This is a genomic window from Rufibacter roseus, from assembly GCF_001647285.1.
Classification (GTDB): Bacteria; Bacteroidota; Bacteroidia; order Cytophagales; family Hymenobacteraceae; genus Nibribacter; species Nibribacter roseus.
This window is the reverse complement of sequence record NZ_LRML01000020.1, coordinates 1-56313: the sequence shown is the minus strand read 5'-3', so window position 1 is coordinate 56313 and position 56313 is coordinate 1. Positions and strand designations below refer to the sequence as shown.

Sequence of the window (56313 nt, the reverse complement as noted above, 5' to 3'; positions counted from 1 at the left end):
CTTGTATTCTGCTGGTAAGATTGTGTAGATGAAGTTTATCAGAAACAATGCTATTTTACCTTAACTTCATAAGGCAGATCAATATTTTTCTGCCAATAGGTTTCAAAAGAATCTAAGTTAAGAGCGCAGAGGTAGCCAAACTCTTCGTTTTTATAATACACACAGCCAGCATCTAAGTTTATGCCTTTGGTTCTTTTCTTGATAGCTTTTTCAATTTTTGATTTAGGCTGGGGAAGGTGACCATGCACTAAAATTTTGCCTCCCAGCTTTTTAGTAGAGGCTTTCATACGCTTCGTGTTCATAAGGGTGTAGTTGCTGGTGGCAAGTGGGTTTTTGAGCGAAAGATCTATTCCGGCATGTACTAGTATAAAGTCATCTAATATGAGCAGCAACGGCATAGATCGGATAAAGCTGATATATCGCTCCGGGACGTACTTCAGTTTTTCCACACCAAAACTTTCCAGAGTTTTCTCTTTCTCATCTGATTTTAGCCACACACTGCTTTCGCCCTCGTCTACGGCATCAAGCAAAAGCTGGTCATGATTGCCCCGAAGGCACGTGATCTGGTGGCCCTTTTTCTGTAGCGTTAAAATGTAATCTAACACTCCTTTGCTGTCAGGGCCTTTGTTGATGTAGTCGCCTAGTAGGTACAGGTGGTCGTGAGGCTGGATCTGCAGCACTTCTTCAACCATTACCTGAAATGTGCGCAGGCAGCCATGTATGTCAGAAATGGCGTATCGGGCCATGGGTATCTCTTTCGTTTTCCGCAGCGTCTAAGTCTGCATTGCGGTTACTACTGAGTACGTAGAAGCGGGAGAGAGTTATGTGTGTTTTCTGATTTTTAAATTTCGGCAGTTTGTGGGGGGGCTTTTGAAGAATGAAAGTTAGATTTAAATCTTGTCAAAGCCACAAAAAAAGCACCCTCTGCAAAGAAGGTGCTTTTCTGTTGATTTATAAGAATATCAGGTTCCGCCGTAGCCAGGCTTGTCGATATTAGGTTTATCAGTATTCCGGTTAGGGTGAGTAATGGCATCCGGAGTAGGCTGTTCTCCCTCATTTACATGTTTTGCCACGGTGTCTTCAGAACGTTTAATGTCTTCTGGACCACCGGTTGTTTTTACTCCGGCTTTGGGTTGACCATGGTTTGCTGGTCCTCCTTTGTTTTCGCCACCTTGGTGGTTCGCATTATTGCTTTTATAAGGCATAATATTCTCCTTTCAGTTTAGTGAAACATTTAAAAAAGAAGGCTTAAAACACTTACTGTATTCCGCGGCCTTCATCCTCGGTGCGCATGTTGTCCTTTGGATGTTCGGTACTGTCTGCGTCTTCGTTTACGGTTACTCCAGTAGGCCCGTCAGAAGTGTCGGAGCCGTAACCTTCTTTACCATCACGGTTGCCGAAGCCGCCGCGCTGGGCTTCATTCTTAGGCGGATTTGCCCCCGGAATGATATGTCCGGCCATCATGTCGTCCATGTTGGTACTGGTGTCGTCTATTACCCGTATTGGTCTGTCATGACCATTTGGGTGTTGTTCTTTATCTTCAGTTGCCATAGGCGTTTGTCGTTAGGTGAATGGTCTCTATAAGTACTGTTTTCCACGTGGAAAGGTTGAGCGGTAGGTTCTCTTTCGTTTCTAAATCAAAGAATTGATCATCTACCCGCCAATTTGCTCTCCGCCGTTTACGTGTATGGTCTGGCCGGTAATATAAGAGGCATCTTCTGAGGCCAAAAACACATAGGCTGGGGCTACTTCAGAAGGTTGCCCTAGTCGGCCCATAGGTTGGCTTTTGCCAAAATCCCCTACTTCTTCCAGTGTGGCCGGAATCAGTGGCGTCCAGATGGGGCCGGGAGCTACGGCGTTTACGCGTATGCCTTTTTCTGCCAAGTTCTGCGAGAGCGATCTGGTAAAGGTGGTAATGGCGCCTTTGGTGGCGGAGTAATCCATCAAGTGACCAGATCCACGGTAAGACGTAATGGAGGTGGTATTGACTATGGAATCGCCTTTCTGCAGGTGGTTCAGAGCCTCTTGCGCCACATAGAAGTAGGCGAAGATGTTAGTTTTAAACGTTTTCTCCAGCTGCTCCGGCGTAATTTCGCGCAAGTCGTTTTTCTCGTGCTGCTCGGCCGCATTGTTTACCAAAATATTCAGGCCGCCCAGTTCCTTTACCGCTTGCTGTACCGCCTTTTTGCAGAAACTGGCGTCGCGCAGGTCACCGGAAATTAAGACGCACTTCTGGCCTTCCTTTTCTACCATGGCTTTGGTGTCTTGGGCGTCTTTGTCTTCGTTGAGGTACACAATAGCCACATCGGCACCCTCACGGGCGAAATGAACGGCTACTGCCCGGCCAATGCCACTGTCGCCGCCGGTGATCAGGGCTTTCTTGCCTTTCAATTTTTCGCTGCCTTTGTAGCCGTCTCTGATGATGATCGGTTCCGGCGTCATCTTATGCTCATCTCCGGGCTGGCTTTTCTGGTGCTGGTCTGGCACTTCCTGTGGTTTCTTTTCTTCTGCCATCTTATAGTTTGTTGATTGCTGGTTGTTAATTGTTTTTTGTGTGCTCTTGCAATTAGCTGTGAGAATTGCCGCACTTGTATCTCGCCTACGGGCGATGTACTAAGAGAATACGAGGGACTTTGGCAGAAGTGACGTGTTTTAAGCCTGCTTTTCAGAAATCAGCTCCAAAACATAGAGTAATTTGATAAATTTGCTACATGTGGAGAGAAGAGAACCATTCACTTTTTAAGAAATTCATCTTCAAAGACTTTCAGCAAGCTTTCGCTTTCATGACGGAGATAGCCGCCGTGGCCGAGGAATTGGATCACCATCCGTGGTGGAGCAACATGTATAATCAAGTCGAGATAAAGCTTACCACGCATTCTGCCGGTAACACCGTTACAGCCAAAGACCATGCGCTGGCTCAACTAATAGATGAATTAGCCAATAGGTTTAGGCAAGGATAAACGTTTTAGGCCTCTTTTCTGAAAACCACCTCGGAAACGCATTCCTGACTCAAGACTCGCGACTCATAACTCAAGACTCTTTTTTCGTATCTTTGGCCTATGGCCGAACCAGTTGAAGAAACCTGTCTTTATTTAGTGCCCACGCCTATAGGAAACCTAGAGGATATTACGCTGCGGGCCATTAGAGTACTGAAAGAAGTAGACGTAATTTTAGCCGAAGATACGCGCACGAGCGGCAAACTTCTGAACCACCTGGGCATTGACAAGCGCATGCACAGCCACCACCTGCACAACGAGCATAAAGCCGTGGCGCATTTGGTGGAGCGCCTGAAGAAAGGCGAGAAAATGGCCATGGTCTCTGATGCCGGCACGCCGGGAATTTCTGACCCTGGGTTTTTGTTAGTAAGAGCGTGTGTGCAGGAGGGGCTGAAGATTGAATGCCTGCCCGGCCCTACCGCTTTTGTGCCCGCTCTGGTTAAATCAGGCTTCAGTACCGACAGGTTTACCTTTGAAGGATTTCTGCCTGTGAAGAAAGGGCGGCAGACGCGGCTTCAGAGCCTGGCGCAGGAAGAACGAACCATGATCTTCTACGAGTCGCCGCACCGGGTGCTCAAGACGCTGGAGCAGTTCAAAGAATACTTCGGGCCTGACCGAATGGCCTCCGTGAGCCGCGAAATCAGCAAGATGTTTGAGGAAACCCTGAACGGCACACTGGAAGAGCTGGTGCACACGTTTACCACAAAAGCTATAAAAGGAGAATTTGTCATTGTTGTTCAAGGAAACAAATAACCGATACTATTTGCCGCTGCTGGCGTTCTTAAGCGCCTTTTTGCTGTGGCTGGGCTGGCCGGTGAAACCGTTGGCTTTTTTTCTGTTCCTGGGTTGGGTGCCGTTTCTACTCATGGAACAGTCCATCTCGGCCAAAGCCAAACCAAAGCGGGGGCGCACTTTCTTCAAATATGCGTACCTGACGCTCTTCCTTTGGAATTTATTTACCACCTACTGGGTAAGTTACTCTACTTTGTTTGGCGGGGCGGCGGCGGTCATTTTTAACGCTTTGTTCATGACTGCGCCCATGATGGCCTTTTTCTGGACGAAACGCGCTGCCGGTAAAGTTGTAGGCTACCTGAGCTTGCCCGTGTACTGGATAGCCTTTGAGCAGTTCCACCTTAACTGGGACCTTACGTGGCCGTGGCTTACCTTAGGCAACGGTTTTGCCGCGGTGCCTAGTTGGGTGCAGTGGTACGAGTACACAGGTTATTTAGGCGGATCGCTGTGGGTGTGGATTGTGAACCTGTTGGTGTTTTTTGCCTTCACAAGCTCTAAAAGAGGCTTTGCCAAATGGGCGGCTCCGGTGCTGGCGGTGGTGCTTCCTCTTGCCGTCTCTTTCTGGATATGGAATGCTTATGAAGAAAAAGGCGATGCTGCCGAAGTAGTGGTAGTGCAGCCTAACGTAGACCCGTATAAAGAGAAGTTTCAGGAGGGCGAGAATTATTTATCTTTTGAAGAACAACTAAACCGATTAATAAAGCTGTCTGAGCAAAAAATCACGCCCGACACTAAGTTCTTGGTATGGCCTGAGACTTCTATCACCAATGGTTTGAATTGGGAAGAAGGCTTTGCCACCAGTCCGCTCAAACTTACTCTGCTCGACTTACTCCGCCGGCACCCTAACCTGGAATTAGTGGCTGGCATCACCACCGCCACCTTGTATCCAGATTCTGCAAACAAAAGCGTTTCGGCCCGATACCATCCGCAAGTGGGGTACTATGACATCTTCAATGCTGGGCTTCACCTTAAGGCAGACGGGCGGCATGAGTTTTACCATAAGTCAAAGCTGGTGCCGGGTGTGGAGAAAATGCCATACCCTCACTTACTGAAGTTCTTGGGTCCGTTAGCCATAGATTTGGGTGGTACAGTGGGCGGGTACGGTACACAAGAAGAACGTACCGTATACAAACACAGCCAAAATCAAGCATGGAGCGGGGCGCCGGTTATTTGCTATGAATCAATTTACGGCGAGTACGTGAGCAAATATGTTCGTAACGGAGCTGGAGCCATTTTTATCATCACCAACGATGCCTGGTGGTCAGACTCGCCTGGGTACAAGCAGCACTTAACCTATGCATCTTTGCGGGCCATTGAAACTAGGCGCTCTATTGCCCGTTCTGCTAACACAGGTATCTCTGGGTTCTTAAACCAGCGTGGCGAAATCACTCAAAAATCAGAGTGGTGGGTTCAGGACGCCCTGCGTGACCAAGTGAAATTTAATCAAGAATTAACCTTTTACACCCGCCACGGCGAGTATATTGGGCACGGTGCGCAGTGGCTGACCTTAGGCTTTTTATTAGCTGCCTTGGTTCTAAGCTTTACCCGCCGCAAAAAAAGAGTTTAACATTCCTGCCCGTAGGCTGCGTTTCTAGCCTGTTTTGCAGAAAATAAGCCAAAAACGCAGCCTACGGGTCAAGTACTCCTCAACTATGAAAGATTTTTCCGCGCTCCGCGATCAAGTGGTTACTCTGACCAAGCAAGTAGGTCAGTTCATATTTGCCGAAGCCCAGCAGTTCGACATGTCTAAGATGGAGCGCAAAGGCTTCAATGATCTGGTGTCTTACGTTGACAAGCAAGCCGAGGAGAAATTGGTGGCGGGGCTACAGCAGATTTTGCCCGAAGCCGGTTTCATTACTGAAGAGGGTACCAGCACCGAGAAAGGGGAAGAGTTCAACTGGATCATAGATCCACTAGACGGTACCACCAATTTTATTCATGGCTTACCTATTTACTCGGTAAGCATTGCTCTGCAACAGCACCAGGAGCTGGTGATTGGGGTAGTGTATGACATTACCAGAGACGAGTGCTACCATGCCGTGAAGGGCGGCGGCGCGTACTGCAACGAGAAGAGAATCTCCGTTTCCGCTACCCCCAGCCTTAGTGACTCTCTAATTGCCACGGGCTTTCCGTACTACAGCTTTGACCAAATGCAGAAGTACCTGCAGGTTATGGGAAGCTTTATGCAGAACTGCCACGGCGTTCGTCGCTTAGGCTCAGCCGCTCTAGATTTAGCCTATGTGGCTGCCGGAAAATTTGAGGGTTACTTTGAATTCAATATTAACTCATATGACGTAGCCGGCGGAGCCATCATAGTGCAGGAGGCCGGTGGTCAGGTCACCGATTTCAAGGGTGGTAAAGATTATGTCTTCGGACGGGAAATCTGCGTGAGCAACAGCCCTAAAGTGCAGGAAGAGATGCTGAAATTGATAGAGCCTTTCTGGAAAGAATAGAGTAATGGTACTACTTATTTAGCCCCTGTTTTAGGCCTGTTTTTGCGAAAATAAGCCTAAAACAGGGGCTTTTTCTGTGCAAAAATTCTGTTTCCTACACTGTGCCTCGGGTAACTCTACTTCTTCCATGAAATAAAAATGTAACCTGTAACGGTATATAGTAGTCTTTGAAACAAACTTAGACGCAATAACATGAACAGCCAGAAAGAGAATCTGAACCCTAGCCGGTCTATGCAGGCTGGTGCTTTGGTTGGCATAGGTATAATGGCGGGGGTAGATGAAATCATTTTCCACCAAATACTGGCTTGGCACCATTTCTACGACGGCTCCACTACAGAAGTAGCTTTATTGACAGACGGCCTGTTGCATGCGGCTGAACTGGTGGCCATTGTGGCTGGTTTCTTTCTGCTGATGGATCTAAGAAGAAGTAATGCCTTAATTAATATAAGAGCTTGGGCAGGCTTCTTCCTGGGGTTGGGCGGATTTCAGCTTTTCGATGGAATAGTAGATCATAAAGTGCTGCGCCTGCACCAGGTGAGGTATGTTGACAACCTGCTTCCTTACGATCTGGGCTGGAATGCCGTTGGCTTATTGTTACTGCTTATTGGCTTATTTCTGCTCAAAAAGGCACGGCAGTCTGACAAAAATTCTGTGTCTGTTGCTGCTTAGCTTCCTAATCCTGATAAAATGGAGCACCACTCTTCTCACCACTTATCTGGTAGTTCAGTTGCAGAATGGATTCCGATGCTCTTGGTTGTAACCTTGGCCCTAGGTTATGTGAGTGCGCTTGTAAAATTGAAGAGCAAAGACTTGACTTGGAGTGCTTGGCACAGCATCAGCTTTGGGCTAGGCACTGGCTTGTTAGGAATTGCTTTGCACCCGCAACTAATGCAATGGGCGCACCATGATCTGCGGGGGCACATGGTGCAACACTTGCTACTGGGTATGTTCGCGCCTATTTTTCTGGTGTTAGGCGCCCCAGTTACTTTGGCGTTGAAAACTTTGCCGGTAAAGGTAGCCAGAGGCGTAACCGCTATCTTGAGAAGCAAAGTCTTTTACCTATTCAGCCATCCGGTAGTGGCGTTGCTGTTGAACATTGGTGGCATGTATATATTATATCTTACTCCGCTGTATAATGTGAGTTTGACACAGCCGTGGCTGCACTACATCATTCACCTTCATTTTTTGCTGGCGGGTTATCTCTTCTGTTGGTCAATGATTGGTTTAGAACCGGTGCCTCAAAGACCGGGCTTACGGGTAAGAATCTTTGTGCTGTTCCTGAATATAGCGCTTCATGCCTTCCTGAGTAAGCTAATGTATGCTTATTTGCTCCCACATAACTCACCACACCCTGAAGAGCAAATACGGGAGGCCGCTAAGCTAATGTACTACTGGGGAGATCTGTCTGAGTTGTTGTTGACTATTGCACTCTTTGCCTTGTGGTACCAAAAACGACATCGTTCTAAAAATCAGATTTCCTCATTAAGCGTTAGTTGAACTTGCTTTGGCAGGTTGAATGAAGAATATCAATGTTAGTTTAAACTATTTGTACCTTTGCCTGCGTTAAAGTTGATAGCTATGGTACAGGAAATCATCATTTTTTTAGTCTTCGGCTTGGCGACATTTTATGTGCTGCGGCTGGGTTATAAAAGCTTTTTCACGAAGGAAGTAGGCTGCGCCAAAGGCTGCGGTGCCTGCTCAACCATTGACCTGAAGAAAATTGAACAGGAAATAAAAGCCAAGCATGCTTCGGTTAATTCGTAGGATGACTAATTTCAATATGTAAAACGAAAGAAGCTGCTCCAGACATGAGCAGCTTCTTTCGTTTTACAGTCTTGCCAACTTATAAGGCATCTAATATCTCTTTGAATTGTTGGGCAGTCATGGGTTTGGTGATGTAGCCCTTTACGCAGGGGTACTTTAAAGCTTTTTCACGGTCGGTCTGGCTTGCCGAGGAGCTAACTACAAACAGGGTGATGTCACGTGCTAATTCCAGCTTACGGTACTGATCCAGAAATTGCCAGCCATCTAAATAAGGCATTTCCAGATCTAACAGAATAAGCTCCGGTAATTGATCGTCATGCTGCTGGTGTTGCTGAAAAAAGTCAAGAGCTTCTTGCCCATCAAAGAACTGAAGCACTTCCTGTACCCGCTCTGTGCAGTCTATTATACTCTTGGAGTAAAATTGGTAGATTTCATCGTCATCAATCACGCATATTTTTGATTTGGCTGTCATTCCTCTGCTCTTCTCAATTAAAATTTCACGGTAAATTTACTTCCAGCCATGGGCTTGCTCTTCACGCTTATGGAGCCGCCCAGCGTCTCCAGCTGGTTCTTGACAATGAACAGGCCTACGCCCCTGCTATCAAACCCCTTGTGAAAGACTTTTTTGAGCTTGAAGATATCGTTCCGGTGTCGGTCCAGATTGATGCCCAAGCCATTGTCTTTGACGGTAAGTATGGTTTCCCCGTTTTGTACATAGGTATGTATTTTAATAACTGGCAGTACCTCTAGTTGGCTGTACTTTATAGCATTGCTGAGCAGGTTGTACAAAATACTTTCCAGGTAAACGCTAGGGTAGTGAATGTACTCCTGCTCTAGCTTTTCTTCTATTTTAACGTTCTTGTTAATGATCTGTGCCTGCAACAGAGCATAGACCTTTTCCAGCGTCTGTTTGAATTGACAGTGGTCAAAGGCTATATTCTTGTTCATGCGTACCTCTAGAATGGTCATGAGATCAGCCAGGGTGCTGTTCAACGTTTCGCTCGATTTCTGCAGCATTTTAAACGTTGGCGATTCCAGAGTGCCAGGTACTTTAACCGGCAGCATGTCCAGCAGTAGCTGTATGTTGCTGGCTGGGCCCCTAAGGTTATGGGAAACAATGCGGTTAAACTCTTCCAGCTGCCTGATTTTACTTTTAAGATCTTGTGAAGTGATGTAAAGCGTATTGTTATTGGCCTCTAGGTCAGAAATCAGTTTTTTGGTATGCGTAATGTCAATTAACTGCGAAACAAAGAAGGAGGGTGTACCATAAGAATCCCATATCAAAGAAATAGATAGTATGCCCCAAATGATCTGCTTGTTTTTGTGGATGTAGCGTTTCTCTACCTGATAGCTCTCAATTTCTTTGTTGAGCAGCTTCCTGATGTTTTCTGTATTCGGCTCTATGTCATCTGGGTGAGTAAGCTGCTGGAAGTCTAAGTGCAACAGTTCTTCTTTGGTGTAGCCAAGTATTTGGCAGAGGGCAGGGTTCGCGTCTAGTACTTCCCCCGTAGGTGATACCAATGCTAAACCAACCGATGAGAACTGGAAAGTTTTAGAAAGTTTTTGTTCGCTGAGTCTTAGCTGCTCTTGCAGTACTTTGCCGGCGTGTACGTCTCTGTGCGTGCCTACTAGCCTGGTTAGTAGGCCCTTGCTGTTGCGGGTAATGGCTTTGCCGGAAGTAAGAATCCATTTGTAGGTTCCGTCTTTACAGCGTAAGCGGTGCTCAATGTGGTAGGCCGGGGATTTACCTTGGTATAGCTCCTTGATGATGCCCATTACGCGGTCATGGTCATCAGGGTGAATGCGGTTCTTCCACTCTTCTATGTCATTGGGTATTTCATGGTCCTGATAACCCAGCATAGACTTCCAGGTAGGTGAAAAATAGGCGACATTCCTTTCACCGTCCCAGTCCCAAACGCCTAATTCGCTGCCGTCTACGGCTAACTGCCACCTTGCTTCACTAAACCAGAGCTCATCTGCCAGTGTGTACTGCTCCGTTACATCCAAAAAAGTAGTGAGAATGTATTCATGGCCCTGCACCGTGAGCTTTCTCGATTTAGTTTTAACCCAAGCTTCCACTTTGTTCGCAACCGTTACACCAATCAAAATATCTTTTTGCGGCTGCCCGGTTTGCAGGGTAATTTGATTGGGTAATTTTTCGAAGGGAAAGGGAGAGCCGTCTTCTTTGATCAACCCCCAGAAAGATTGAATGGGTGTTTTGCCTAATAGTTGCTCTCGGGTTAGCTGCAACAGATGCGCTGCCTGTTGGTTAAGCTCTAAATATTCGCCCCGTTGGTTCTGTATGACCACTCCTTCATCAATGGTGTCAATAACAGCTGTAAGGAGATGTAGATCTGAGGGCATTTGGTCAAATGAAGCACCAATTTATCAAATAAAAGTGGGTTTACGCACATTATAGGTACAAATAGAGTGACAAATGAGAAGGAAAGGAAGGAGTAATATACCACATGGCTTTGCTGGAGAATCAATCAGAAATACATGTGCCTGAAACCAAATATTATATCTTTTTTTTTGAATATATCTGGCAACCACCTGTTCGTTTTACGTATAGTTCAGAACTTACTATTGATACTCATAATACTTAATGATAAGGCTATGCAAGACAAGGAAGAATTAACCAGCCAAGTAAAAGTAGAAGCAAAGCTTAAGGCGGAAGGCTATACTGAAGCGTTCAGGGTAGATGAAAATAACCGGCTTTGTGTCTTTGGCAGCGATAAATGCTATAACGTAAATGAAGTGCGCATTGTGGACTTCTTCAGGTTTGAAGGGGAAACCAATCCGGATGATATGGCCATTCTTTACTCTATAGAATGCAATGACGGCACCAAAGGCACCATCTCTAACTCATACGGTCCTTACGCCGATACTAATGTAGATGCCTTTTTAAAGGAAGTGGAAGATTTAGGCAAAGATATAGACAATTAATCGACCTCAATAACAGATAAAAAGAAGCGGCTGAAGGAGAATCCTTCAGCCGCTTCTTTTTATAGTTTCGTATAGCTCTGCTGCTTTAGTGGTGGCGAGTCAGCAGAGCTGCCTAAGCTATTTATAAGCCTACCTTTTCTTCTGAGCTGGTAGAATCTCCTTCATTATTTTCTGTTTTAGTCAGTCCGGCCGCTTTTAGCTGATCATTTAAAGTTTGTCCGCCTTTTATGGCAAAATCAAGCGTACGGATTGGGAACGGAATAACAATGTTGTTCTGGTCAAAAGCTTTCTTGATCCGGATAATGGCAGCGCTTTTGGCAAACACAAAATCAGTTTGTCTTTTGTACTGTATCCAGAACCTTACAAAGAAATTGATACTGCTGTCGCCAAACTCATTGTACACTACTTCCACCTCTTTGCTCGTGACCATTTTAGGTATGTCTACCATTGCCTCCCGCACCACTTTCTGCACGCGTTCCAAGTCTTCGCCATAAGAAATACCCACCTCTAAGTCAATTCTTCTAATGCCGTAGTGAGAGTAATTGATCACCGCTGATTCAAACACTTTGCGGTTAGGTACTTTCACCAATTCACCAGTGGGTCTTCTAAGGTCAACGGTGCGCAGGTTTATGCGCTCAATGGTGCCAAAGTGGTCGTTGGTGTCAATAACATCACCAACTACAAATGGCTTTCTGAATGCAATAATTACCCCTGAAATAAAGTTGGCGGCAATGTCTTGAAAGGCAAAACCCAAAGCCAAACCTATAATACCGGCACCCGCTAACAGTGTAGTTACTGTTTTGTCTAATTTGAGTATGCTTAAGCTGAAAAAGATACCCAGTAGTACTACAGTGAAATAAACGGCGGTACCCACCAAATTATTCAGTGCGCTGCTATGGGTAAACCGTAGAAGTAGGTTGTCTGAGGTACGGCGTAAGAGCTTGGCCGCAAAGAAAGATACAACTATAACTAGTACGGCTATAAGCAGGTTTGGCAGCATGAGTACCAATGTCTTTAGCCAGGCATCTAATTTTCCCCAAAGAAGGTGAAATGCGTTGTTCAGTTCGGTCACGGGAGTGCGGTAGTTTTGTTTAGAAGCAAGCCACCTACTTAGCAAAGAGGCGGTAAGGAAATACGTTCATACGAAATATATGCAATCAAAGCTGCAAAAGCTACAGCAGAAACGGTTATCCCCAGACCTTGGTACCCTCTGAGCAGTTGCGGCACATGTCTATGCGGCTGCGGCTTTGTAGTAAAGAACCTCTAAAACGCTTATAGGTTTCGCTTTTCCACAAATCTTTGAAAGACTGCTGCTGCAGATTGCCTAGCCGGTGCTGCGCATCTTTGTCAAAACAGCAGGGCACTACCAAGCCGTCCCAGGTAATGACGCAGGAGTGCCACATCTTCCAGCAGCCGTCAATGAGCTTATTTTTAAGCGAGTAGGTGCCGTTAGGCTCAGCCTTGTACCTGGAATAATAATCTATGGTAGGTATGAGCGGCGAACCGTTCTGGTAGTCGTAGATCTGGGCTGTTTTAAACCAAACATCGTCTACCCCCAGCTCTTTGGCTAATGCTTTGGCCTCTTCTATCTGGTGTTCATTAGGCTTTACTACCAGAAACTGGAAGATGAGGTAAGGCGTTTTAGACTTAAGGGCGCGTTTTTGCGCTACCAGCCGCTTAGTGCCTTCCAGCACTTTACTCAAGTTTCCTCCTACTCTGTATTGCTTGTACACCTCCTGCGTAGTGCCGTCCAGTGAAATAATAAGGCGGTCTAGGCCAGACTCTACGGTTTTGCGTGCATTTTCTTCTGATAAGAAATGGCCATTGGTAGAGGTAGCGGTATAAACTCCTTTGTCTGAGGCGTAGTTTACCAGATCCAGAAACGAGGGGTGCAGGTAGGGCTCTCCCTGAAAATAAAACAGCAGATACAGCAGGCGGCTGTGCAGCTGGTCTATGGTTTGTTTGAAAAGATGATCAGGTAACATTCCCGTAGGTCTGGTAAAAGACCTTAGTCCGCTGGGGCACTCAGGGCAGCGCAGATTACAGGAGGTGGTGGGCTCAAAAGATATGCTGACCGGGCTTCCCCAATGGCGGGGCTTTTTAGTGAGGCGGGCCAAGGCATAACTGCTTACCACTTGCAGCGCATTCCAGGCGCGGCGGGGGGTAAGCTTTGATGCCAGGTTAAGTCCGTCTTGTAAGGTGCCTCGGGTCAAGGTTATGTTATTTAAAAAAATACGCTGATGTGCTACTACTACAAAGTAAAAGCACATCAGCGCAAAGTGTACGAAATAAAATTGTTTTTCGCCTATTTTCTCGAAAACAGCCCGAAAACTTACCGGCTGCTGATCTGGCGGTATTGGTCTACCAACGCGGCTACTTCACGGGCGCCTTCGGCGTGGCCGGGTCTACGGGCATTGGTAGTTATGATAGTGCCGTCTGGGGCAATAAGGAAATAAGACGGAAAGTTTTTAACGTCATAGTTCTTCACCACCTCATCCGAAAGGTTAGGAGCATAAAGCTGAATGGCTGACTGATTTTGTTTTGCTGCCTTCTGGCGCCAGACGGCTACATCTTCGCCAACAGAAATTTGTACCAGTACAATATCTTTAGCGGCCAGTTGCTCAGCGAAATACTTATAGGCATGCTGGTCTACATTGCATATGCCGCAGGATGTACGCCAAAACCCGAGGTATACTATTTTGCCTTGAAGGCTCTTGAGAGAGACGCTGTCACCGGTAGAAGATAATAGAGTAAAACCAGGGGCTTTGCTACCCATGCCTACTTTACGGATCTGGCGGTACTGGTTTTCTACATAAGAGGCAAAGAGCGGGTTAACCTTTTCCTGTAGAAATTCTTGATACATAGCATCTGTGTCTGGTATGTAACCAAAGCGGATAGACTGGCTGAGGATGCGAGCCAACATCATGTCTTTAGCCATGCCGCGCAGCTCTTTTTTAGCCATGGCATACATGATCGGATAGTAATCGCGTTCAGGGTTGCCAGCCTTGCTTGTTAAGGCTTTGAACTGGAAATAGTTGTAAAGAAAATCTAGATAGGCTTGGTTGCGAATAGCACCCGGCTGGTTCAAGTCTACTTGTTTTAAAAAATCATAGTATCCGGTAGAAAGCGTAGGCGGCAGATCTCCGACACGTTTACGAACCTCCACGTAGGTAAGCCTGTCATTTGCGTAGCTGAAATCAATTTGTGCCTGAACATACTGCTTGAATTTTTCAGAGACAGGGGCGTTTTTCGTGGATTTTTCTAAAAAAGCAAGTTGGTCTTGGCGGCGCTCTTCTAAAAATTGCAGAAAGCTTTTTTCAGGTTTATGAATGTTTTCGGGCAAGACCTGGTAATCTTCTTCTTCCAGAAACTTGCGCTCAAACTGTACCAGAAAGTTATTTTCGTTCGTGCCTTTTCCTTTGAACTTAATGCTAGAGACAAAGTCATTGGCGTTTACGCGCACGTCTAGATTATCTCCGGGTTGTAAGTAAAGCAATATAGATTCAGAGCCATGTACCAGTTCTGCTACCATTGGTTCAGCTAGTGGGGCCTGTATGGTAAATTCTCCTTTACTTGAGACAGGAGCTGAGTATGACTCACCTGTGTAAGAGGCAGGCACCGTGTAGACCTCCAACAGTACGCTATCGCTGATAGCATTGCTGATTTTACCCGATATTGTTACTGTACCCTGGGCAAAGCTTGAGGCAATGAACAGGCTCTGCACTAAAAACAGAGAAAGGGAGTAAAGAAGGGTTCTGAGGCGGAAAGGCATATACATGCTTTATTCTTTTTGTTATGGGTTATCAACACAAATAGTAAAAAAAATAGTTCAGTTACACGGCGCCCTTACCCAAACAACCCGCTAAAAACTTCCTCTAATCTGCTGGCAGCGTGAATTCTAATATTAAATCTGCTAAAATTTACGCCTTTTTTATTGTATTTAGAAATATAAATATCCTGAAACCCCAGTTTTTCAGCCTCAGAAATCCGCTGCTCTACCCGGTGCACAGCCCGTACTTCACCACCCAAGCCAACTTCCGCGGCAAAGCAGGTGGTATGCGGTATGGCAATGTCTTCAAAAGAAGAAAGCATGGCAGCGCAGATAGCCAGGTCCAGCGCCGGATCTTCCACTTTTAAACCGCCGGCAATGTTTAGGAAAACATCTTGGGTGCCCAATTTGAAGCCCCCACGTTTCTCCAGCACAGCCAGTAGCATGTTCAGACGCTTCACGTCAAAGCCAGTGGCGGTGCGTTGCGGGGTGCCATACGTAGCCGGAGTCACTAAACTTTGCACCTCAATCAGGAGCGGGCGGTTGCCTTCCATGGTGCCGCCAATGGTAATGCCGCTAAAAGATTCTTCCCGCTGCGAAATTAGGATTTCAGAAGGGTTGCTCACTTCACGAAGACCTGTACCCAGCATTTCGTAAATACCTAGTTCAGATGTAGAGCCAAAACGGTTCTTAGTGGTGCGCAGAATACGGTAGGTCATGTGGCGGTCGCCCTCAAATTGCAATACAGTATCTACCATGTGTTCCAAAATTTTTGGTCCGGCTAAATTCCCTTCTTTGGTGATGTGCCCAATCAGGAATACTGGCGTGCCGCTTTCCTTGGCGAACTTGAGCAGCTCTGCCGTACACTCCCGCACCTGTGCCACACTGCCGGCGCCGCTTTCAATAAAAGCAGAATGAAGCGTCTGTATAGAGTCTACAATCAGTACGTCGGGCTGTAGCTGCTCTATCTGCTTAAAAATATTCTGGGTACCGGTTTCGGTCAAGATAAAGCAGTTGGGGTGCTGTACGCCCAGGCGTTCTGCGCGCATTTTGATTTGCTGCTCGCTTTCCTCCCCAGATATGTACAGTACCCGCTGGTTGCGGAGGCTTAAGGCAATCTGCAGCATGAGGGTAGATTTTCCAATACCCGGCTCGCCGCCAATGAGCACCATAGAGCCCGGCACAATACCGCCCCCCAGCACGCGGTTCAGTTCAGCGTCTTGGGTCACTATGCGAGCCTGTTCAGAATAAGTGATCTCAGCAATAGGCTTGGGTTTGGCAGCTACTTGCTGGCTACTGGTGCCTACTTTCCAGGCGCTGGTAGGGGTTACATCTTCGCGGGCCACTACTTCCTCTACGTAGGTGTTCCATTCGCCGCAGGCGGGGCAACGCCCTACCCACTTTGCCGACTGCGCACCACAGTTCTGGCAGAAATATGCTGTTTTGATTTTAGCCATAGATTGAAATCCGCGCCGCGGGAAAGAGTCAAAGGTATGAATTTGGCGGCATAGTTCACGGACTCAGCTAGAACAAATCACCGAGTGATTTGGCTCCGTTTTAGGCATGTTTTTTGGATTCAAGGGTAAAAACAGACATATCCAATGAAGTGGATATGCCGTTAAATTAAGTTTTGATTAACAGGCTGAAAAGATGGATTTTAAGAATATAAGAAACGGGTTCCTCGCATGGAGTATAATAGTGATTTTTGTGCTGGCAGGTTGTGCCACTGCTACAGGACCGGCTGATGCTTCTGCTGAGGAGACGGCTGAGTTTAATACGCTGGCTCCGGAGCGGGTTGATATTAGAGGCAGTATCTTGAGCGCCCAGTACTACCAAGGGCAGGTGATGTTAGAGGTGGAGGGTTATGCCGGCGACCTGAACTCCCGCTACCGCAGAGCCTTTGTGCTGGTGTTGCCAACAGTGCAGATACTAAAGCCAGACGGTAAAACGATTAGCCTGCACGAGCTAAGGCAGGGGCAAGACGTGGCCATTGTACTGCGTGGCGGTGGCCGAGGCTCCTTTGTGGGTGTAGGGGAAGCCCGCAGGATGTGGATTGAGGAACGGCTCTAGTACTGTTTTCGAGTATATCTGAGTATTTGTAATCGAAAGAGGTAAGAGTGAAATTCTGCAAAAGAGGTTTCTGAGCCTCATAACACAGCGCTTTAAAGGTGAAATTACGAACACAGGTTCATTCTACGACCTTTTGCAGTACGAAGAACACAAATCAAGCAGGCTCTTAGATCTTGTTTTCGTAAATTGCAGCAAAACTGACTTTTACGTTTAATCTCAATGGCTTTTTTGTCGCTTCGGAGTGTTCAGGTGCTGAGTGCCCTGGTAGTATTGTGCTCTTTTCGGGCGGTAGCCCAACCTGGGAAAGCCATGAAGATAGCAGACCTGGAGGTGCAGGTAGCGGGCGTTCAACAACCGGCTACCCAATTCTATTATGCGTTTCAGGCGGGAGATGTGGTGGTGCTGGATCTGGAGAACAAAGCCAAAGTGGGCTATAAAGTCACGGTAACGGAATACTTTTCTAATTCGCCCTTATACGCTACTGACCAAGCTAAGAAGGTAAATAACCTGCGCCTTACTATACCACAGAAATCGGTGTATACTATTACGGTGCAGGGGCTAGCTGAAACCAGTACCAAGAGCCATTTTACGCTGACCCGTATACCGGCCAGCGCCGCTACGCAGCACTTCAACACCCATGTGGCTTGGCGGAACGTGCAAGACACCACCTGGACAACGACTACTCAGAAAGTGCTGGTGAAAACAGAATTAGTCCCTGAGCTGCTGCTGGACAAAACCTTCCGGCTGGCTTCCCGCACCAGCATCACCAGCAGCAACCGCACCTTTGAACGGTTCAAGCTTCCGGCGGGCACCAAACATTGGGTGTATTGGGTGGGCGTGGGTCAAGAATCAGTAGTGGCGCTGCAGGAAACAGGCAGTACCCTTGCCAAAGGCGCTTCTACTTTGCTCTCGGGCAGCTACCCCTTGGTAGCGTTTGGGTTAGGACTGCTGCCGCAGCTTCCTCAGGTGAAAAGCAGCGGCTATATTAGCTATTACCTGTTCAATCAGAAAAACGCTACTATGTTCAAGGCAGGCGAAACGGGTTGGAAGCCCTATTCCATTGCTCGTGGGCAAGATGTGCTGAGTGACTACGGCAAAATACTGGCTACTCAAACTCCCAAGACTGAAGATGGCTATCTGTACCTGGGCTTCGAGAACCCCAGCACCATTACAGGCTTAGACTTAACATTGAAGGTGGTGGCTTTCATAGAGCAGCCTACGTACCAGAACAAAACAGTACGCAAGCCCTCTAACATTGCCACACGCAAAGAACCGGTGCTGCCGGCTGACTAAACCTGCTTTAGGTCTGTTTTTCTGAAAACACGCCAAAAACAGAAATGGTATCTTTGCCTTAGCTTCGGCTCCTGACCCAATTCTTATATGAGTAAACCACTGCCCCCTTCTTTCCAGACCCGCATGCAAGCCCAATTAGGCCCCGACTTTCCGGCGTTTGAGGAGGCTTTGGCCGCCCCCTCGCCTACCAGTGTGCGGGTGAACACGGCTAAAGTACCCTTGCCTGCAAATCTGGAGCGGGTGCCTTGGGCAGAAACTGGATTCTATTTACCCGTACGGCCAAGCTTTACATTAGACCCATTGTTGCATGGCGGCGCCTACTATGTTCAGGAAGCCAGTTCTATGTTTCTGGAGCAGGCGCTTAAGCAAAGTGTAGAGCTAGAAGAGCCTTTGGCAGTGCTGGATTTGTGCGGTGCCCCCGGCGGGAAGTCTACGCACATTGCCTCACTCCTTTCTCCGGAAAGCTTACTTGTGGCCAATGAAGTCATTCGGACCCGGTCTAACATTCTAGCCGAGAACATTCAGAAGTGGGGTACTGGCAACGTTGTGGTCACGAACAACGACCCCAGCCATTTCGGACAGCTCACCGGCTTCTTTGACCTGATGGTAGTAGACGCCCCCTGCTCCGGCGAAGGAATGTTCCGGAAAGACCCTGACGCCATGGACGAATGGTCTGAGGCCAACGTAAAACTCTGCTCTGAGCGGCAGCGGCGCATTCTCATGGATGTATGGGATGCCTTGAAGCCTGGTGGGGTGCTCATCTACAGTACCTGTACGTACAACGCAGAAGAAAACGAGCTGAACCTAGCTTGGCTGGCTACGCAGCAAGACGTAGAGCCTGTACAATTGCAGTTGCAGCCAGAATGGGGAGTAACCGAGACGCAGGAGGAAGGAATGCATGGCTACCGCTTTTATCCGCACCGCGCCCAAGGCGAAGGGTTTTTTTTAGCCGTTGTCCGGAAAACAGAGGGCGAGGAAGCCGGTAAGTTCCGTAAAAGCAAAAGACCTTACCTGGTGCAGGCCTCAAAGCAGGAGAAGATGCTGGTGAAAGACTGGCTCAAGAATTCAGATGATTGGGAGATTGTAAAGCATCAGGATACCTTGCGGGCTTTGCCTGCCAACTGGATGTTGGAACTGGAGCAAATTTATGAGAAGCTACGGGTGGTATACGGAGGCATTGAATTGGCCGAAGTGCTGAAGAACAACCCAAAACCTTTGCCCGCATTAGCCCTGTCGCAGCACTTGGCATCTGAGGTTTTTCCTAGAGTAGAAGTTGACGTTGCCACCGCTCTTAAGTTCCTGCACCGCGAGGACGTGACGCTGGAAGAAGCGGAAAATGGTTGGGTTCTGGTGCAATTCAAAGGCATTCCGTTGGGCTGGGGCAAAAAGCTGCAGAACCGCGTAAACAACCATTACCCTAAAGAGTGGCGCATCAGAATGAGCTTAGATGAAGCTTTGCAAGATGAGAATCTGTCGCAGTTGTTTACTTTACCGGTAGGGTAAAAGAAACGATAGTAGCTTGACTAGGTATTCTGTTTTAGGGCTGCTTTTTCAAAAACAGGCTAAAAACAGTTCAGAACTTTAATGATAATAATCCTCAGCACCTGTTCCGCCTTTTGTTGTGCTACACCGTAGGCTGATGAGTTGTTGCTGACATAATGTTTCACATGAAAAAAACTTTTCAACTGCTTTTAGCCGGTTTGGTTCTAAGCCTTTCTGCCTGTGACGATGCACCTGCTCCGGGTGGAGTTAAAAGTGAAGTGCAGCAGGCTTTTGACGTAAACGGGTTGTTAGCGCAGGAAGTAGATGCACTTGCAAAACAGGAAGTAACAGTAAAAAAAACGGTTTCAAAAGGAGGTGCGGCTGAAGAAACCAAAACTTTCAAAAACCTGAATTGGGTGGAAGAGCTAGCGCCTTTCTCTGATGCCGACCTGAACAAACCTGCCTTGGTGGGACTGTTCAATGTAGAGGAAACCACAAACTCTGCTAGGCAAACCGTGCGCCGGTATACCGCCAAAGAAGACGCCGATACCTATGTAGAAGAAGCTGTCTACACCTTTAACCCAGAGGGGCAGCTGGTACAATTAGATGCTATTATTCGGCAAGACAACGTGCTTTTCAACACCCTAAAGCAGCTGCACTTAAAATTTGACCCAACGGCCATTCCCCGCCTGCAGCGCTACAGGCTAGATGAAACACAAAAGCTCTTGTTCATGGATCAGGAAATGTACGGGGTGACTGGGGAAATCATCAAATAAAACTAAAACAAGAACAAGTCAGTTTTCCTGTTTGCTTCCAACAATTGCTTGAGGACAAGCAGGGAAAGTACTTGCGCATTGCTACTGCAGTTTCCATCAAGATCTTTTCAGGATAATAACACCGAAGGCGTAGCTGCCGTAGGTTTTAGCTTATTCATAAATTGTAGCCCTAGGTTCTTCCCATGGATCTAAATGCACATTACACTCAGCTTTGGGATACGGCAAGGCAACGAATTGAAGCGGGAGAGTATGAAGTAGATCCGCTGATAGGTGCTCCTGCTGATACCAGGCGCGGCCTCACCTTAGTGGCCCGACCCAGCACGGAAACAAAAGAAAGAATGCAGGCAGTGCTGCAGGAGTTGAAGCAGCTTGAGCCAGAACAATATGCGTACCCCATAGCTGATTTGCACTTAACGCTCCTGTCTATTATTTCCTGTTACCCTGATTTCAAGTTGAGCACTGTTTCTGTAGAAGAGTATGTGTGTCTTACTCAGGAAACCTTTAAAAATATACATCCTTTTACCGTCAATTTCACTGGTGTTACTGCCTCTGCCTCTTGTGTCATGGCGCAGGGCTTCCCCGCTGATGCTACTTTAGAACAACTTCGAAATCAGCTTCGCCGGGCTTTTAAAAGTTCAGGTTTGCAACAGACTATTGACTCACGGTATACCATTCAAACGGCTCATGCTACCTTATTGCGCTTTCGGAAGCCTCTCCGGCACCCTCAAAAGTTGCTAAATACTTTAGAGCACTTGAGAGATTACTTTTTTGGCGCTTCGCGGATTCATGAGGTAGAACTTGTGTATAATGACTGGTACCAGCGCCAGCAACACGTTCAGGTGTTGGCAAAATTTCCGCTTACATGATTATAATATGAACACTCCGCCCCTCAATTACAAACTGCTGACAGAATTTGCCCAGGCGCCGTGGGAATTACTTTTAGATGCAGACCCCAATCGTACGCTGGTAGAAGAGTATCTGTCAGAAGGTTTTTGCTTTTTAGCCTATGCGCAGGAAGAACTGGTGGGCGAGTTTGTAGTAGTGCCCTTGCAAGATGCTGAGCGGTGGGAAGTAAAAAACATAGCCGTATCACCTGCGTGGCAAGGGAAAGGCATTGGGAAGGAACTGCTGAAAAAGGCAATGAAAGAAGCAGCGGAGCGTGGTGGCCGTTGGCTGGAGATTGGTACCGGCAACAGCAGTCTTGGTCAATTGGCTCTTTACCAGAAAATGGGCTTTTGGCTGAAAGAGGTGTGGCCAGACTTTTTCACGCGGCACTACCCTGAGCCTATTGTAGAGAATGGAATGCTATGCCGCGATATGGTACGGTTAGAGCGGGCGCTTTAGCGCTATTTTCAAGAAAACAGGTCTAAAAGAGCTTGTGGTTAGGAGGTATAAAACAAGAAAGGCTGCCCATGGGCAGCCTTTCTTGTTTTAGTCTGTGGCCTTAGCCAAAAACTAGGCAGTAACTTCTTCAGAAGGAGTAGTAGAAACTTTAGCAGCTTCAACTTCTCTTGGAAGAACAGATACGTATGAACGGTTCTTAACGCCTTTTTTGAAAGATACTACACCATCAGTTAAAGCGAACAAAGTATGGTCTTTACCAATACCTACGTTCTGGCCTGGGTGGTGAGCGGTACCGCGCTGACGCACGATGATGTTACCAGCAATGATAGACTGGCCACCGAAAATTTTAACACCTAGTCTCTTGGAATGTGATTCACGGCCGTTGTTAGAACTACCTACACCTTTTTTGTGAGCCATTTCTTTTTTATTTTAACTCTGGTTAGCCCAGAAGCATGTTCAACAATAATTTCCTGTTTCTTTCAAAAATTAACCAATGGTGTCAATCAATACTTTGGTGTATTGTTGGCGGTGACCATTTTTCTTTTTGTAGCCTTTTCTTCTTTTCTTTTTGAAAACGATTACTTTGTCACCTTTCACTTGGCCCTGGATGGTACCAGTTACTTTAACGCCGTCTACAAAAGGGGCGCCTACGGTCAAAGATCCGTTATTGTCAACAAGAAGAACATTGGCGAACTCAACGGCGTCACCCTCATTGCCGGAAAGCTTGTTAGTGTAGAAGAACTTACCGCTCTCTACTTTCGTCTGGATACCAGCGATTTCTACAATTGCGTACATCAGCTTACGATAGTTTTAAAAAATGAACCGCAAAGGTAAGACCGTGTTCGCTAATATGCAAATGCTTGTCCTTTATTTTTAGTGGAGCTGCCCTTGCCTATTTCATTGGTTTCTAACCCTTTGTGAGTTATCCCAAGACTGTGGATTACTTGTGTGGATAAGTAAAACAGTATTGATAATCAATGAGTTGCAAGTGGATAAAGCGCAAGGGTGCCTAGCCGATCCGAAAAGAACGGTGAAAAATAATTTAAATCCGGGAATGGATAGGAAGGAAAATTTTGCTGGAAGCAATGGTGAAAGTAGTTGGCTGAAAATAGAAAGTCAAGTTCTTTTTCGGGTTTTTAGAAAATGCAGTATAAACCGTGTGTCTGCCCAGTTAAAATGGTTTGCTGCAGCCATAGCGTGTAAGGGCCGGTAAGTCTTTGCTTTCATAAATGAAACCATAAATTTTTTCATAGCTGAAATCATATATTTAAGGTTTCTAATTTTGATAATTTTACAAATTACTGATAATCAATATTTTGTAATGTGGATTAATGGTGGGTAAAGTTTGTATAAATTCGTCTATCCAATTCAGGTAGACTAGGTATTTGTCCTTATATTTGAAATCTCAAGCCGGACCAGTGGCCTTTCTCAACGAGATTTTAAGGGCTGCGGCGGCAGAGGTTTAGCGCCCCAGGTGGGGCTTTAGTATATAAGTAAAGAGTAACCAACCGTATTTCTATGGAGCCAATATTGCAAGAGAACCCCAACCGTTTTGTCCTTTTCCCCATCCAGAACGATACCGTGTGGCAGATGTACAAGCAGGCAGAGGCTAGCTTCTGGACTGCCGAGGAAATTGACCTGACGCCAGACATGAAGGACTGGGAGAAGTTAAACGACGGTGAGCGTCATTTTATTAGTCACGTACTTGCTTTCTTTGCCGCCTCAGACGGAATTGTGAATGAGAACCTGGCCATCAATTTCATGCAGGAAGTGCAGATGCCGGAAGCCCGCTGCTTCTACGGTTTCCAGATCATGATGGAGAACATTCACTCTGAGACCTACTCGCTCCTGATTGATACTTATATAAAAGACCAGAAAGAAAAAGACCGCTTGTTCAATGCGCTGGAGACGGTGCCTTGCGTGAAGAAGAAAGGCGAGTGGGCGCTTAAATGGATCAACTCTGAAAGCTTTACCGAGCGTTTGATTGCCTTTGCCGCTGTGGAAGGTATTTTCTTCTCGGGTTCTTTCTGCTCTATTTTCTGGCTGAAGAAGCGCGGATTAATGCCAGGCCTTACTTTCTCCAATGAGCTGATCTCAAGAGACGAAGGGCTGCACTGTGACTTTGCCTGTCTGCTTTACTCTATGTTAGTAAACAAGTTGCCGGAGGAGCGCGTACATACCATCATCCGCGACGCAGTGAGCATTGAGCAGGAATTTGTGACCGATGCCCTGCCCGTAGACCTCATAGGGATGAACGCTAAACTCATGACACAATACATTGAGTTTGTGGCCGACCGCCTGCTGGTGGCATTGGGCTGCAGCAAAATCTACAACGCTACCAATCCATTCGACTTCATGGAGATGATCTCCCTGCAAGGAAAAACCAACTTCTTTGAGAAGCGCGTAGGCGAATACCAAAAGTCTGGGGTTATGAGCGACCGAGATTCAAATGTATTCTCTTTAGATGAAGATTTTTAAGACCACGTATAGTACGCTGTTGCTGCTGCTTTGCCTGTTTTTAGGAGCATGTAAAGAAGAGCAGACCGTAACGCCAACCACCGGCGACCTTAGAATGACCTTTGCTGTTCCGGCTAACCAAGGAAGCATTAGTTACAGCCTTTATACTGAAGAAACCTATACTTCTACCACCAGGCCTGTATTACCCCTTAGGTCTGGCACATTAAGTAATAGCGCCTCAGGCAAGGCTAATGTTTTAATGAAAGACCTGAATGCCGGAAACTATGTTTTTACAGTAGGCAGTGTTTACGCATGGTCTGTACAAGTGGTGGCCGGTAAGGAAAACGTGTACGACAAGTAACCTATTGGCTGGGGGAAATCGTTCTTCAGTTATATATAAAAATGCATATATACAAGCAGTTGGCTGGTTCCCCGCAGGAAACTATACCAGCTAATTGCTTCTGCGGCGCCTGAAGTTGTTTTTAGGCCGATTTATAAAAAACAAGGTAAAAACGCCCCGATAACTGGTTGGGGAATTACCGCAGAATCCATAAGTTTAAAGTTCCGCCTGGTGCCTGTGCGCGTGGCGAAAAGTAACCGGATGGCTCACCCCATCCATCACCCATATAGATGTAAGCGTATGTTAGTTGTAAAGAGAGATGGCCGCAGGGAATCGGTCAAGTTTGATAAGATCACGGCCCGCATAGAAAAACTGTGCTACGGCCTGAACATGACGTTCGTGAGCCCTATTGAAGTGGCTAAGAAGGTGATTGACGGTATTTACGATGGTGTGACCACCGTAGAGCTAGACAACCTGGCGGCGGAAACGGCGGCCTCGTTGACCACCAAGCACCCAGACTATGCTATTCTGGCGGCCCGTATAGCCATCTCCAGCCTGCACAAGGTGACCCAGAAGTCGTTCTTCAACACCATGAAGCAGCTGTACACCTACGTAGACCCCAAGACCGGCGAGAATGCCTCGCTTCTGTCTAAGGAAGTGTATGACATCATTAGAAAGAACGCGGCCCTGCTAGACTCCAGCATTATCTATGACCGCGACTATAACTATGACTACTTCGGGTACAAAACCCTGGAGCGTTCTTACTTGCTGCGCCTGCACGGCAAAGTAGTAGAGCGTCCGCAACACATGCTTATGCGCGTGGCCGTAGGTATACATAAAACCGACATTGATGCGGCTATCCATACCTATAACTTAATGTCTGAGAAGTGGTTTACGCACGCTACGCCTACCCTTTTCAATGCGGGTACTCCTAAACCGCAGCTGTCGTCTTGCTTCCTGTTAACCATGAAGGAGGACAGCATACCCGGCATTTATGATACGCTGAAAAATTGTGCGCTTATTTCCCAGAGCGCGGGTGGTATTGGTTTGGCCGTGCACAACATACGCGCCACCGGTTCTTATATTAAAGGCACCAACGGTACCTCAAACGGCCTTGTGCCCATGCTGAAGGTGTTCAATGACACTGCGCGTTACGTAGACCAGGGCGGCGGAAAACGCAAAGGTGCCTTTGCTATTTACCTGGAGCCATGGCATTCTGATATCTTCGAATTCCTTGACTTGAGAAAGAACCACGGGAAAGAAGAAATGCGCACGCGTGACTTGTTCTTGGCTCTTTGGACCCCAGACTTGTTCATGAAGCGCGTGGAAGCCAACGGCGACTGGAGCCTGATGTGCCCGAACGAATGCCCAGGTCTTTCTGATACCTGGGGCAAAGACTTTGAGCGCCTGTATGAGAAGTACGAGCGCGAAGGCAAAGCCCGCAAAACCATAAAAGCGCAGGAGCTGTGGTTTGCCATTCTGGAAGCCCAGACCGAGACAGGTACGCCGTATATGCTTTTTAAAGACCACGCCAACGGCAAGTCTAACCAGCAGAACCTGGGTACCATTAAGAGCTCTAACCTGTGTACCGAAATTATTGAGTACACTGCCCCAGACGAGATAGCCGTTTGTAACCTGGCTTCGTTGGCCTTGCCGCGCTACATCAAAGAAGAGGGAGGCAAGAAGTTCTTCGACCATGACAAGCTGTACGAGGTAACCTACACCGTTACCAAGAACCTGAACAAGGTAATTGACATTAACTACTACCCGGTTGAGGAAGCCAAGAACTCAAACCTGCGTCACCGCCCTATTGGGTTAGGTGTACAAGGGTTAGCCGATGCGTTCCTGCAGCTGCGCATGCCGTTTGAAAGCGAAGAAGCAGCCCGCCTGAACAAAGACATCTTCGAGACTATTTACTTCGCGGCCATGACGGCTTCTAAGGATCTGGCCAAGGTAGACGGTCCGTACCAAACATTTGAAGGCTCGCCTATCAGCCGTGGTATCTTCCAGTTTGACATGTGGGGCGTGAAGCCAGAGAGTGGCCGTTGGGACTGGGAAGCTCTTCGCAACGAAGTAATGGAGCACGGTGTGCGCAACTCACTGCTGGTAGCACCAATGCCTACTGCTTCTACTTCACAGATTTTGGGTAACAACGAAGGATTTGAACCTTACACTTCTAACATTTACGTTCGCCGCGTGCTGAGTGGGGAGTTCATGGTGGTGAATAAGCACCTGTTGAAAGACCTGATTGCTCTTGGTTTGTGGAACGACCAGATGAAGAACGCCATTATTGCCGCCAACGGCTCGGTGCAGAACATCCCGAACATTCCGCAGAACATCAAAGACCTGTACAAAACCGTTTGGGAAATCAGCCAACGTACGGTAATTGACATGAGTGCCGACCGCGGGGCTTACATCTGCCAAAGCCAAAGCCTGAACCTGCACGTGCCAAACGTGAACTTCGGTAAGCTGACCTCCATGCACTTCCACGCCTGGAAACGCGGTCTGAAAACAGGTATGTACTACCTACGCACCAAAGCCGCCGCCGATGCCATCAAGTTCACCGTTGAGAAACAAGCCGCCGAAACTCTGGCGCCTATGTACAGCAGCGTAGAACAGAACCAAAGCGATATGGCTTGTTCACTGGATAATCCAGATGCATGCGAGGCTTGCGGTAGCTAAGATTTAGTTTTGATCTGATTTAGGAAAAGGAGGCCCGAAACGGCCTCCTTTTTTGTTTGGTTCTATTATGTATTCTTAAGTGGGTAAAATAGATTGCTAATTGATTTAGTTACTTTAGCAAAGCTTTGTATCCTTATGTTTAAATTTTAAATAAATGTAATGTATTGAATAATAGATAATTATAGCGCGGATTAATGGTGGGCAAAGTTTGTATAAATTCGTCTGCCTGATTAAAGAGAACAGCTTAATTGCTAGTATATTTGGGTATGGAAAAATTAATATCAAATGGTACAGAGATACCATAATGCAAAAGGCTCTGAAGGAACGGCCATTCCCTCAGAGCCTCGAACGGTGAATACTAAGTCACCAGTACCCAAGTGGCTATTAATCATGACAGCAGCACTTGGAGCATTACTTACACTCGTTAACCTTATCAAAGGTTTGATAGATTTGGTTAACAATTTTTAGTTTAAAGAGTGCCTCACATGGGGCACTCTTTTTTGCAGCTATGCAATACTTTGCAAGTATAAGACATATAGCAACAGGTGATACTATTTGTCTAAAGTTTAACATTAAAGTAAAAGACTTATTTGCTGGCTCAGGCGATTCATCTTTCTAGAAATCATGCTAGCTAAGCTAAATTAAGATAGTCGTTACTCATCCACCATGTTACGCATTGATAAATATTTGTCTATAACTTTTCAAGAAAATAGCCAGAGCACTATATATCTTCCGCGGGAGAAACAGAACAACTACTTTGATCATGCCATACACCTGCCCCAACTGCGGCCAATACCATGACAGTTGGCCTGCCTTGGCTTATTCTTCGCCTTGGCACTACAACAACCTTTCGTCAGAAAAGCAAGAAACCATAGGGTGGTTGAAAGGAGACTTCTGCACCATCACTTATGAAGACCAAACAGACAGGTTTATAAGAGTGGTTATGACCATTCCGGTAAATGACCATTGCGAAGATCTGGACTACGGGCTGTGGGTGTCAGTGAGCGAGAAAACCTTTCTAGACTACCAGCAGAACTACCACAATGAACAGCATGAAGCATCTTACTTCGGGTATGTGAGCAACTGTTTGATGGGGTATGAAGACGATGTGCTGGATGTTCCCTCTACCGTAGTTACCCAAGCTGATGGCATCAGGCCACACGTGTTCCCGCATGAAGATTTTAAGCATCCGTTGGTGCAGGATTTCTACTACGGCATCAGCAAGGAAGAAGCAGAAAAACGCATTGAAGAGATGATACGCATCTCCAATCAAAACTAATCCTGTTTTCGGCCTACTTTCCTGAAACTAGGCTTAAAACAGACAGTGCCATTCTTATAGAGTGATCATTAGGAGAATCAAAGCAAAAACTCAAAGAAGCTTTACTGTTTATAAGAGCTTGTTCAATATCTCATACATCTCAAACCAAGCCTTTGTTGAACTACTGCATAAGTTGAGGGCACAATTTAAACAGCAGCAAGAAGTATGGTGCTAAAGGCACTGGTATAAGGATTGCTATTGATTTCGTGAACAACGATTAAATACGCGTCACAGTGCATAGCATCTTGCCTGCGATACTGGTAAAAGAAGTCCAATTTTAATAGGGGAATATTTCCTTCTGCTAGCTAGGTTTCCTCTTGCTTGTCTTTTTCTTCATCTCATTCTTATGCTTTAGCCTTGTAGCTTAAAAAGTTTGGGTAAACAGAGCTAACATGTTTTGGTGGAGAAGCAGAGCGCAGCAGAGTAACAATCTGCCCCTTTTGTCTAGTGTAATTTTTTTGTTATATAATTTTTGCTTTATTTGTGCTCGAGCCCACAAACAAAAAAATAAAATTTTATGAAAAAAAATTACACAAAATTTTCACAATCAATTAAAATTCTGATCGCCTCTTTACTCCTGTTGTCATGGCAAGGTATTCTGAATACAGGCTTAGTAATGGCACAGGGAACTACTACCCATTCCTGGGTAGAGAAAACGACTGGCGCCCCGCCTCAAGTAAGGACGCTGTATGCCGTCAATGAAAATGTGGTCTGGGGATTGACTAATGGTGTTTCTGGGTTTGTGAAAACTACCGATGGCGGAGAAACTTGGGAAACTGGTCAGATAGACGGTCTAAGTAATTCAGGAACAGGAAACATATCGGCAGTTAGTGCCACGGAGGCTTTTGCTGCCGTTTATCCTAATGGCGCCGGCGCAACTTCCGGAATCTACCATACTACAGATGGCGGCCAAACCTGGTCTAAGCAACCCACCGCTTCGTATAGTGATCCTGCCTCTTTCCCTAATTTCGTCACTTTTTTTGATGGCACAAATGGCGTAGCCGGAGGAGACGCGCTGAATGGATATTTTGAAATATACACCACAAGCAACCTGGGGCAGACCTGGACACGGGTGCCTAATGCGAACATGCCAGCGGCCTTAGCGGGCGAGTGGGGATTTATTAACTCCTTTATCGACAACGGAAACAGTGTTTGGTTTGGGACTAACAAAGGCAGAATCTTTAGAAGTACCGACAAAGGTTTAAATTGGACTGTTTCCACCCTTTTGCCAAACAACTCAACTGTTTCTGCCATGGCTTTCAGTGATAATGGAACTGGTTTTGCTGTTGGTGTGGAAGATGGATCTGGTAGAATGTTTTCAGCCCGCACCTCAGACGGAGGTGAAAACTGGTCAGCCTTTGTGGCAGAGGAGCCTGCAGGTCTCTATGTGAACAGTATTGCGTATGTGCCGGGTACTGCTAGTACTTTTGTAATAACAGGAGCCGCTGCCGGAAAAAATGGTAGTGCGGTAAGTACAGATGGTGGCGCTAACTGGACTATGATTGATCAGGGCGTAGCTCATTCAGAAGTAGTTTTTGTTAACCCCACCACTGGCTGGACAGGTGGACCTGGTGTAATGTATAAGTTCTCAGGAGCTTTTGCTTCTGTAACCGGAATTGAGGATGAGTTAGACGGAAGGCTTAGCGTTTATCCTAACCCTTCCACTACAGAATTTACTGTAGAACTCAGCACTAGCGCTAAAAGTGCAAGGGTGGTGCTTTATAACATGAACGGCCAACCCGTACTCAATCAAGTGTTACAGGGACCAAGTCAGACGTTGTCTGTAGGCCACCTGCCCAAAGGCGTTTATGTCCTCAATCTTGTAGAGAACCAAACAGTGATAAAGAGAAAAGTGGTTGTTCAATAGTTGCGCATTATTCTTACAATTTAAAGCCTGCCCTGTAGTAAGGGGCAGGCTTTTCTGTTTATGCAGAAGCAAGAATTAGGAGATTGCTATAGCCTTGCCGCATCTTTCAATTGCTTGAACATGCATTTAAAGTAACCTTTTCCCGTTTTTAGCCCCATTTTCCGAAATGAGGCTAAAAACGGAAACTTTCAGGCACAAGCTATGCTACATCTGGTATGTGTATACCGTTTCAAACGCGTTGCCAGTGCTTGGGGTGGTTGTCTTTTTTACCGGAAGCTTCTGGGCATTGTACTGGTACGTAAAGTTAGAGACACGCTGTTCGCCGCTGGCCAGCACCGTAGTCACCTTGCCAGGGTTGTTCTTCTGTAAGATAATGCTTGGCGTAAACAGAAAACCGCTGGTAAGGTGCTGTACCCCAATCATGGTGTCATAATTCTCATAGGTCATGGTTTGGGTAAGCTGCCAGTCAGCGGAAGTGCTGGGCTTATGGTACATGGTATGTACATGCAGGTTGCCATCGGTGTGATAAGTGAACGTGCTCTTGTTCGTTTCTCTGAGCGTGTTGCTGTTGCTGGAGGCATCGGGGTAGAAGCTAATGCGGGTGGTGAGCCTTTTCTGAGCATCATAGGCAAAGGTGTGGTAGCTCTGCACCTGGTTGTCAATTAGCTCTTCCAACTTCTGTAGCTTATGATCAGTGGTGTAGTAATATACGTTTTTGGTGTCTAGCTCAGGGCCATCGGTCAAAATGGTGGCAATGCGGCCCAAGTTGTCAAAAGTGACGTTACTGGTAGAGGTTTGGTTTTCATTCAGGGCCAGATAGCCGTTGCCTACCAGGCGGGTGAGCCAACCTTCTGCTGAATAAATAAACTCGCGGCTATCGCCTTGGGTAGTGGCTACTCTGGAAAGTAATACATAGCCGCCAGTTGGGCTGGGCTGAGGATCATCTAAGTTGCAACCGGCAAATAAAATGACAGTGAAAAGAGCAAAAGTTATTTTGCTTAAATAGGTTTTCATAAAGTTTACGCTGTGTGGTTTCTAACCAGAAGAGCCCGATTAGGTGCAGAAGGTTGCATGGGGTGAACAACAACAGCGTAAGACGCACAGGGGGGGTTAGTCTTTTTTTACAATTACACTTATGTTGCCACTTCGTTCAAGACAGGCCGATTTGATTTGTGAGATGTCTACAGGGCCGCCCTGCAGGCGCATCGTTTCCAAAAGGTCGTTCTCCGTCACGTTGTGTTTCCGCATCACATCCTTTTTCATTTCACCGTCTTCTACCAAGGTGGCCATACCTCCTTTTATAAAGTTACTGAACCCCAGTTTCTGGCCATAGCTGTAGGTAACGGCAGCCAACACCCGGTGTAGGAGAATAAGCGATAGGCCAGCCGCCAGGGTAGCATAAAACGGGGAATTTCCAGTAATGGCCCTGCTCATGACTGAGCCGTAAACAATACCCAATACAATGTCAAAAGCGCCATGACGACCAAAAATTCGAGAATTTGCCAGCCGTAAGTATACCAGCGAGACTAAGAAAACTATTATAGCTCTCAGAGACATTTGCCACCAACTCAAGTTTTCTTCGCCAATGCCTAGAATAGGGTCTAAAAAGTCCATCATGTTAGCGGAAACGAAGCAAAGGCGCTGGAGGTTTTTGTTTTGTAGGGAAGCACTGGGTTAGCTTAAAGCCAACGCCGCAGTAGCAGTCATATAAAAATCTGACTTTAGCATGGGCTATAATTAAGTAACCACCGGAACAGGTATTGCTTAAGCGTTGAAAGATTCTTGCGCTGCCGTTGAAGCTGGGGCCTCCAGCCAGGCAGTAGCGGCAGCCTCGTCCTGGAAATCGCGCATAGTTAGGTGATCGTGTGTTCCTGCCCTTTGCATGATGTTGTCTACGGCCATTTTATTGAAAATGTCATGAGATACCAACGTTGCCATGCGTTGAAGAGAGCTGTGCAATAAGCGAGGCACAATGTTTTCCAGGAACCATTGCTGGTCTGCCTGTCTTATAGCCTTCATCTTCCGGTTATCGGCTAACCAGTTCACCAACTCCTCTTTTTCCATTAACTCTACGCACTTAGTGGTAGCTTCCTGAAATTCTGAACTGCTCAGGAAGCCATTCCAGACAGCATAACCCGTCTTCCGCTCTCTGTCATAAGACAGAGTAAGTACATGATTTTCAAAATATAATATTCTCATGTTTATTAGAGCCGAACAATACTGAGAGGCTAATTCAGGATAATGGTTTGGGCGGGATTGTTTTATACGAATTGCTTTTATTTTAGATGCAGCTCCTTCTCGGGTTTTTGAAAAAAATTATCAATCATATCTATAAATGCTCTCTCTGCACATTTTACATTCATTTTAGTTAAGAGAAGTAGGTAATCTTATTAAATTTTAAAACAAATTATATATCGACTAGGTTGGTACAAAGGAAGCCATAGCGGGGATGATATGTGCAGATAATAGCTTCGCTAAAAATAAATAATGACAGACTTATTTAAAATATTCTTAGAAAATATCATTTTGCGTAATGGTTATAAATATTTTGTATGACGCTGTCAGGTAATTCTGTTGTTCTGCAGTACGGGCAGGCGCAAGTGCGTGTTAATTATCTGCAGCCTCAAGGCATTATACATGCAGATTGGGTGGGCGTACACTCCTTGGTAACCATTCAAAAAGTAATGGAAGAGTTGCTAAAGTGGTTCCAGGAAACAAAATGTACCAAATACTTAAGTGATAACTCCAACATTGTTGGGGGCTGGGATACTGCCAACGACTGGCTCGCCGATGTATGGACACCAAAGGCCGTGCGTGCCGGAATGAGGTACGTCGCGCATGTATTGGCTCCCGGCATCTACGGGCAATTGGCAATGGAAGCACTGCGCCCCCGAATACAAGGCCAGGTAACAATCAGAATATTCAAAAATGTAGAGGATGCAATGGAGTGGCTAGACGAAGTCTAAACTGTCCCCACATAGGTCTCCGCTCTTTGACCTGCTTTATTACGGAAGTCTCTAGTGGCTACTTACTCCTTTTCTTGTCACAATCCTGTCAAAATGCCATTAGAGTTTTAAGTTTATCTTCTGCTTTTCTGCCATAATTTCATATAAAAACCAGTTTTAAGGCTTGGTACGCCCTTTGTTCTTTAGTTATCAACTGTAAAGCACAAAGGAGGCGATAAGATATGAAGTTGATAAAAGATAAAAAGTTCTTACAGAACGTAGCTCAATATATTGATTTAACCAACACCATTGGCGGTGGCGTAAGCCAGCCCATCATCAAGATGGACAAGCGGGAAGAAGGCGCTGTTCTAAGGGTGATGTTGCCTGGGGTTGAGCCGGAGCAGTGGCAGGTAGTGGTAGACAGAAATACAGTCACCGTTATGGCTCTGCACCAAAATGAGAACAACCCAGCCATGCAGGCTCCGTTGTTCCTGCACAATTTCGTGCTCCCCCCACTGGTAGACTACTCTCAGCTGTCCGCTGAATTCAAGGGTAAGGAGCTACGTATAATGGTTCCCTTTTTACCCAAGGGGCCAAGAGTATTAGATATTGATTACCGTTACTAATAATAACCCTGGAACAAATACTGTTTTGGGGCTTTTTTTGAGAAACTAGGCTTAAAACGGAGTTCTGCCGGAGCAGAGTGACGTTGAACGGCCCTTGTGAGGAAGGATGTAGGTAAAACAGGAGGCAACAGGCCTTCTCTAATTTATTGTCGCACAAACTAAAAAGAAAGGAGTTGTTATGGCTATCCAACGTTTTAGAAGCGGCCTTGATGATTTTATGCCGCAGACCTTCAGCAGTATGCTTGACCGCTTTTTTCAGGACACTGTTAACAGCCAGGAGCGGTTAAGTAAATTCAACCCTATGGTTGATTCATACGAGACAGAGAAAGGCTTCGAAATTGAAGTTGCTCTCCCAGGTTTGTCTAAAGAAGACATCCAGCTAGATTTTCAAGAAGGCCGTCTGACCATTTCTGGTGAGAGACGCTTCCGGAAAGAGGAAAAAGAGAAACGGTATCATTTAATAGAAAGCCAGTACGGCACTTTCTCCCGTACTTTCTACTTGCCAGATACCGTAGACGCAGATAAAATTGAAGCCGTTTTTGAAAATGGCATTCTGCATGTAAGCGTGCCAAAAGATGAGCGCAAAACTGCCCGCCACCGCATAGAAGTGCGCGATGGTGATACCCGTTCTCTTGCCATAGAAAGCAACGGCAACTCAGAAAAACAAGCAGAAGCCAAACAAAAAAACAATGCCGCTGCTCCTAAAAAAAGGCAGCTGGTGCATGAAAACGGCACTCATTAACCAACGCATAATTCCATAAAAGAAGGGGCACCTACCTGGTAGGCGCCCCTTCTTTTATGGGTTACTGTTTGCATGGGGTGAATGTATTAACCCTGCCTTCCTGCGCTCATGGCTGCGTTTCCGTCGCCTTTGCTGTGGCCATCTCCGTCTGGAATACTGCCTGGGTTAGAAGAGGGTCTGGATGCCTGGCTAGGGTTACTGACACTATTTGAACCACCGCCAGAAATAGGGGTAGTGTGGGTTTCAATTTGCCTTGGGTTTTTGGAACGGTAATAATACATTGTCACAAAAAAGGCTACTACTAATAAAATTACAATTGCTACAACCATGGTTAGTTCAAGTTAAGTGAAACATTACGTTTCCTTTCTTTTACTGTACTAAGTTGTTTGCTGTTTCGTAAAGCGGTGTAATGGAATAAAAGCAGCCTTTCTCTTTCTTTTTTTCTGCTGAATTATCACTTTGGTGTATGTTTTTCGTTCTTAAAGCATTATGATGAAAAAAATAATTCTTTTGATACTGATGCTGTGGGGGGCAGTGGAAAGCAGCTTGGCGCAAGAGGCTGGCTACAGTACCCCTTACTTTATTGAGCTGTACAATGGGGAGCGGGTGTATGCGCGTAAGCTGCAATACAAAAGTCCGCTGTTTAAGCAGAACCATTTTCTGCTGGATGACACCCTGCGGTTTAAACCCGAAGAGGTGAAAGTTTTCCAGAACACTGAGGGCTATTTTGCGCGTGTGAATGCTGGCCGGCGGTTCAGTGACTTTGCTCAACGTGAACGTACTGGGCGCATTTCTACCTTTTTTGTGCTGCGCACCGATTATAACACTTATGGCCCGGGCGTTGGAATGGGTATGGGCGGTTTTGGCAGGTATGGCTATGGCGGCTACGGTTATCCTACCCAACGTAAGGTGTATTACTACTCTAAAGACAATGGGCCACTGGAGCCTTTGACGTACCGTAACCTCAGAGTAGCGCTCTCTGACAACCCAGGTAGTTTAGAAAGCTTGCAGAAGTATAAGAGTGCCCAAACCCTGCAAACAGGTATGTATGTTGCCGGAGCCGGTATAATAGGCGTTGGCTTATACCAGCAGTTCAAAGGTGGGCAGACCTCTAGCTTTTCACCTTTGCTGTTAGTTGGTCTTGGTGTCTCTTTGCTGCCCCAATTACTTAAGTTCACCAGCAAAGACCGTCTTTCAGAGGCCATTGAGCTATACAACTATGAGCGGGTAGATTAAACAAACGCTGCTGGTTAAAAAAAGAAAGGCCCACCTTTGTTAAGGTGGGCCTTTTTTAGGGGGTAAAGGGGGAAAGCAAGGCTGTGTTGACGCATGGGGGCTGCGCCAACAGATTATTTCAGGCTGGCGCTTGGAGCTACTACAGTCTTAGACTTAGCGGTATCTTTCTTTTTGTTTCTGGAAGCCTTCAGGAAGGTATTCAATACATAACCTCCTTCTCCGTCTATAGTAACCAGGCTCCACTCATCATTAATTTTGCGAACGCGCGTTACATGCTCGCCTGGATTCAAATAACGCATCACCTCTGTAGACATGCTTGGCTGGCGGTGCATGGCTATTTGGTCATCATTTTCACGAGTGGCAGGAGTTTGGGCAAATACAGTAAATACTTGCGCTAAAATTAATGCTGAAAGAAGAAGAAAGCGTTTCATAGTGGTAAATTTTAAAGTGTTTTAAAAGTGGTTTTAGTTAAAATAAATTGTCTTATGTTAAGAATTTGTTAAAGCTTTTTTTCAGGAAAGGGTGTAAAAAGCAGGGTCAGATTTTTGTCTGTCCTTTTTTTATTTCCTAATTGAAAACTGATTACACCTTTATAGATGCAGATTTTTAAAGATGGTTGCTTTAGGCTAAAAAAATTTCTTTAAATTATTACTCTCTTTAAAACAGTTGGTTGTTTGTTGTAGAGATGGGTTGGTTCGGTTACAATATGTTTGCGCCTGCGTATTTTTAACTGGTAAATAGCTACGCATGCTGGATGATGCAAGTCAATACCTATGCCAAAATTTAAAATATTGTCTGTCAGTTGTTTATAGCTGTTTTGTTTTGATAGTAATGTTCAAAAATGGGCACTTATTATTCAGTATCGGACACCTGTTTAATATCTTCTAAATTGTTGCCTGCATTTTCTACTATTGGTTTAAAATAACGGTGCTAAGGTAATGGGGTGTTTTTTATGGGGCAAGGGTTTATGAGGTGATTAACATATGTTTAACTTAAATGAATCTGATTTCTTATTGTATTAACATATTCTTAAATAAGAGAGAATATATGTTGGAAAATAAGTGTGAGATATCAGAAAGGAATTGAGAAAAATAAGTTCGTGTTATTTAAATCATGAATAACGAAAATAGGAGAAGTAATAGTATGGCAGAAAGAGCGTTTAATTTTTGTGGAAGAGGGAAGCGCTGAAAGGTTCAGCCAATTGGGGCATGCTTGGCTTTGCCCCTGCATATTTTTTGTAAGAGTATGGTGCGGCGGAGCTGTGTTTCTGGCTCATTTTTCTGAAAGTAGGGCAAAAACGCGTACATAAAGTGCAGGTATGGGTAGAATCGTTTACCTTTAAATATATGGAACCATTGCTACTGTTACATGGGGCTCTAGGGGCGCAGAGCCAATTTGAGCCATTGCTACCACTGTTGCCGGCGCAAGTGCCGGTATACTCTTTCAACTTTGAAGGGCACGGTGGTGCCGGTATGCCCGGAGGACCTTTTAGAATTGAGACCTTTGTACAGCAGTTGCTGGAATGGATAAACGACCGCGGCTTTACAAAGGTGAATGTATTTGGCTTTAGCATGGGTGGCTATGTGGCGCTGGAGGCTGCCCGCCAGAGACCCGAAAATTTCTCCAGTATTTTCACCTTGGCAACCAAATTTGCCTGGTCGCCGGAGGCGGCTACGCATGAGACTTCCCGCCTGCGCCCCGACGTAGTGACAGAAAAATTGCCTGCTTTTGCCCAAACACTAGAGGAAAGGCATGCTCCCCAGAATTGGGAAGAGGTTATGTTGCGCACCGCCGAAATGATGCTGCACTTGGGTCAGGTGCCCTTGCTTAAACCTGAGCAATTAAGCCAGGTGCCCGTGCCCGTGCGTATTGCCATTGGCGATCGGGACCAAATAGTAACCGTAGAAGAGTCGTTGGCAGTATACAAACAGTTGCCACAGGCGGAACTTCAGGTTTTCCCAAACACCAGACATCCTTTAGAGCAGCTGGACTGGCCTATGCTGGCCCAGGCGCTTCAACATTTTTTCAAGTATGCGTTTTAATTCTTTTGCCTTTACCCTAGCGGTTACGTTCTGTTTAGGACTTGTTTTATTTACTCCAGGCTGTGCCTCAAAAGCTCCCGCTTTCGGGCAGAAAGGCTACACTGAAAACGGAAAAGCCTCTTATTATTCTGATAAGCTGCGTGGCAATAAGATGGCGAATGGCCAGCGGTACCGACCCGGCAAAAGAACAGCCGCTCATAAAAAGTTGCCCTTCGGTACTAAAGTGAAGGTAACTAACCCCGTCAATGGTAAATCAGTTAAAGTACGCATTACCGACCGAGGTCCTTTTGTGGCCGGACGAATCATTGACTTGTCTAAATCAGCGGCCCGTAAGTTAGATATGCAACGAGCCGGAGTGGTGCCGGTGCAAATGAAGGTGATCAAGCCTGCCAAGAATGACTAAGGTTCAAAACAAGAATCCCCGGCAGTACCGCTGCCGGGGATTCTTGTTTTTTCATAGCGTGGTAGAAAGGGAGAATTACATAGGCCTTACTTTGCCCATGCCGCTGTGCTTTACTTTAGGAGAGCCTTTGTAGTCTACGTTTACTATGCCTGCGGCATCTACATTTAACTCTTTGGCTACGTTTACCTCAGCGTTGCCTACACCAGCGGCTTCAATAGTGAAATAATCAGTTTGCAGGTCAGAGGCTTTTAAATTGGAAGCCCCAGCCAATTCCAATTTCACTCTATCTGCCCTGCCTGTCAGGGTAGTGTTGGTTCCGCCGGCAATTTCAGCGTTTAACTCTTTTACCTGAATAGCCATCTCCAGGTTAATGCCTCCGGCAAGCTCTAGGTTAAGTTTGTTAGCGGTTATAGTGTTGGTAGAGGCTAACTTAATGCCACCGCTCAGTTCCAAACTTTGCAGGTCGCGCACCGTTACGTAAACCTTCAGCTTTTTAGCGTTTTTAACGCCCTTGGTTTTAATGTTCAAAATGCCATTGCTCACTTCAGTCTCAATATGAGACATAGTGTTTTCCTCAGCTTCTAATTTCAAACTTTCTTTGTTGCCTTGCGTGAGCACAACTTCAAACCCGCCGGTTATTTTAAGCCCGGTAAAAGCCGGTACGGTGCGGTTTTGGGTAGTGATTTTACCGTTACCCTCTACGGTTTGGGCGTTTACTAATGTAGAAACGCTAAAGAAGGTTAGCAATAGAATAACGAGAGAGAATGCCTTTTTCATAAGGTGTATAGTGAAGGTGTTTTATGCTTCTTTTTTTCATAGATGCAAGAATTGCCCAAAGGTTGCCTAGCCTCTTTTATTTTTCTGAAAAAATTAAATCGCCACGCTTACTATCAAGCCCAAGAGCAGCGTAGCCACACCGGCCACGGTATACAAGAGCAACACCATAAGCATGTTGAAGAAAGTGCGGATGTAGCTTCTCTTAAACACACGCTTTAGGCCAAGGTACAAGTAAAGAATGCCCAATAGATTAAACCATCCAAACAAGCCGCCTGGTGAAAACACGTAGAGCAACAGCATGTATAGGGTATAAAGCAAAAAGAAAAAGCAGTGCAGATGAATGCTGAACATGAGGTGCTCCATGTAATACCGGCGGGCACGGTAAAAAACCAATTTCAGCAGCAAAGCAAACACGGGCATGAGTACAAACATCATTACAGATAGGTACTTCAATGCTTTTAACAAAACCTCGTTTTTGGGGAGTTTTTGCAGATTGGCAACTTTCTGTAAGCTGCCACGGTAAAGCCAGTTAGGGTCATCAACGCCAAATTTACCCAAGGCTGAGTCTAACTGTGCCTGTGTAGCGTGCTGGGGCAAATCAACCAATATATCTGAAGTTGTCAAGTTTGCCTTGGAGGTGTCTGAAGGGTTTGGGTATGTTTTATATTGATTATTCGCCTTAGGGTTTGGTTCAGAGGCAGGTCCGGGTACGGCTAAGTTCTCTGGTTTTTCTGAGGCCGCTGCTTCAGCGGCACGTACATCAATAGCAAAAGATTTTTCACCTTCCTTTATGCTGCTTACTCTAAGCGAGAGCAATAAGAAAAAGACAAAGCTGATGAACACATACAACCTGATGGGCGGCACATAACCTACCCGCCGGCCCCGGTGAAATTCGTTCGTTAACCTACCCGGATAAAAAAGCAGATATTTAACCGTGGTCCAGAATTTACTGTCATAATGAATAGTGCCTTCCAACAGCTCCAGCGCTACATGTTTGAAGGGTACGTTCAGGTCATGGTTTTCCTGCCCACAGCGGGGGCAGAAGTTATCTGGCTGCTCTTTTTCAAAAACAAAATTGCAGTTGGTGCAGACAGGGTATTTGCGACGATGCTTTGCCATACGGGCAACAAAAAAAGCTATATATATAGAAAGCAATATAGCTAAATTGCCTGTAGCTTTCCAAAGAAGCCGAGGCGAATGAAAGAGGTAGGTTTTAGCGGGTTGGGCCTGTATTTCAAAATGAAGAAGTGGCTGTTTTTGAGCTGAATTCTGAAAACGAAGGCAAAAACAGCAAAACAATCAAAATTAAAATACGCGGTAGGTAAAATGTAAATGACTAGACATTGCCAGGTTAGTGGCCATGGCTGTCAGGGTGCAGGGTGAGAAAGAACTTTTTGCCCTTAGGCAGGTATTGAATGAATAGAATTTCCATTTCTGAACAAATATTAGGCAGGCAACGCAGGGTGATGGCATTTAAAAACTGTACCGCATGCGCTGCTGTTACTATACAATGAAGAAGACAATGTTTATAATATTGACCACTCTGGGCGGCATTGCCGCCACCGGAGCACTTTTTTTGGCTTTTGCGCCGCAATTTGGGGCTACCGCCAAAGGCCAGAGCCTGGAGCGCATCAAGAATTCTCCGCAGTACCACAACGGGCAGTTCCAAAATACATCAGACACCCCCATGATGCTGGATGCTTCTTTTCAGGAGAAAGTGAGTCTGTGGTCAAAGTTTATTACCGGCGTGGAAGGGGCAACGCCAGAAGACAAGCTGCCCATGCTCACTCATAAGAAAGAGGACTTCGCGCAGGCGCCAGCGCAAGGGCTGCAAGTAACCTGGTTTGGCCATTCGGCGGTGCTCATTGAACTGAACGGGAAACGAATTTTCGCTGACCCCATGTTGGGGAAACGAGCTTCGCCGGTGTCTTTCATTGGCTCTAAACGTTTCAGTGAGGAGCTGCCCATTGCCATTGAAGACCTGCCCCCACTGGATTACGTTCTGCTCTCTCATGACCATTATGACCACCTAGACCATGGCACCATCAAAAAGCTGAAAGAGAAGGTTAAACACTTTTTAGTGCCCTTGGGGGTGGCAGCTCATTTAATTAAGTGGGGCGTGCCTGAAGAAAGAGTTACTGAGTTTGACTGGTGGGAATATGCTACCATTGATGGTTTTTTCTTTGCCGCCACGCCCGCCCGCCATTTTTCAGGACGTACGCTCTGGGATAGAAACGCCACGCTTTGGTGCTCCTGGGTTATTAAGAACGGAGATCAATCGGTGTACTTCGGCGGTGACTCTGGCTATGATGAGCATTTCAAACAGATTGGCCACAAATACGGCCCCTTTGATTTGACTATGCTAGAGTGCGGTCAGTACAACCAGGCATGGCGGTACATTCACATGATGCCCGAAGAAACAGCCCAAGCTCATCTGGATTTGAAAGGCGAAGTGCTCATGCCCACTCATTGGGGAGCTTTTTCACTGGCCCTGCACCACTGGAAAGAACCTATCATGCGCCTCACCAAAGCCGCCGCAGAAAAGAACGTTACACTGGCTACTCCCATTATTGGCCAAACCTGGAAAGTGGGGCAAGAGCTGCCGCAAAAAAAGTGGTGGGAGCCGCTGAATTAACATTCATTGGCTTATTGAGCTGTTTTAGGCGTAGTTTTTCAAAAGCAGGCCTAAAACAGGAATGTTAGTCTAAGCCCCATGCTCGCTAGAGAAGTGCATTAATAACTGTTAATGTTCCACGCATTCCGTCCCCCTTTGAAGGTGGTAGGGGGATGACAAGGACAGCGGGAGTCGTAAAGCTCATGCTAAACGAAAATTAATAGCACAAATTCATCGAAAATTTTTATCAGCAAGAGTAATTAACACCCACCCCCTTCAAAGAGGGACGGAATACTTAATCATCTTTCCTTCTGTTAATCACAATAAAAGGCTGTGATAAACATATCGGGCCTAGAGCAGCAATTGGTCATTTGCCGCTGAACGAGTACTTTTAAGAAGATTTACTACTCAGTCTTCTGCTATGCTACCTCGGCTACACCCATCAAAACTTTGGACACTTACTACTTGCCTGCTGTGGGGGCTGCTGTGCATTAATGCCTGCGCGCCTTCAAAAAAAGTACTGGTAAGCCCCCATGATGAGCGCCTAACATACATGGGGCGCATAGGCAAACCTAACGAAGAGAAAGCCGTGTTTTACTGGCCCGGCACTTCGGTGAAAATCAATTTTGAAGGAACCTCCTTGCAAGCCCATTTGAAAGACAACACCGGCAAAAGTTACTACAATGTCATTTTAAACGGCGATAGCATCTCGCTGCTACAGCCTGACACCGTTTTGCGGTCTTACGTGCTGGCCAATAATCTTGCCCCAGGAAAGCATTCTGTGGAGCTGTTCCGCCGGACGGAGTGGGATTTTGGAATTACTGATTTCCATGGTTTTCAGCTGGAGAAAGGTGCTAAGGTTTTACCGCCAGATGCCCCCAAGAACCGCAAGATGGTTTTCTATGGTAACTCCATTACAGTAGGCTACGCCGCCGAAGACTATTCTGGCAAAGACAGTCCGGCAGGAACAAACACGAACAACTACATCAGTTACGGCGCCCTCACCGCCCGCCATTTTAATGCAGAGTACAGCTGCGTGTGCAAAAGCGGAATAGGGATCATGATTAGCTGGGGCCCGGTTACCATGCCCGAAATCTATGACCGCGTCAACCCCACCGACCCCAGCAGCCAATGGGACTTCTCGCAAGACAAGCCTGATGTGGTGGTGGTGAATCTTTTCCAGAACGACTCATGGCTTGTGAACCGACCCGACCATGCCGAGTTTAAACGTATTTTTGGCACCACAAAACCAACCGAAGAGCAGATTGTGCAGGCCTACCAGAACTTCATCAAGACTTTGAGGGGCCATTATCCAAACGCGCACATCATCTGCGCCCTTGGCAACATGGACATCACCCGTGAGGGCTCTCCTTGGCCAAACTACGTGCAACAGGCGGCTCAGGGGCTGAATGACAAAAAAATCTACACCCACTTCATGCCCTATAAAGATACACCTGGTCACCCGCGGGTAGAGGAGCAGAAAGCCATGGCCCAAAGCTTGATTCAGTTCATTGAGGAAAACATAAAGTGGTAACTTGCGCTCCTGTTCCATACTACCATGAAAGAGCTTTTGCACGAAGGAAAAACCTTTGAAAAAATAGATTACGCCGGCAAAGGCGTGTCAGGGCGTGAGTTTGAAGGCTGCGTCTTTAAGCACTGCGATTTTTCTGACTGCAACCTCTCGGGCAATGAGTTCACTGACTGCACCTTTGAGCATTGCAACTTAAGCATGGCCTCTTTCCAGAGTGCCAGTCTGAGGGACGTTACATTCCGGAACTGCAAACTCATGGGCGTAGACTTCAGCCTGTGCAATGATTTTCTGTTCTCTGTATCGTTCTCTGACTGTACCTTGGACTACACCTATTTTGGTAAAAAGAAGCTGAAGAAGACTTTGTTCAAAACTTGCTCCATTAAGGAAGCTAACTTCACCGATGCAGATTTGAGTGAGGCAGTTTTCCAAGACTGCGACCTCAGCCGGACTATTTTTGACCGCACCAATCTGGAGAAGACCAACTTTTTAACCGCCTATAACTTTGAATTAGACCCAGAGCAGAACCGACTGAAGAAAGCTAAATTCTCAGCGCAGGGCGCACTGGGGCTGTTGGCAAAGTATGATATTATAATCAAGTAAGTAGTAAGACTAGGGTAAGCACACACTCCTTAATTCCGTTACTCTGTAAGGAAACTTCTGGCGAGCTGTAGTAGCAGAGGGGAATTACTTTTCTTTCTTTCTGAATACCAAGAAACTTGTTTTTAGCTTATTTTAGCGAAAACAGCTTCAAAACAGCATGCTCACCTCCGCCTCCATTACCTACCATAATCAATCATACCAGTTTAACCCGCTGCGGCCTATAGACATTTCCTTACCATTAGCAGCGGGTGCCGAAGGGGTAAATTGCTTCTGGGCGGAGCCGGTGGAGATAGAAACGATCACGGTGGGTAGCTTTGTGGGGAGTGTAGCCCAAGGCGGGTCTACCAATTACCAGCGTGTGCACCTCACGCCCCACGGAAACGGCACTCACACCGAGTGCTACGGCCATATCTCGCCTGACCCTACTGCTACGCTAGACCAATGCCTGCACCGGTTTATGTTTGTGGCGCAGGTGGTGTCTGTGCAGCCAAGGCCGCAGGAAAACGGAGATTTAGTTGTAATGGCTCAGGATGTAGTGGCGCAGTTGTTTGAAGATCATTTGCCTGAGGCCTTAGTGCTTCGCACATTGCCCAATACAGAAATCAAGCGTACTGCTCAGTACTCCGGTACTAACCCCACCTACATTGAGCCTGCCCTGGCAGCCTATCTAGCTGACAACGGCATAGAGCATCTGCTGCTTGATCTACCATCGGTTGATCGAGAACAAGATGGAGGAGCCTTGCTGGCTCATCTCGCCTTTTGGCAGTACCCAGCTAACATTCGGAAGAATGCTACCATTACCGAGCTGATTTTTGTGCCCAATACCGTATCAGACGGACTGTACCTGCTGCATCATCAGATAACTAGTCTGGTGCTAGATGCCAGCCCCAGCAAGCCTGTCTTATATGCTTTAACTCCTGCTGCCCCTGCACCAGCAGATACTGTCTCTTTTGTAGAGGCACCGCATTGAGGAAATTTCTGATTGAAGAAATCTTCACAAATTACTACTCGAATACAAAGACTGCAGTGGCCTTTGGTTTGGGCAATTATCATAAAAAACAGGCTGAAAACAGGAAAATAGGCGAAAGGAGGAAATTCCGTATTAATTACATCTGTCTGAGGATAGATATCTGTATCTTTGCGTTCCCCATTTACTACAAAACGCACTAAGGAAGCTTTGCGCTTTAAAGCTTTGTGCTGGCGTTCTTAACTAATAAGAACATGCAAAACTATCCTAATCTTCAAGTTGACCTGTTTAACTGCGACAAAGAGCCTATACATATAATAGGTCAAATTCAGCCGTGCGGCTTCTTGCTGGTGCTGAATGCAGAAACGCTATTGATAGAGCAAGCAAGCCAGAACACCGGTGAGTTTTTAGGCTATGCTCCCGAAGAACTGCTGGGGCAGGCCTTTGCAGTACTGTTGAAGGAGGAGGAAGCTTCAATTACCGCCAAGAGTTTGCTAGAGGCTGGTCCGCAGAACCCACAGCTACTGATGTTGAACGGACGGCAAATTATTGCTTTCTGCCATCTCTCTGATGGAAAAATTATTCTGGAGGGAGAGCATTACCTGCCTTATTCAGATGAAGAAAAGCTTGCCCATAACCGTGTGCTTACGCAACTGCACGAGCGGCTAAACACATTGGGCAGTTTGACCCAGGTAGCGGAAGCCGTGGCAGAAGTTTTACTGGAAGTGCTGCAATATGACCGGGTAAACATTACTCAGTTTGATGCAGATTGGCATTCAGATGTAATTGCAGAAAGCAGAACCCAGCGTCTTCCCTCTTTTGTAGGCCATCATTTCCCAGCCACTGATATTCCGGCACCTGCCCGTGAGTTGCTTCGGCAAAAGCACATACGGCAAATTCCGGATGTGAATGCGGTAGCGGTGGGTATTACTCCCTACTTTAACCCTACTACTGGGGTGCCCACCAATATTCTGCAGTCTGAGTTCCGGAATCCTTCTGACATGCACCTGGAGTATGTCAGAAATACTGGAGTAGCGGCAACCATCTCTTTTTCCATCATGGTCAAAGACCAGCTGTGGGGAGTAGTGGCCTGTCATCATTCTGAACCTGCTTATATAGATGTTTGGCGAAGACAGCTATGTGATTTGATTGTAAAGACATTAGCCAATGTCATTGCTTCTATTCAAGAGAGGCGAGACATGGAGCAGTATAATCGGTTTAAGGAAGTAGAAGAGGTGCTGGTAAACCATCTTTGCGATAACCATAATATTCAGGAAGCACTTTTCAAGCTGCAGCCCTGCCTGCTGGACATAACCGAAGGCAGCGGAGCGGCACTTCTGCTGGACGGAGTTCTCACCACCTGCGGGCAAACTCCATCAGGAAAGCAAATTGAGTCTTTGGTGCGCTGGCTCTCGGGACAAAAGAAGAATGTTTTTTATACGCACCAGCTTTCCAAAGAATGGCCCGAGGCAGCTGAGTACCAAGAGATGGCAAGCGGAGTTCTGGCGCTGGAAATCTCAAGATTTAATCTGGAGTACTTACTGTTCTTTAAGCCAGAAATAAAGGAAAACCGCATTTGGGCCGGTAATCCTGAAAAGCCGGTGCAGGAGGCGGGCATGCGCATGCACCCTCGTAAGTCTTTTGAGCAGTGGGTGGAAGTAGTGAAAGGCAAATCATTGCCTTGGGGCATGAATGAACTGGAGGTGGCGGAGCATCTCTTGAAAGATCTGGTGGCCATTCGGCTACGCAACCAAACTGACCGTCTGGAAAGTCTGAACCAGGAACTGCATGATACCACAGAGCAGCTCCTAAGCAAGAACAACCAGCTAGAAGACTTCGCCCGAATTTTGGCCCATAACCTGCGGTCGCCGCTGGCGAATGTGGTAGGGCTATACCAATACTACGCCGGTGCACCCTCAGAAGATAGCGCTGCCTTAGCCCTGCACCACATAAAGCAAGTGGCAGACAACATGCTGCAAACCATTCAGGACCTGAACAACATTCTGCGTACCCAAATGTTAAAAGACTTGCCGGAGGAAAAGGTGTCTTTGGCAGAGTTTGTGGAAAAAGAGCGGCAGAACTTAGAGGCAGTGATAGCGGAATCTAGAGCGGAAATACGTACAGATTTACAAGTGCCTTTCGTGACGGCGCCCAGACCTTACGTAGAAAGTATCCTGCATAATTTTATTTCTAATGCACTCAAATACCGCTCCCCAGACCGCAATCCAGAAGTGCAGGTGAAATCTTGGGTAGAGAATAACCAACTGCATCTTGCTGTGTCTGATAACGGAGTGGGTATGGACTTACAGCAGGTAGGTGATAACCTGTTTGGCCTGTACAAAACTTTCCACCGGAACCAAGACGCCAAGGGCTTGGGGCTATACCTGACCAAAATGCAGGTAAACGCTTTAGGCGGTGAAATTCTGGTTCAGAGCGCACCAGACCAGGGTACTACGTTTACCATAGTTTTTAGCCCCGGTGCCCATTTGCCCGCAGATCTGCCTCAAGGCCTACAGGAGAAAACCACAGCTTAAAAGATGCTTATTTACCTTGTAGTGTAACGACTACTGTGCGTTTGCCACCGTGGTCTCTATGCTCACAGAGGTAAACTCCTTGCCAGGTGCCTAGGTTGAACTGGCCGTTGGTAATAGGAATGGTGACAGATGCGCCTAACATAGAAGCTTTAATGTGCGCAGGCATGTCATCGGGGCCTTCCAGGGTATGGCGGTAATAGGGCGCGTTCTCTGGTACGGCACGGTTGAAATGCTGCTCAAAGTCATGCCGTACAGTAGGGTCGGCGTTTTCGTTGATGGTAAGGCTAGCCGAAGTGTGCTGAATAAAAATATGCGCCAGTCCTATCTCAATCTCTTCCAGTTCAGGCAGCTGCGCCTCCAGTAAATCAGTAATTAAATGGAAGCCGCGTTTTACGGCAGGCAGGCGGATAGATTTCTGAAACCACTTCATACGGTCACGCTATAGTTAATCGTGTACTTCTACGGCCCCTACGTCTGGTTTGATTGGGTCGCGGTCTTTGTTTTGGTAATCAATGGTAGTGACGGCAGGCAAAGGCGTGCCTGCGCCGTTGGCCGGTGAAAGCTTGATGATCTGAAAATCGTAGGCGGGCGCATCTCTGAATTTGGGATCTTCATTGAGATGGTTGTGCAACTCAGCTGCGTTGAAAACTTCAGCATACTCCTTCGTTTTCAGGAAAGAATAAGTAATAGCAATAGTAGAGCCGAGGCTAGAGGGTTCAAACTGCATTTCTTCTTCCTGCCGCCCCCAGATAATGCTGTTGGTAATGGTCACGAAATATGGCTGATGCCTTACGCTCACTTCGTTTAAAGCCAGTTCTTCATAGAAAATAACCGATGGCGTGGTTCTGATGAAGTCATAGCTGTAGTTGGCTAATGTGCTGTAGAGAATGCGGTAGGTTCCGCCCCCGGCACCGGCAAACGCATACTGGCCGCAATTGGTGATAATGCTATTAATCAAATCAACATTTCCGCCCAGGCTAAATACTCCCGCCTGCAGCATGTTTCGGATAAAGGCATGCTGCACCTTTACATCCGGAAGTTGGTTGCCTTCGGCTCGAATAATAATTCCGTTAACCGCATTTTTTATATCAACATACCGTAGCACATTGTTGTGGCTGGAAGGGCCAAACTCCAACCCTACCCACTGGGCGGGGGCGTTGCGGTAACGTTCTTCCTGCCGTATTTGCTGGAAGCCCACCCGGTTTTCGTGCTCTCCTTCTACTATTAGTGTACCTAGAACTTTCAGTTTAACGTTGTTCTGCACATACACCTGCACGCCTTTTTTAATGGTGAGGGTACAGTTTTCGGGCACTGTAACGGTATCATAAATCACGTGGGCTTTGTCTGTGTCCCAGACTTCTGCGCAGCTAGTAACGTAGCCGTTACGGTAGTAGTGGGCGTTTTGGCCGTATGCCCTTAGGTGTACCTTCTGCTGGTTTCCGTTGGTCAGAAACTGGATGGAGTCATCTACCAGAAAAGGAAGATTTTCAGAATTGGGATTAATGGTGGCTTTCACTAATACCAATAGGCTGTCTTTGCCCCTGAGCTCTACGTTCTGCAACGCCGGCCCCGGCTGCCCGTTTACAATCACCTGAAACTGTGATGCACCCAAGCCGCCCACTTTTATCTCTGAAATGCGCACCGCTTTGTCATTGGGGTTGTAGACCTTTAACCGCTTAGTCACACTGCCTACCTCGGTAAAAACGGTGTCAAACATGACGGTGTCAGCGTCAAAGCTCAGCAGGGCGCCTGCGTCTGGGGTAACAACTTCATCTTGGGGTGTGCAGGAACATGCCGCCCACACCACCGCGCACACCAGCGTTATGCTTTTCAGCCAGTACTGCCAATAAGAGGTAGTGTGTGAGGTCATGCGCCGCAAATAAAGTATAATAAGGAGAGGTAGGGAATCTCTTGTTTTTTATTATCTCAAAGGATAAGAACGTGAAAATAACCTTTTCTGTCTATCCGGAATAATCTGTTTTAAGGCTGTCTTCTGAAAAGTAGGCCAAAAACAGAGGCCATAAAAAAAGCGCAGCGGTAAGGCTGCGCTTTTAATGCATTAATTGATTAAGACTGAGCCCCTTCTTTTAAGCGCTCTGCGTTTTCCGCAATTCTAAGCTGCTCAACAAACTCGTCAATATTGCCGTCTACCACGGTAGGCAGGTTGTACACAGTAAGACCAATACGATGGTCTGTCACGCGGCCTTGCGGGTAGTTGTATGTCCTGATTTTATCGGAACGGTCACCGCTGCCCACCATGCTTTTCCGCTGGGCGCCTTCTGCTTCGTTTTTCTTAGCCAGTTCAATTTCATACAAGCGGGAACGAAGTACAGCTAAGGCCTTGTCAAAGTTCTTCAGCTGTGATTTCTGGTCCTGGCACTGCGCCACAATACCCGTAGGAATGTGTGTTAAGCGAACGGCAGAATAAGTGGTGTTCACTGACTGTCCACCAGGTCCTGATGACATGAACAGGTCCTTCCGGATATCGTTCATGTTGATTTCCACATCAAGTTCTTCTACTTCTGGAAGCACTACCACAGAAGCTACCGAGGTATGGATACGTCCCTGAGTTTCGGTAGCCGGAACGCGCTGCACACGGTGCACGCCAGACTCAAACTTAAGCTTGCCGTACACGTCTTCGCCTTTGATGCCAACAATCACCTCTTTGTAACCACCGGCGGTACCTTCCATTACGTCGATTACCTCCATTTTCCAGCCCTGCTTTTCAGCAAAGCGGCTGTACATGCGGTACAGGTCACCGGCAAACAGAGACGCTTCATCACCACCGGCACCCGCTCTAATCTCCATGATGATGTCTTTGCTGTCGTCCGGATCTTTAGGAATGAGCATTTCCTTTATGCGCTCCTCCATTTCCTCGCGTTGTGGCAGAAGTTCGTCTAGCTCTTCTTTAGCCATCTCGCGGAAGTCCTCGTCTTTTTCGGTGGCAATGACTTCTTTGGTATGCTCAATATTGCTGAGCAATAATTTGTAGCGCTCATATTCCGCTACAATTTTTTCAAGGTCTTTAAATTCTTTATTTAAAGACTTATATCTTTTCAGGTCGCTGGCTACATCTGGCTGGATGAGTTGCTCATTTACCTCTTCAAACCGCTGCTTGATTGCTTCCAGTTTATCTAACATCTTCTGCGTTACTTAATTCAGGCCGCAAAGATATGAAAAATCGGCTCATTTGCGGTTGAGTGTTTTTGGCTTATTTTTAGGAAAACAGCCGGAAAACAATAGAAGTTCGTTCTGCGGCATTTGCCTTTATAACAGGGATTTGCCAGTTTGTTACCGTACTACCAGGGTGGTGATGCCATGGCCTATCTGCCCGCCCGGGCTAAGCCCTTCTGCAATTGCTCTGTAGGTGGTGGGGGCGTCAGCGGCAAAGAAGGTAACTTCAGCGGTGCCGGTGCTATCTGTGTAAATGTAGGGTGTCCAGGCAATGGTGGTGCGGAGGTCAGGCTGCTCTACGGTGGCAGGTTGGTCGTAACGGGGCATGTAGAACTCACGGGCAGTGTGGTAACGAATACCACTATACAGGGCTAAGCCTTTGTAGCGCGAGGAAGTAGCTCCGCCTCCGCCGCCTCTCTTCAAAGTGACAGCTATAACGCCATTGCCTCCTTGTCCGCCGTAAATGGCAGAAGAGGGGCCCGGTTTCAATATCTCCACTTTTTCCACCTCCGTCATAGAAATGGTTCTGATAAAATCTGCGTCTATGGGCATGCCGTCTAACAAGAACAAAGGTGTGCCGCCCCCGCGCATAGAAACCTGTCCGCCAGATACCATCAGCCCAGCCACGCGCCCAGCAAGGGCTGAGATGAGGTCTGATCCCATAGGTAAATTATCTCCTTTGATGGTGGCGTCGGCGGTGCTGTGTAAGCCGCTCCGGAACCTGTCTTGCTCTTCTTCCTCCTGTTTTTTACCTCTAATCTCAACTGAATTCAGTAAAATGCTTTTGCCCGCCAATTGATCTAGCCGTAGCTGGTCTCTGTTGTTCTGGAGGTAGCTCCAGAGGGCGTCTGAAAATGGTAAAGGCGGCGGCGCGTAGGGTGCTCTTGGAGCCACGTTTGCAATGGGTAGTCCTTTGTCAAGTACCACTTCCAGAGTGTTGCGGCCTTTTTGGTTACGGGCCTGTACGGCCACGTGCATGCTGTCTGTGAGGTAACCTATACCAATGGCAAACTTGCCCTGCGCGTTGGCTGTGTCTAATAACATAAAGCCAGGTTTGCCTAAGCCTAGCACGGTAATGAGGGCGTTGGGTTCTGGCTTGCCATTTAATTTCTGCACTGTTCCACTTATGGCCAGGTTTCGTTCAAGCGGCGCAGTATACGGCGGAAATTTGTCTTCCAGGATCTCTTGCCAAACAAAGCGCCGCCAGCCTTGGGTAAGCATGAGGTTGTCTAAGGCTAGCGCTACTTCTGGGGTTTGGGCAGAGAAATAGTAGCCCGGTTCTTCAATGTGGCCTCTTAAATCTGAAGTGAGCAGAAGATTTGATAAGATAGTGCCGCTGTTGCCGTTGTGCTCCACTTTTTGAGCATCTGTGACCGCCATAGAGAAATTGCCCTGCACTGGCTGCCCCGACGGAGTTTTTACCTGTAGGCGCATAGTTACTTTCTCCCGGGGCTTATATTGTGACTTGTCTGGGGTAAGCTTTACCTGCAGGTGCTGGTGGTGGTTAATGAATGCTAGCCTCTCTGTCAAAGGTGTGCCGTTTTCGTTGAAAATAGTGAATTGCGCAACGCCAGTAGGAATTTGCTTTTTGGGCACTTTGATGACGAGGAAATCTTTGGCGCTGGTACTGTAGCCAGTGAAGAAGGGAAACCCTCTGCTTTGCCCCACCACACTTAGTGCCTTCGGCTTATTGGCGGCCTCATATCCTAACAGGTACGCTCTTATTCTTATGGTATCAGGCAGAGAATAGTCCACTGACATGACTACTCCCTGGTTTTGAGGCTTAGGCAAGGCATAAATGCTCTCCTTTCCATCTTTCAATTTGATTCTGGCTTCATAGGTTTTCCCCTTTTCCGGGAAGAAGCTTATGCGACCCATGCCGAACTTCAGACTTTTGAAAGTAATAATGTTTTTGCCTGTGTTGTCATAGAGGGTGCCTTCTATGTCCGCACCCAACCCGTTGCTGTCAATGGCTTTAAACCCAAGGGTGCTCCACATGCCACTCACCAGGTTACCTCCCTCCGGGAAAAACTGTACATCCAACGTGTCTGATGCCAGCGGTATTTCAAATCTCTTTTGTGTTTGCCTTTTGCCTTCCACTACCGAAAGCAGGAGCTGGGCGTTTTGCCGGTCTTTTCCGTCGGGCAGGAAAAAGCGGAGCTGAGCTTTGCCCTCAGTGTCTGTCGTTCCTTTGCGTCTTGGAGTGTTTCTCCGGTTCAGGAACGTGTTGTAGAAGAATGGCGTCTGGGGCAACGGTTTTTCCTGCGTGTTCTTGAGCAGAACATCTACTAATACTGAATCGCCTTTCTCCTGCCGGCTGAAATTAAATTTGAGTTCAGGTACCAGATCATCTACTCTAGGGTTGTAGATGTTGACATTCTGGTGAAAGAAGTAGTTTTCGTCAAAGTTCTGCATCCAGCTGGTATAAGCCCTGATGCGGTAAAGTCCGTCTGAAATGGTGTCTGGCAAAGCAAAATCTCCGTGCCCAAGTCCGTTTTGTACCGGTATGGCTATTCTGCTGGTAATAGAGTCTTGCGGATTAATCAGCTCAACATACAGTACCTGGCTCAGTTGACTTGGGGTATGCATGGCCCCATCTACCAAGTAGGCTTTGAACCAGATATCTTCGCCGGCGGCATAATAGGGTTTATCCGTCTGCAGGTATACTTTCTCCTGCGGATAGTTCTGCTCTAGGAATTTTAATTTGCCTATAATTTTTTCCAATACAGGCACACCTTGCCAGCTTTTCAAAGTGAAAGCGCCAAATAAAGCAGCAAAGGAAAATAATAGAGCAAAGGCAATGGCTTTGTTTTTGCGAAGCATGGGAGTGGGCCAGCAGGCGGAGGAACAGTGTGAATTAGCTTTTTAAATGTACTGAATTCAAATGTAAAACAGGGTGTGAGCGGCCAATATTGTAGTTGCTCATGATGCATGACCGCGGATAATGAGTTAGTCAGGAACTATGCCCATAGCCTTTCTAGAAACCGGAGCGCGTTTTGGTGACTAAGATCTGCCAGTTCCGCCGTAGAGTACCTCTGCGACAGGCGCTGCAGAATTTCCGGATATTTGCTTGCGTTCTGGTGCTCTTCATGGAAGTTAGATACCCAATCTCCAGTAATCTCAGCCTCCTGAAAATAGTCAGCCCCGAAGCACACAGCTTGAGGTGCATGCTCCAGCCCGTAGCTGATATGCTCCAGCAAGACCTCTGGCTGCTCGGGGTGCGTGAATTTTTTCAGGAAGTTCATGCCAATTAGACCCTTCCGCCGCACTACCTCCTGCACCAGCTCATTAGGCAGGTTTCTGGGGTTGTCATACACGGTTCTGAAGTTGGAGTGGCTGGCAATGACAGGTATGTGTAAGTTGTTCTGGTCAATGAAGTTGAGCATGTCATGAGCGGCGGCGTCTGAGGTATGAGCCAAGTCTAACGCAATTCTTTTCCCGCTCAGGTACCGGAGTAGTTCCTCTCCGTCGGGTTTTAAGCCAACGCCAGGTGTATAATTGCCGCCACTGAACCGGTTCTCATCTGCATGGGTGAAGCTGATGTACAAAATAGGCCCCGCCAACGCAATAATTTCTTCCAGGCGGGCAAAGGCTTTTTCCAGGGGCTCATTTTCCTCTGCTAGCCCCGAGGCATTCTCAATAGCGGCCACTATGGCAATTTTGTCATCTGGCAAGGCTCTGTTTTTGACCTGACTTTCAGAAAAGGGGGCAAAAACAGAATCTGGCTGCAAGAGTGTGTCCCTGAAAATATGGGCTTGCTTAAGAGTGAACTCAGTACTGCCAGGCTCAGTGGGCGTAAAAAAAGCCATGGTCTGCAGCCGTACCTGCCCCGCCTGTAAATGCGGAATAGCACAGCCAATGCGCTGCACATCCATAGGCGTTGCTCCGGGTATCCATGCCAAATAGCCGGTTAGGTCGCAGTGCAGGTCAACAATGGGAAACATGGCTCTAATGATTAATGAACAATGAGTAGTGATTAATGGGCAGAGAACAATTAACAATCAAAGAGGTCAGTTTACGAAGAACCGGTGAGCTACACACCACAAAGCCGGATTTTTTGCCGAATTTTGCAAAACGAAACTAAAACAGGGATGGCGTTGTGCTGTTCCTCCCGCTTATGACAACATTTCCAGCTATACTTTTACACGCAGGCAAAGAACATTCACTCAAACGCTTCCACCCGTGGGTTTTCTCAGGGGCCATCAAAAAAGTAGAGGGCGAAGTGCAGGAAGGCGACATTGTGCAGGTGTTCACCAACCGCCGCGAGTTCCTTGGCATGGGACATTTCCAACCAGGTTCCATTGCCGTGCGCATCTTCTCTTTTGCCCCCGTAGAGCCTGATTATGCTTTTTGGCTAAGCAAAGTGCGCCGCGCCTACGACTACCGCAAAGAGCAAGGCTTTATTGATAACCCCACCACCGATGTGTACCGCCTCATCTTCGCCGAAGGCGACAGCCTGCCTGGCCTGATTGTAGATGTGTACGGCAACACCGCCGTATTGCAGGCGCACAACGTAGGCATGTACCGCGTGCGGGAGCAGATTGCGAAGGCACTGGTGGAGGTGTACAACGGTAAATTAACTGCCGTGTATGATAAGAGCGCTGAAACACTTCCAAATAAAGGGCCGGAGCAAGGCCAGAATGGTTACTTAGTTGGTGAGACTCCGGTGCCGCACGTGGTGCAGGAAAATGGAAATAAGTTTTTGGTGGACTGGGTCACTGGGCAGAAAACTGGTTTCTTCATTGACCAACGTGAAAACCGTCAGCTGCTGGCGCACTATTCCAAAGGTAAAACCGTTCTTAACACCTTCTGCTACACCGGCGGCTTCTCTATTTACTCGCTCAACGCCGGAGCCAAAGCGGTACATTCCGTAGATGTTTCTAAAAAAGCCATTGTATTAACCGAGCAAAACGCCGAACTGAACAACGGCCAAGACCGCCACGAAGCCTACTCCGTTGACACCTTTGAGTTTCTGAAAGGCAAAGAGGACCTGTACGATGTGATTGTGCTGGACCCGCCCGCCTTTGCCAAAAGCCAGAAAGTTCGGCACAACGCGCTCATGGGCTACAAGCGCCTAAACGCCGAGGCCATTCAAAAAATTAAGCCGGGCGGCATCATCTTCACGTTCTCCTGCTCCGGTGTGGTAGACAAATACCTTTTCGCCAGCACTGTGATGGCCGCCGCCATTGAAGCAGGACGTAACGTCAAGGTCATGCACCACCTCTCCCAACCCGCCGACCACCCCATCAGCATCTTCCACCCAGAGGGGGAGTATTTGAAGGGTTTGGTGTTGTATGTTGAATAAGAAATACAGTGAACAATCATCAATAATTAGTTAACAGTAAGTATTTAGAATGCTGTTTTAGGGCTGCTTTTAATAAAATAGCTCAAAATCAAGAAGAAATCTGTAGAGACTAGGCATCGCCTTGTCTCCCACGTTATCAAGATTATGTGGTGAGTGCTGCTACTGGTGCAGACACTCGCAGGTCTTGAAGACGCTGCGAGGTCTTTTGAGCAAGCGGTTTAGGCTTGGTTAGATAAACAGGATAAGTTTAGATATACAGGAAAGGTTTTTCCTTCATCTTGCCTGCCAATTTTCCTTGTAGCTTACTACCAGCAGATTCCCCCTTTGAAGGGGGCGAAGGGGGATGTTTACACAGGAGTGTCCACACATCCCTGATGTATGGGTGAGGGTGCCTTTGCGTATCTTCAACTTATACTAGTAAAATAAAAGCCCTCTGTTTTGGAGCTGTTTTTTCAGAAAACAGCTCCA

At 46.8% G+C, this 56313-nt stretch carries 55 protein-coding genes; 31 read left to right on the top strand and 24 right to left on the bottom strand.

Translation table 11 applies throughout. The features are described 5' to 3' along the window. Positions 1–50: 50 nt before the first annotated feature. From A8O23_RS19795 to A8O23_RS19780, 4 genes are all read right to left on the bottom strand, one after another. Positions 51–746, bottom strand: a complete 696-nt coding sequence (locus A8O23_RS19795; RefSeq protein WP_066625376.1) for a metallophosphoesterase family protein — start codon at positions 744–746, stop codon at positions 51–53. A 216-nt stretch (positions 747–962) separates the two neighbouring features. Next, positions 963–1205 (bottom strand): hypothetical protein, encoded by a 243-nt coding sequence (locus A8O23_RS19790; protein WP_066625373.1) that lies wholly within the window; start codon positions 1203–1205, stop codon positions 963–965. Between the two features lie 52 nt (positions 1206–1257). Next, positions 1258–1551, bottom strand: a complete 294-nt coding sequence (locus A8O23_RS19785) for a hypothetical protein (protein WP_066625370.1) — start codon at positions 1549–1551, stop codon at positions 1258–1260. 102 nt (positions 1552–1653) lie between these two features. Continuing rightward, complete coding sequence (locus A8O23_RS19780) at positions 1654–2514, bottom strand: SDR family oxidoreductase (RefSeq protein WP_066625369.1); 861 nt, start codon at positions 2512–2514, stop codon at positions 1654–1656. A 197-nt stretch (positions 2515–2711) separates the two neighbouring features. Here A8O23_RS19780 and A8O23_RS19775 point away from each other — a divergent pair, with 197 nt between their 5' ends. From A8O23_RS19775 to A8O23_RS19745, 7 genes are all read left to right on the top strand, one after another. Next, entirely contained in the window at positions 2712–2960 is a 249-nt protein-coding gene (locus A8O23_RS19775; protein ID WP_066625368.1) for a 4a-hydroxytetrahydrobiopterin dehydratase, read from the top strand. Positions 2961–3059: 99 nt separating this feature from the next. Further along, the gene (rsmI, locus tag A8O23_RS19770) at positions 3060–3749 is read left to right on the top strand and encodes a 16S rRNA (cytidine(1402)-2'-O)-methyltransferase (RefSeq protein WP_066625367.1); all 690 of its coding nucleotides are present in this window, start codon (positions 3060–3062) and stop codon (positions 3747–3749) included. Further along, positions 3721–5355: an apolipoprotein N-acyltransferase gene (gene lnt / locus A8O23_RS19765; RefSeq protein ID WP_153042297.1), complete on the top strand. Its 1635-nt coding sequence runs from the start codon at positions 3721–3723 to the stop codon at positions 5353–5355. The genes rsmI and lnt overlap by 29 nt, the downstream gene beginning before the upstream one ends. An 85-nt stretch (positions 5356–5440) precedes the next feature. After that, positions 5441–6241: an inositol monophosphatase family protein gene (locus A8O23_RS19760; protein ID WP_066625358.1), complete on the top strand. Its 801-nt coding sequence runs from the start codon at positions 5441–5443 to the stop codon at positions 6239–6241. A gap of 192 nt (positions 6242–6433) precedes the next feature. Then, positions 6434–6910: a DUF2243 domain-containing protein gene (locus A8O23_RS19755; RefSeq protein WP_066625357.1), complete on the top strand. Its 477-nt coding sequence runs from the start codon at positions 6434–6436 to the stop codon at positions 6908–6910. Positions 6911–6928: 18 nt separating this feature from the next. Further along, a complete protein-coding gene (locus A8O23_RS19750) occupies positions 6929–7738 on the top strand; it encodes a cytochrome c oxidase assembly protein (RefSeq protein WP_066625356.1) in 810 nt (269 codons plus the stop codon). 81 nt (positions 7739–7819) lie between these two features. Further along, positions 7820–8005, top strand: a complete 186-nt coding sequence (locus A8O23_RS19745; protein WP_066625353.1) for a hypothetical protein — start codon at positions 7820–7822, stop codon at positions 8003–8005. A 79-nt stretch (positions 8006–8084) separates the two neighbouring features. On the opposite strand, the gene A8O23_RS19740 is transcribed toward A8O23_RS19745, so the two are convergent. Together A8O23_RS19740 and A8O23_RS19735 are read right to left on the bottom strand one after the other, a co-directional pair. Then, positions 8085–8477, bottom strand: a complete 393-nt coding sequence (locus A8O23_RS19740) for a response regulator (RefSeq protein WP_066625351.1) — start codon at positions 8475–8477, stop codon at positions 8085–8087. A gap of 17 nt (positions 8478–8494) precedes the next feature. Next, the gene (locus A8O23_RS19735) at positions 8495–10369 is read right to left on the bottom strand and encodes a PAS domain S-box protein (protein WP_066625349.1); all 1875 of its coding nucleotides are present in this window, start codon (positions 10367–10369) and stop codon (positions 8495–8497) included. A 252-nt stretch (positions 10370–10621) separates the two neighbouring features. On the opposite strand from A8O23_RS19735, the gene A8O23_RS19730 reads away from it, so the two are divergent. After that, complete coding sequence (locus A8O23_RS19730) at positions 10622–10951, top strand: hypothetical protein (protein ID WP_066625391.1); 330 nt, start codon at positions 10622–10624, stop codon at positions 10949–10951. A gap of 121 nt (positions 10952–11072) precedes the next feature. Here the strand turns inward: A8O23_RS19730 and A8O23_RS19725 are convergent, their stop codons facing one another. The 4 genes from A8O23_RS19725 to radA all read right to left on the bottom strand — a co-directional run bounded on the left by A8O23_RS19725 (position 11073) and on the right by radA (position 16177). Further along, positions 11073–12023 carry a mechanosensitive ion channel family protein gene (locus A8O23_RS19725; RefSeq protein ID WP_066625388.1) on the bottom strand — a complete coding sequence of 317 codons (951 nt, stop codon included), beginning with the start codon at positions 12021–12023 and terminating at the stop codon, positions 11073–11075. A gap of 115 nt (positions 12024–12138) precedes the next feature. Beyond that, on the bottom strand, positions 12139–13164 hold the full coding sequence (locus A8O23_RS19720; RefSeq protein WP_066625385.1) for an SPASM domain-containing protein: 1026 nt from the start codon (positions 13162–13164) through the stop codon (positions 12139–12141). Positions 13165–13283: 119 nt separating this feature from the next. Beyond that, positions 13284–14723: a TlpA disulfide reductase family protein gene (locus A8O23_RS19715; RefSeq protein WP_161486771.1), complete on the bottom strand. Its 1440-nt coding sequence runs from the start codon at positions 14721–14723 to the stop codon at positions 13284–13286. A gap of 74 nt (positions 14724–14797) precedes the next feature. Continuing rightward, positions 14798–16177 (bottom strand): DNA repair protein RadA, encoded by a 1380-nt coding sequence (radA, locus tag A8O23_RS19710; protein ID WP_066625344.1) that lies wholly within the window; start codon positions 16175–16177, stop codon positions 14798–14800. A gap of 193 nt (positions 16178–16370) precedes the next feature. On the opposite strand from radA, the gene A8O23_RS19705 reads away from it, so the two are divergent. From A8O23_RS19705 to A8O23_RS19680, 6 genes are all read left to right on the top strand, one after another. Next, a complete protein-coding gene (locus tag A8O23_RS19705) occupies positions 16371–16790 on the top strand; it encodes a hypothetical protein (protein WP_066625342.1) in 420 nt (139 codons plus the stop codon). 309 nt (positions 16791–17099) lie between these two features. After that, entirely contained in the window at positions 17100–18083 is a 984-nt protein-coding gene (locus A8O23_RS19700; protein ID WP_153042296.1) for a hypothetical protein, read from the top strand. 87 nt (positions 18084–18170) lie between these two features. Next, positions 18171–19586, top strand: a complete 1416-nt coding sequence (locus A8O23_RS19695) for a methyltransferase RsmF C-terminal domain-like protein (protein ID WP_066625336.1) — start codon at positions 18171–18173, stop codon at positions 19584–19586. Between the two features lie 164 nt (positions 19587–19750). Continuing rightward, positions 19751–20341 carry a hypothetical protein gene (locus A8O23_RS19690; RefSeq protein ID WP_066625333.1) on the top strand — a complete coding sequence of 197 codons (591 nt, stop codon included), beginning with the start codon at positions 19751–19753 and terminating at the stop codon, positions 20339–20341. A 182-nt stretch (positions 20342–20523) separates the two neighbouring features. Then, a complete protein-coding gene (locus tag A8O23_RS19685; RefSeq protein ID WP_066625331.1) occupies positions 20524–21207 on the top strand; it encodes a 2'-5' RNA ligase family protein in 684 nt (227 codons plus the stop codon). Positions 21208–21214: 7 nt separating this feature from the next. Further along, the gene (locus A8O23_RS19680) at positions 21215–21685 is read left to right on the top strand and encodes a GNAT family N-acetyltransferase (protein WP_066625328.1); all 471 of its coding nucleotides are present in this window, start codon (positions 21215–21217) and stop codon (positions 21683–21685) included. 111 nt (positions 21686–21796) lie between these two features. Here the strand turns inward: A8O23_RS19680 and rpmA are convergent, their stop codons facing one another. Next, entirely contained in the window at positions 21797–22102 is a 306-nt protein-coding gene (rpmA, locus tag A8O23_RS19675) for a 50S ribosomal protein L27 (protein WP_066625325.1), read from the bottom strand. A 69-nt stretch (positions 22103–22171) separates the two neighbouring features. Further along, complete coding sequence (gene rplU / locus A8O23_RS19670) at positions 22172–22480, bottom strand: 50S ribosomal protein L21 (RefSeq protein ID WP_066625322.1); 309 nt, start codon at positions 22478–22480, stop codon at positions 22172–22174. 723 nt (positions 22481–23203) lie between these two features. On the opposite strand from rplU, the gene A8O23_RS19660 reads away from it, so the two are divergent. The 5 genes from A8O23_RS19660 (at position 23204) to A8O23_RS19640 (ending at position 30349) form a co-directional block, all read left to right on the top strand. Continuing rightward, complete coding sequence (locus tag A8O23_RS19660) at positions 23204–24163, top strand: ribonucleoside-diphosphate reductase small subunit (protein ID WP_074988446.1); 960 nt, start codon at positions 23204–23206, stop codon at positions 24161–24163. Then, a complete protein-coding gene (locus tag A8O23_RS19655) occupies positions 24150–24503 on the top strand; it encodes a hypothetical protein (RefSeq protein ID WP_066625317.1) in 354 nt (117 codons plus the stop codon). The genes A8O23_RS19660 and A8O23_RS19655 overlap by 14 nt, the downstream gene beginning before the upstream one ends. 279 nt (positions 24504–24782) lie before the next feature. Further along, the gene (locus tag A8O23_RS19650) at positions 24783–27164 is read left to right on the top strand and encodes a ribonucleoside-diphosphate reductase subunit alpha (RefSeq protein WP_066625315.1); all 2382 of its coding nucleotides are present in this window, start codon (positions 24783–24785) and stop codon (positions 27162–27164) included. Positions 27165–27927: 763 nt separating this feature from the next. Then, the gene (locus A8O23_RS19645) at positions 27928–28443 is read left to right on the top strand and encodes a DUF2199 domain-containing protein (protein WP_066625312.1); all 516 of its coding nucleotides are present in this window, start codon (positions 27928–27930) and stop codon (positions 28441–28443) included. A 556-nt stretch (positions 28444–28999) separates the two neighbouring features. Then, positions 29000–30349 carry a T9SS type A sorting domain-containing protein gene (locus tag A8O23_RS19640; protein WP_066625310.1) on the top strand — a complete coding sequence of 450 codons (1350 nt, stop codon included), beginning with the start codon at positions 29000–29002 and terminating at the stop codon, positions 30347–30349. A 204-nt stretch (positions 30350–30553) separates the two neighbouring features. On the opposite strand, the gene A8O23_RS19635 is transcribed toward A8O23_RS19640, so the two are convergent. The 3 genes from A8O23_RS19635 to A8O23_RS19625 all read right to left on the bottom strand — a co-directional run bounded on the left by A8O23_RS19635 (position 30554) and on the right by A8O23_RS19625 (position 32548). Next, on the bottom strand, positions 30554–31363 hold the full coding sequence (locus A8O23_RS19635) for a hypothetical protein (protein WP_066625307.1): 810 nt from the start codon (positions 31361–31363) through the stop codon (positions 30554–30556). Between the two features lie 96 nt (positions 31364–31459). Continuing rightward, positions 31460–31966, bottom strand: coding sequence for a DUF421 domain-containing protein (locus tag A8O23_RS19630; protein WP_066625305.1), 507 nt, complete (start codon positions 31964–31966; stop codon positions 31460–31462). 147 nt (positions 31967–32113) lie between these two features. Next, positions 32114–32548: an STAS/SEC14 domain-containing protein gene (locus tag A8O23_RS19625; protein ID WP_066625302.1), complete on the bottom strand. Its 435-nt coding sequence runs from the start codon at positions 32546–32548 to the stop codon at positions 32114–32116. Between the two features lie 353 nt (positions 32549–32901). On the opposite strand from A8O23_RS19625, the gene A8O23_RS19620 reads away from it, so the two are divergent. The 3 genes from A8O23_RS19620 (at position 32902) to A8O23_RS19610 (ending at position 34662) form a co-directional block, all read left to right on the top strand. After that, positions 32902–33315, top strand: a complete 414-nt coding sequence (locus A8O23_RS19620) for a hypothetical protein (protein WP_066625296.1) — start codon at positions 32902–32904, stop codon at positions 33313–33315. Positions 33316–33536: 221 nt separating this feature from the next. After that, on the top strand, positions 33537–33920 hold the full coding sequence (locus tag A8O23_RS19615; RefSeq protein WP_066625292.1) for an Hsp20/alpha crystallin family protein: 384 nt from the start codon (positions 33537–33539) through the stop codon (positions 33918–33920). A 178-nt stretch (positions 33921–34098) separates the two neighbouring features. After that, entirely contained in the window at positions 34099–34662 is a 564-nt protein-coding gene (locus A8O23_RS19610; protein WP_066625289.1) for an Hsp20/alpha crystallin family protein, read from the top strand. A gap of 86 nt (positions 34663–34748) precedes the next feature. On the opposite strand, the gene A8O23_RS19605 is transcribed toward A8O23_RS19610, so the two are convergent. Continuing rightward, positions 34749–34991 carry a hypothetical protein gene (locus tag A8O23_RS19605; protein WP_066625284.1) on the bottom strand — a complete coding sequence of 81 codons (243 nt, stop codon included), beginning with the start codon at positions 34989–34991 and terminating at the stop codon, positions 34749–34751. A gap of 160 nt (positions 34992–35151) precedes the next feature. On the opposite strand from A8O23_RS19605, the gene A8O23_RS19600 reads away from it, so the two are divergent. Beyond that, positions 35152–35898: a hypothetical protein gene (locus A8O23_RS19600; protein ID WP_066625281.1), complete on the top strand. Its 747-nt coding sequence runs from the start codon at positions 35152–35154 to the stop codon at positions 35896–35898. A 113-nt stretch (positions 35899–36011) separates the two neighbouring features. Here the strand turns inward: A8O23_RS19600 and A8O23_RS19595 are convergent, their stop codons facing one another. Further along, the gene (locus tag A8O23_RS19595; protein ID WP_066625279.1) at positions 36012–36329 is read right to left on the bottom strand and encodes an SH3 domain-containing protein; all 318 of its coding nucleotides are present in this window, start codon (positions 36327–36329) and stop codon (positions 36012–36014) included. 915 nt (positions 36330–37244) lie between these two features. Here A8O23_RS19595 and A8O23_RS19590 point away from each other — a divergent pair. Beyond that, positions 37245–37940, top strand: coding sequence for an alpha/beta fold hydrolase (locus A8O23_RS19590; RefSeq protein WP_066625379.1), 696 nt, complete (start codon positions 37245–37247; stop codon positions 37938–37940). Further along, a complete protein-coding gene (locus A8O23_RS19585) occupies positions 37930–38343 on the top strand; it encodes a septal ring lytic transglycosylase RlpA family protein (RefSeq protein WP_066625277.1) in 414 nt (137 codons plus the stop codon). The genes A8O23_RS19590 and A8O23_RS19585 overlap by 11 nt, the downstream gene beginning before the upstream one ends. A 75-nt stretch (positions 38344–38418) precedes the next feature. On the opposite strand, the gene A8O23_RS19580 is transcribed toward A8O23_RS19585, so the two are convergent. Continuing rightward, positions 38419–39120: a head GIN domain-containing protein gene (locus A8O23_RS19580; RefSeq protein ID WP_066625275.1), complete on the bottom strand. Its 702-nt coding sequence runs from the start codon at positions 39118–39120 to the stop codon at positions 38419–38421. A 93-nt stretch (positions 39121–39213) separates the two neighbouring features. Next, entirely contained in the window at positions 39214–40239 is a 1026-nt protein-coding gene (locus A8O23_RS19575) for a DUF3667 domain-containing protein (RefSeq protein ID WP_066625271.1), read from the bottom strand. A 391-nt stretch (positions 40240–40630) separates the two neighbouring features. Here A8O23_RS19575 and A8O23_RS19570 point away from each other — a divergent pair, with 391 nt between their 5' ends. The 5 genes from A8O23_RS19570 to A8O23_RS19545 all read left to right on the top strand — a co-directional run bounded on the left by A8O23_RS19570 (position 40631) and on the right by A8O23_RS19545 (position 47366). Next, positions 40631–41755 (top strand): MBL fold metallo-hydrolase, encoded by a 1125-nt coding sequence (locus tag A8O23_RS19570; RefSeq protein ID WP_066625269.1) that lies wholly within the window; start codon positions 40631–40633, stop codon positions 41753–41755. A gap of 400 nt (positions 41756–42155) precedes the next feature. Continuing rightward, positions 42156–43268, top strand: a complete 1113-nt coding sequence (locus tag A8O23_RS19565) for an SGNH/GDSL hydrolase family protein (protein WP_066625267.1) — start codon at positions 42156–42158, stop codon at positions 43266–43268. A gap of 24 nt (positions 43269–43292) precedes the next feature. Continuing rightward, on the top strand, positions 43293–43865 hold the full coding sequence (locus A8O23_RS19560) for a pentapeptide repeat-containing protein (protein ID WP_066625266.1): 573 nt from the start codon (positions 43293–43295) through the stop codon (positions 43863–43865). Positions 43866–44022: 157 nt separating this feature from the next. Then, positions 44023–44835, top strand: coding sequence for a cyclase family protein (locus A8O23_RS19555; protein WP_066625264.1), 813 nt, complete (start codon positions 44023–44025; stop codon positions 44833–44835). 251 nt (positions 44836–45086) lie between these two features. Next, a complete protein-coding gene (locus A8O23_RS19545) occupies positions 45087–47366 on the top strand; it encodes an ATP-binding protein (RefSeq protein WP_153042295.1) in 2280 nt (759 codons plus the stop codon). Between the two features lie 7 nt (positions 47367–47373). Here the strand turns inward: A8O23_RS19545 and A8O23_RS19540 are convergent, their stop codons facing one another. From A8O23_RS19540 to A8O23_RS19520, 5 genes are all read right to left on the bottom strand, one after another. Beyond that, on the bottom strand, positions 47374–47796 hold the full coding sequence (locus A8O23_RS19540) for a secondary thiamine-phosphate synthase enzyme YjbQ (protein WP_066625252.1): 423 nt from the start codon (positions 47794–47796) through the stop codon (positions 47374–47376). Between the two features lie 15 nt (positions 47797–47811). Next, entirely contained in the window at positions 47812–49236 is a 1425-nt protein-coding gene (locus tag A8O23_RS19535) for a hypothetical protein (protein WP_066625249.1), read from the bottom strand. 197 nt (positions 49237–49433) lie between these two features. Further along, positions 49434–50507, bottom strand: coding sequence for a peptide chain release factor 1 (gene prfA, locus A8O23_RS19530; RefSeq protein ID WP_066625246.1), 1074 nt, complete (start codon positions 50505–50507; stop codon positions 49434–49436). Between the two features lie 150 nt (positions 50508–50657). Further along, positions 50658–53363: an MG2 domain-containing protein gene (locus A8O23_RS19525; protein WP_066625244.1), complete on the bottom strand. Its 2706-nt coding sequence runs from the start codon at positions 53361–53363 to the stop codon at positions 50658–50660. Positions 53364–53500: 137 nt separating this feature from the next. Further along, the gene (locus A8O23_RS19520) at positions 53501–54484 is read right to left on the bottom strand and encodes a dipeptidase (RefSeq protein ID WP_066625243.1); all 984 of its coding nucleotides are present in this window, start codon (positions 54482–54484) and stop codon (positions 53501–53503) included. Between the two features lie 173 nt (positions 54485–54657). Between A8O23_RS19520 and A8O23_RS19515 the strand changes: the two genes are divergently transcribed. After that, entirely contained in the window at positions 54658–55845 is a 1188-nt protein-coding gene (locus A8O23_RS19515) for a class I SAM-dependent rRNA methyltransferase (RefSeq protein WP_066625240.1), read from the top strand. Positions 55846–56313 lie beyond the last annotated feature (468 nt).

Bases quoted from the DNA above. Each gene is read 5' to 3' on its own strand.
- A8O23_RS19795 (WP_066625376.1), bottom strand. From the start codon at position 746: ATGGCCCGATACGCCATTTCTGACATACATGGCTGCCTGCGCACATTT.
- A8O23_RS19790 (WP_066625373.1), bottom strand. From the start codon at position 1,205: ATGCCTTATAAAAGCAATAATGCGAACCACCAAGGTGGCGAAAACAAA.
- A8O23_RS19785 (WP_066625370.1), bottom strand. From the start codon at position 1,551: ATGGCAACTGAAGATAAAGAACAACACCCAAATGGTCATGACAGACCA.
- A8O23_RS19780 (WP_066625369.1), bottom strand. From the start codon at position 2,514: ATGGCAGAAGAAAAGAAACCACAGGAAGTGCCAGACCAGCACCAGAAA.
- A8O23_RS19775 (WP_066625368.1), top strand. From the start codon at position 2,712: ATGTGGAGAGAAGAGAACCATTCACTTTTTAAGAAATTCATCTTCAAA.
- rsmI (WP_066625367.1), top strand. From the start codon at position 3,060: ATGGCCGAACCAGTTGAAGAAACCTGTCTTTATTTAGTGCCCACGCCT.
- A8O23_RS19760 (WP_066625358.1), top strand. From the start codon at position 5,441: ATGAAAGATTTTTCCGCGCTCCGCGATCAAGTGGTTACTCTGACCAAG.
- A8O23_RS19755 (WP_066625357.1), top strand. From the start codon at position 6,434: ATGAACAGCCAGAAAGAGAATCTGAACCCTAGCCGGTCTATGCAGGCT.
- A8O23_RS19750 (WP_066625356.1), top strand. From the start codon at position 6,929: ATGGAGCACCACTCTTCTCACCACTTATCTGGTAGTTCAGTTGCAGAA.
- A8O23_RS19745 (WP_066625353.1), top strand. From the start codon at position 7,820: ATGGTACAGGAAATCATCATTTTTTTAGTCTTCGGCTTGGCGACATTT.
- A8O23_RS19740 (WP_066625351.1), bottom strand. From the start codon at position 8,477: ATGACAGCCAAATCAAAAATATGCGTGATTGATGACGATGAAATCTAC.
- A8O23_RS19735 (WP_066625349.1), bottom strand. From the start codon at position 10,369: ATGCCCTCAGATCTACATCTCCTTACAGCTGTTATTGACACCATTGAT.
- A8O23_RS19730 (WP_066625391.1), top strand. From the start codon at position 10,622: ATGCAAGACAAGGAAGAATTAACCAGCCAAGTAAAAGTAGAAGCAAAG.
- A8O23_RS19715 (WP_161486771.1), bottom strand. From the start codon at position 14,723: ATGCCTTTCCGCCTCAGAACCCTTCTTTACTCCCTTTCTCTGTTTTTA.
- radA (WP_066625344.1), bottom strand. From the start codon at position 16,177: ATGGCTAAAATCAAAACAGCATATTTCTGCCAGAACTGTGGTGCGCAG.
- A8O23_RS19705 (WP_066625342.1), top strand. From the start codon at position 16,371: ATGGATTTTAAGAATATAAGAAACGGGTTCCTCGCATGGAGTATAATA.
- A8O23_RS19700 (WP_153042296.1), top strand. From the start codon at position 17,100: ATGAAGATAGCAGACCTGGAGGTGCAGGTAGCGGGCGTTCAACAACCG.
- A8O23_RS19695 (WP_066625336.1), top strand. From the start codon at position 18,171: ATGAGTAAACCACTGCCCCCTTCTTTCCAGACCCGCATGCAAGCCCAA.
- A8O23_RS19690 (WP_066625333.1), top strand. From the start codon at position 19,751: ATGAAAAAAACTTTTCAACTGCTTTTAGCCGGTTTGGTTCTAAGCCTT.
- A8O23_RS19685 (WP_066625331.1), top strand. From the start codon at position 20,524: ATGGATCTAAATGCACATTACACTCAGCTTTGGGATACGGCAAGGCAA.
- A8O23_RS19680 (WP_066625328.1), top strand. From the start codon at position 21,215: ATGAACACTCCGCCCCTCAATTACAAACTGCTGACAGAATTTGCCCAG.
- rpmA (WP_066625325.1), bottom strand. From the start codon at position 22,102: ATGGCTCACAAAAAAGGTGTAGGTAGTTCTAACAACGGCCGTGAATCA.
- rplU (WP_066625322.1), bottom strand. From the start codon at position 22,480: ATGTACGCAATTGTAGAAATCGCTGGTATCCAGACGAAAGTAGAGAGC.
- A8O23_RS19660 (WP_074988446.1), top strand. From the start codon at position 23,204: ATGGAGCCAATATTGCAAGAGAACCCCAACCGTTTTGTCCTTTTCCCC.
- A8O23_RS19655 (WP_066625317.1), top strand. From the start codon at position 24,150: ATGAAGATTTTTAAGACCACGTATAGTACGCTGTTGCTGCTGCTTTGC.
- A8O23_RS19650 (WP_066625315.1), top strand. From the start codon at position 24,783: ATGTTAGTTGTAAAGAGAGATGGCCGCAGGGAATCGGTCAAGTTTGAT.
- A8O23_RS19645 (WP_066625312.1), top strand. From the start codon at position 27,928: ATGCCATACACCTGCCCCAACTGCGGCCAATACCATGACAGTTGGCCT.
- A8O23_RS19640 (WP_066625310.1), top strand. From the start codon at position 29,000: ATGAAAAAAAATTACACAAAATTTTCACAATCAATTAAAATTCTGATC.
- A8O23_RS19635 (WP_066625307.1), bottom strand. From the start codon at position 31,363: ATGAAAACCTATTTAAGCAAAATAACTTTTGCTCTTTTCACTGTCATT.
- A8O23_RS19630 (WP_066625305.1), bottom strand. From the start codon at position 31,966: ATGATGGACTTTTTAGACCCTATTCTAGGCATTGGCGAAGAAAACTTG.
- A8O23_RS19625 (WP_066625302.1), bottom strand. From the start codon at position 32,548: ATGAGAATATTATATTTTGAAAATCATGTACTTACTCTGTCTTATGAC.
- A8O23_RS19620 (WP_066625296.1), top strand. From the start codon at position 32,902: ATGACGCTGTCAGGTAATTCTGTTGTTCTGCAGTACGGGCAGGCGCAA.
- A8O23_RS19615 (WP_066625292.1), top strand. From the start codon at position 33,537: ATGAAGTTGATAAAAGATAAAAAGTTCTTACAGAACGTAGCTCAATAT.
- A8O23_RS19610 (WP_066625289.1), top strand. From the start codon at position 34,099: ATGGCTATCCAACGTTTTAGAAGCGGCCTTGATGATTTTATGCCGCAG.
- A8O23_RS19605 (WP_066625284.1), bottom strand. From the start codon at position 34,991: ATGGTTGTAGCAATTGTAATTTTATTAGTAGTAGCCTTTTTTGTGACA.
- A8O23_RS19600 (WP_066625281.1), top strand. From the start codon at position 35,152: ATGATGAAAAAAATAATTCTTTTGATACTGATGCTGTGGGGGGCAGTG.
- A8O23_RS19595 (WP_066625279.1), bottom strand. From the start codon at position 36,329: ATGAAACGCTTTCTTCTTCTTTCAGCATTAATTTTAGCGCAAGTATTT.
- A8O23_RS19590 (WP_066625379.1), top strand. From the start codon at position 37,245: ATGGAACCATTGCTACTGTTACATGGGGCTCTAGGGGCGCAGAGCCAA.
- A8O23_RS19585 (WP_066625277.1), top strand. From the start codon at position 37,930: ATGCGTTTTAATTCTTTTGCCTTTACCCTAGCGGTTACGTTCTGTTTA.
- A8O23_RS19580 (WP_066625275.1), bottom strand. From the start codon at position 39,120: ATGAAAAAGGCATTCTCTCTCGTTATTCTATTGCTAACCTTCTTTAGC.
- A8O23_RS19575 (WP_066625271.1), bottom strand. From the start codon at position 40,239: ATGGCAAAGCATCGTCGCAAATACCCTGTCTGCACCAACTGCAATTTT.
- A8O23_RS19570 (WP_066625269.1), top strand. From the start codon at position 40,631: ATGAAGAAGACAATGTTTATAATATTGACCACTCTGGGCGGCATTGCC.
- A8O23_RS19565 (WP_066625267.1), top strand. From the start codon at position 42,156: ATGCTACCTCGGCTACACCCATCAAAACTTTGGACACTTACTACTTGC.
- A8O23_RS19560 (WP_066625266.1), top strand. From the start codon at position 43,293: ATGAAAGAGCTTTTGCACGAAGGAAAAACCTTTGAAAAAATAGATTAC.
- A8O23_RS19555 (WP_066625264.1), top strand. From the start codon at position 44,023: ATGCTCACCTCCGCCTCCATTACCTACCATAATCAATCATACCAGTTT.
- A8O23_RS19545 (WP_153042295.1), top strand. From the start codon at position 45,087: ATGCAAAACTATCCTAATCTTCAAGTTGACCTGTTTAACTGCGACAAA.
- A8O23_RS19540 (WP_066625252.1), bottom strand. From the start codon at position 47,796: ATGAAGTGGTTTCAGAAATCTATCCGCCTGCCTGCCGTAAAACGCGGC.
- A8O23_RS19535 (WP_066625249.1), bottom strand. From the start codon at position 49,236: ATGACCTCACACACTACCTCTTATTGGCAGTACTGGCTGAAAAGCATA.
- prfA (WP_066625246.1), bottom strand. From the start codon at position 50,507: ATGTTAGATAAACTGGAAGCAATCAAGCAGCGGTTTGAAGAGGTAAAT.
- A8O23_RS19525 (WP_066625244.1), bottom strand. From the start codon at position 53,363: ATGCTTCGCAAAAACAAAGCCATTGCCTTTGCTCTATTATTTTCCTTT.
- A8O23_RS19520 (WP_066625243.1), bottom strand. From the start codon at position 54,484: ATGTTTCCCATTGTTGACCTGCACTGCGACCTAACCGGCTATTTGGCA.
- A8O23_RS19515 (WP_066625240.1), top strand. From the start codon at position 54,658: ATGACAACATTTCCAGCTATACTTTTACACGCAGGCAAAGAACATTCA.